Source organism: Vibrio thalassae, assembly GCF_900089835.1.
Lineage (GTDB): Bacteria > Pseudomonadota > Gammaproteobacteria > Enterobacterales > Vibrionaceae > Vibrio > Vibrio thalassae.
Genome location: NZ_OANU01000053.1, coordinates 57,672 through 115,342, shown reverse-complemented (window position 1 = coordinate 115,342; position 57,671 = coordinate 57,672). Strand labels below are relative to the sequence as shown.

Annotated in this window: 49 protein-coding genes and 2 pseudogenes; 30 read left to right on the top strand and 21 right to left on the bottom strand. The window is 44.4% G+C overall.

The window, feature by feature from the left end; genetic code table 11:
* Positions 1-88: 88 nt before the first annotated feature.
* The 4 genes from cmoM to mukB are packed head-to-tail and all read left to right on the top strand — an operon-like array spanning position 89 to position 7,389.
* Positions 89-883, top strand: a complete 795-nt coding sequence (gene cmoM / locus VTH8203_RS14935) for a tRNA uridine 5-oxyacetic acid(34) methyltransferase CmoM (RefSeq protein WP_208617754.1) — start codon at positions 89-91, stop codon at positions 881-883.
* A complete protein-coding gene (gene mukF / locus VTH8203_RS14930) occupies positions 880-2,217 on the top strand; it encodes a chromosome partition protein MukF (RefSeq protein WP_096994381.1) in 1,338 nt (445 codons plus the stop codon). Before cmoM ends, mukF begins: the two co-directional genes overlap by 4 nt.
* Positions 2,198-2,944, top strand: a complete 747-nt coding sequence (gene mukE / locus VTH8203_RS14925; RefSeq protein ID WP_096994380.1) for a chromosome partition protein MukE — start codon at positions 2,198-2,200, stop codon at positions 2,942-2,944. The genes mukF and mukE overlap by 20 nt, the downstream gene beginning before the upstream one ends.
* Positions 2,941-7,389, top strand: a complete 4,449-nt coding sequence (mukB, locus tag VTH8203_RS14920) for a chromosome partition protein MukB (RefSeq protein WP_096994379.1) — start codon at positions 2,941-2,943, stop codon at positions 7,387-7,389. Before mukE ends, mukB begins: the two co-directional genes overlap by 4 nt.
* Positions 7,390-7,458: 69 nt before the next feature.
* Here mukB and rsmS read toward each other — a convergent pair whose 3' ends face one another.
* From rsmS to dinG, 4 genes are read right to left on the bottom strand one after another with little or no spacing between them, the layout of a single operon-like run.
* Complete coding sequence (rsmS, locus tag VTH8203_RS14915) at positions 7,459-7,617, bottom strand: pleiotropic regulatory protein RsmS (protein ID WP_370739240.1); 159 nt, start codon at positions 7,615-7,617, stop codon at positions 7,459-7,461.
* The gene (gene priC, locus VTH8203_RS14910; protein ID WP_096994377.1) at positions 7,617-8,132 is read right to left on the bottom strand and encodes a primosomal replication protein PriC; all 516 of its coding nucleotides are present in this window, start codon (positions 8,130-8,132) and stop codon (positions 7,617-7,619) included. Before priC ends, rsmS begins: the two co-directional genes overlap by 1 nt.
* A gap of 24 nt (positions 8,133-8,156) precedes the next feature.
* A complete protein-coding gene (locus VTH8203_RS14905; protein WP_096994376.1) occupies positions 8,157-8,930 on the bottom strand; it encodes a TSUP family transporter in 774 nt (257 codons plus the stop codon).
* Between the two features lie 14 nt (positions 8,931-8,944).
* Complete coding sequence (dinG, locus tag VTH8203_RS14900) at positions 8,945-11,020, bottom strand: ATP-dependent DNA helicase DinG (protein WP_096994375.1); 2,076 nt, start codon at positions 11,018-11,020, stop codon at positions 8,945-8,947.
* Between the two features lie 533 nt (positions 11,021-11,553).
* Here dinG and VTH8203_RS14895 point away from each other — a divergent pair.
* From VTH8203_RS14895 to VTH8203_RS14885, 3 genes are all read left to right on the top strand, one after another.
* Positions 11,554-12,603 (top strand): porin, encoded by a 1,050-nt coding sequence (locus VTH8203_RS14895; RefSeq protein ID WP_096994401.1) that lies wholly within the window; start codon positions 11,554-11,556, stop codon positions 12,601-12,603.
* Between the two features lie 189 nt (positions 12,604-12,792).
* Positions 12,793-13,452, top strand: coding sequence for a YccT family protein (locus tag VTH8203_RS14890; protein WP_244181224.1), 660 nt, complete (start codon positions 12,793-12,795; stop codon positions 13,450-13,452).
* A gap of 102 nt (positions 13,453-13,554) precedes the next feature.
* On the top strand, positions 13,555-15,999 hold the full coding sequence (locus tag VTH8203_RS14885; protein WP_096994374.1) for an efflux RND transporter permease subunit: 2,445 nt from the start codon (positions 13,555-13,557) through the stop codon (positions 15,997-15,999).
* Positions 16,000-16,046: 47 nt separating this feature from the next.
* Here VTH8203_RS14885 and VTH8203_RS14880 read toward each other — a convergent pair whose 3' ends face one another.
* Positions 16,047-16,934: a TonB-dependent receptor gene (locus VTH8203_RS14880; protein ID WP_244181223.1), complete on the bottom strand. Its 888-nt coding sequence runs from the start codon at positions 16,932-16,934 to the stop codon at positions 16,047-16,049.
* A 308-nt stretch (positions 16,935-17,242) separates the two neighbouring features.
* Complete coding sequence (locus VTH8203_RS14875) at positions 17,243-17,686, bottom strand: dCMP deaminase family protein (RefSeq protein ID WP_096994373.1); 444 nt, start codon at positions 17,684-17,686, stop codon at positions 17,243-17,245.
* Positions 17,687-17,974: 288 nt separating this feature from the next.
* Between VTH8203_RS14875 and VTH8203_RS14870 the strand changes: the two genes are divergently transcribed.
* On the top strand, positions 17,975-18,754 hold the full coding sequence (locus VTH8203_RS14870; RefSeq protein WP_096994372.1) for a tetratricopeptide repeat protein: 780 nt from the start codon (positions 17,975-17,977) through the stop codon (positions 18,752-18,754).
* Positions 18,755-18,823: 69 nt separating this feature from the next.
* Here the strand turns inward: VTH8203_RS14870 and VTH8203_RS14865 are convergent, their stop codons facing one another.
* On the bottom strand, positions 18,824-19,762 hold the full coding sequence (locus VTH8203_RS14865; RefSeq protein WP_096994371.1) for a 1-aminocyclopropane-1-carboxylate deaminase/D-cysteine desulfhydrase: 939 nt from the start codon (positions 19,760-19,762) through the stop codon (positions 18,824-18,826).
* A gap of 449 nt (positions 19,763-20,211) precedes the next feature.
* On the opposite strand from VTH8203_RS14865, the gene VTH8203_RS14860 reads away from it, so the two are divergent.
* The 7 genes from VTH8203_RS14860 (at position 20,212) to arnF (ending at position 27,802) form a co-directional block, all read left to right on the top strand.
* Complete coding sequence (locus tag VTH8203_RS14860) at positions 20,212-21,372, top strand: aminotransferase class I/II-fold pyridoxal phosphate-dependent enzyme (RefSeq protein WP_096994370.1); 1,161 nt, start codon at positions 20,212-20,214, stop codon at positions 21,370-21,372.
* Between the two features lie 3 nt (positions 21,373-21,375).
* Positions 21,376-22,374, top strand: coding sequence for an undecaprenyl-phosphate 4-deoxy-4-formamido-L-arabinose transferase (gene arnC, locus VTH8203_RS14855; RefSeq protein ID WP_096994369.1), 999 nt, complete (start codon positions 21,376-21,378; stop codon positions 22,372-22,374).
* A 24-nt stretch (positions 22,375-22,398) separates the two neighbouring features.
* The gene (gene arnA / locus VTH8203_RS14850; protein WP_096994368.1) at positions 22,399-24,381 is read left to right on the top strand and encodes a bifunctional UDP-4-amino-4-deoxy-L-arabinose formyltransferase/UDP-glucuronic acid oxidase ArnA; all 1,983 of its coding nucleotides are present in this window, start codon (positions 22,399-22,401) and stop codon (positions 24,379-24,381) included.
* Complete coding sequence (arnD, locus tag VTH8203_RS14845) at positions 24,381-25,304, top strand: 4-deoxy-4-formamido-L-arabinose-phosphoundecaprenol deformylase (RefSeq protein WP_096994367.1); 924 nt, start codon at positions 24,381-24,383, stop codon at positions 25,302-25,304. Before arnA ends, arnD begins: the two co-directional genes overlap by 1 nt.
* 73 nt (positions 25,305-25,377) lie before the next feature.
* Positions 25,378-27,030, top strand: coding sequence for a lipid IV(A) 4-amino-4-deoxy-L-arabinosyltransferase (gene arnT / locus VTH8203_RS14840; protein ID WP_096994366.1), 1,653 nt, complete (start codon positions 25,378-25,380; stop codon positions 27,028-27,030).
* Positions 27,030-27,377, top strand: a complete 348-nt coding sequence (locus VTH8203_RS14835; RefSeq protein WP_096994365.1) for a DMT family transporter — start codon at positions 27,030-27,032, stop codon at positions 27,375-27,377. The genes arnT and VTH8203_RS14835 overlap by 1 nt, the downstream gene beginning before the upstream one ends.
* On the top strand, positions 27,377-27,802 hold the full coding sequence (arnF, locus tag VTH8203_RS14830) for a 4-amino-4-deoxy-L-arabinose-phosphoundecaprenol flippase subunit ArnF (RefSeq protein ID WP_096994364.1): 426 nt from the start codon (positions 27,377-27,379) through the stop codon (positions 27,800-27,802). The genes VTH8203_RS14835 and arnF overlap by 1 nt, the downstream gene beginning before the upstream one ends.
* 271 nt (positions 27,803-28,073) lie before the next feature.
* Here the strand turns inward: arnF and VTH8203_RS14825 are convergent.
* Positions 28,074-30,269, bottom strand: a pseudogene (locus VTH8203_RS14825) (YgiQ family radical SAM protein); the annotation flags it as partial.
* Positions 30,270-30,421: 152 nt separating this feature from the next.
* On the opposite strand from VTH8203_RS14825, the gene VTH8203_RS14820 reads away from it, so the two are divergent.
* Both VTH8203_RS14820 and VTH8203_RS14815 read left to right on the top strand, forming a co-directional pair.
* Complete coding sequence (locus VTH8203_RS14820) at positions 30,422-31,105, top strand: HI_1241 family integral membrane domain (protein WP_096994362.1); 684 nt, start codon at positions 30,422-30,424, stop codon at positions 31,103-31,105.
* 77 nt (positions 31,106-31,182) lie between these two features.
* Positions 31,183-31,383, top strand: coding sequence for a DUF4250 domain-containing protein (locus VTH8203_RS14815; RefSeq protein ID WP_096994361.1), 201 nt, complete (start codon positions 31,183-31,185; stop codon positions 31,381-31,383).
* 75 nt (positions 31,384-31,458) lie between these two features.
* Here the strand turns inward: VTH8203_RS14815 and VTH8203_RS14810 are convergent, their stop codons facing one another.
* The 4 genes from VTH8203_RS14810 to VTH8203_RS14795 form a co-directional block, all read right to left on the bottom strand.
* Positions 31,459-31,947 carry a YchJ family metal-binding protein gene (locus VTH8203_RS14810; RefSeq protein WP_096994360.1) on the bottom strand — a complete coding sequence of 163 codons (489 nt, stop codon included), beginning with the start codon at positions 31,945-31,947 and terminating at the stop codon, positions 31,459-31,461.
* Positions 31,948-31,980: 33 nt separating this feature from the next.
* Positions 31,981-33,195 carry an EAL and HDOD domain-containing protein gene (locus tag VTH8203_RS14805; protein WP_167385828.1) on the bottom strand — a complete coding sequence of 405 codons (1,215 nt, stop codon included), beginning with the start codon at positions 33,193-33,195 and terminating at the stop codon, positions 31,981-31,983.
* 106 nt (positions 33,196-33,301) lie between these two features.
* On the bottom strand, positions 33,302-34,027 hold the full coding sequence (gene lpxH / locus VTH8203_RS14800) for a UDP-2,3-diacylglucosamine diphosphatase (protein ID WP_096994358.1): 726 nt from the start codon (positions 34,025-34,027) through the stop codon (positions 33,302-33,304).
* Between the two features lie 36 nt (positions 34,028-34,063).
* Positions 34,064-34,558 carry a peptidylprolyl isomerase gene (locus VTH8203_RS14795; protein WP_006074416.1) on the bottom strand — a complete coding sequence of 165 codons (495 nt, stop codon included), beginning with the start codon at positions 34,556-34,558 and terminating at the stop codon, positions 34,064-34,066.
* Positions 34,559-34,788: 230 nt separating this feature from the next.
* On the opposite strand from VTH8203_RS14795, the gene cysS reads away from it, so the two are divergent.
* The gene (gene cysS, locus VTH8203_RS14790) at positions 34,789-36,171 is read left to right on the top strand and encodes a cysteine--tRNA ligase (protein WP_096994357.1); all 1,383 of its coding nucleotides are present in this window, start codon (positions 34,789-34,791) and stop codon (positions 36,169-36,171) included.
* A gap of 59 nt (positions 36,172-36,230) precedes the next feature.
* Entirely contained in the window at positions 36,231-36,809 is a 579-nt protein-coding gene (locus tag VTH8203_RS14785; RefSeq protein ID WP_006075116.1) for a thymidine kinase, read from the top strand.
* A 66-nt stretch (positions 36,810-36,875) separates the two neighbouring features.
* Here the strand turns inward: VTH8203_RS14785 and VTH8203_RS14780 are convergent, their stop codons facing one another.
* Together VTH8203_RS14780 and VTH8203_RS14775 are read right to left on the bottom strand one after the other, a co-directional pair.
* Positions 36,876-37,718, bottom strand: coding sequence for an NAD-dependent epimerase/dehydratase family protein (locus VTH8203_RS14780; RefSeq protein WP_096994356.1), 843 nt, complete (start codon positions 37,716-37,718; stop codon positions 36,876-36,878).
* A 1-nt stretch (position 37,719) separates the two neighbouring features.
* Entirely contained in the window at positions 37,720-38,604 is an 885-nt protein-coding gene (locus VTH8203_RS14775) for a LysR family transcriptional regulator (RefSeq protein WP_096994355.1), read from the bottom strand.
* A 97-nt stretch (positions 38,605-38,701) separates the two neighbouring features.
* On the opposite strand from VTH8203_RS14775, the gene VTH8203_RS14770 reads away from it, so the two are divergent.
* The gene (locus VTH8203_RS14770) at positions 38,702-39,118 is read left to right on the top strand and encodes a PACE efflux transporter (RefSeq protein ID WP_063604448.1); all 417 of its coding nucleotides are present in this window, start codon (positions 38,702-38,704) and stop codon (positions 39,116-39,118) included.
* A gap of 61 nt (positions 39,119-39,179) precedes the next feature.
* Here the strand turns inward: VTH8203_RS14770 and VTH8203_RS14765 are convergent, their stop codons facing one another.
* Entirely contained in the window at positions 39,180-39,413 is a 234-nt protein-coding gene (locus VTH8203_RS14765; RefSeq protein WP_063604449.1) for a TIGR02647 family protein, read from the bottom strand.
* A gap of 269 nt (positions 39,414-39,682) precedes the next feature.
* On the opposite strand from VTH8203_RS14765, the gene VTH8203_RS14760 reads away from it, so the two are divergent.
* On the top strand, positions 39,683-40,867 hold the full coding sequence (locus tag VTH8203_RS14760) for a hypothetical protein (protein ID WP_096994354.1): 1,185 nt from the start codon (positions 39,683-39,685) through the stop codon (positions 40,865-40,867).
* 289 nt (positions 40,868-41,156) lie between these two features.
* Entirely contained in the window at positions 41,157-41,999 is an 843-nt protein-coding gene (gene focA, locus VTH8203_RS14755; protein WP_096994353.1) for a formate transporter FocA, read from the top strand.
* Positions 42,000-42,065: 66 nt separating this feature from the next.
* On the opposite strand, the gene VTH8203_RS24565 is transcribed toward focA, so the two are convergent.
* Both VTH8203_RS24565 and VTH8203_RS14750 read right to left on the bottom strand, forming a co-directional pair.
* Positions 42,066-42,209 carry a hypothetical protein gene (locus VTH8203_RS24565; RefSeq protein ID WP_158296150.1) on the bottom strand — a complete coding sequence of 48 codons (144 nt, stop codon included), beginning with the start codon at positions 42,207-42,209 and terminating at the stop codon, positions 42,066-42,068.
* Between the two features lie 272 nt (positions 42,210-42,481).
* Positions 42,482-43,254, bottom strand: a pseudogene (locus VTH8203_RS14750) (ABC transporter permease).
* A 427-nt stretch (positions 43,255-43,681) separates the two neighbouring features.
* Here VTH8203_RS14750 and torE point away from each other — a divergent pair.
* The 4 genes from torE (at position 43,682) to VTH8203_RS14730 (ending at position 49,439) form a co-directional block, all read left to right on the top strand.
* Positions 43,682-43,858, top strand: a complete 177-nt coding sequence (gene torE, locus VTH8203_RS14745) for a trimethylamine N-oxide reductase system protein TorE (RefSeq protein ID WP_096994352.1) — start codon at positions 43,682-43,684, stop codon at positions 43,856-43,858.
* Between the two features lie 44 nt (positions 43,859-43,902).
* On the top strand, positions 43,903-45,084 hold the full coding sequence (gene torC, locus VTH8203_RS14740; protein ID WP_096994351.1) for a pentaheme c-type cytochrome TorC: 1,182 nt from the start codon (positions 43,903-43,905) through the stop codon (positions 45,082-45,084).
* 23 nt (positions 45,085-45,107) lie between these two features.
* Positions 45,108-47,570 (top strand): trimethylamine-N-oxide reductase TorA, encoded by a 2,463-nt coding sequence (torA, locus tag VTH8203_RS14735; protein WP_096994350.1) that lies wholly within the window; start codon positions 45,108-45,110, stop codon positions 47,568-47,570.
* Positions 47,571-47,687: 117 nt separating this feature from the next.
* Positions 47,688-49,439, top strand: coding sequence for a glycoside hydrolase family 36 protein (locus tag VTH8203_RS14730; RefSeq protein ID WP_167385827.1), 1,752 nt, complete (start codon positions 47,688-47,690; stop codon positions 49,437-49,439).
* A 5-nt stretch (positions 49,440-49,444) separates the two neighbouring features.
* Here VTH8203_RS14730 and VTH8203_RS14725 read toward each other — a convergent pair whose 3' ends face one another.
* Positions 49,445-50,689 (bottom strand): putative manganese transporter, encoded by a 1,245-nt coding sequence (locus VTH8203_RS14725; RefSeq protein ID WP_096994398.1) that lies wholly within the window; start codon positions 50,687-50,689, stop codon positions 49,445-49,447.
* Between the two features lie 208 nt (positions 50,690-50,897).
* Between VTH8203_RS14725 and VTH8203_RS14720 the strand changes: the two genes are divergently transcribed.
* The 3 genes from VTH8203_RS14720 (at position 50,898) to VTH8203_RS14710 (ending at position 52,926) form a co-directional block, all read left to right on the top strand.
* Positions 50,898-51,803, top strand: coding sequence for a manganese-dependent inorganic pyrophosphatase (locus VTH8203_RS14720; RefSeq protein WP_096994348.1), 906 nt, complete (start codon positions 50,898-50,900; stop codon positions 51,801-51,803).
* Positions 51,804-51,886: 83 nt separating this feature from the next.
* Positions 51,887-52,279: a DUF2750 domain-containing protein gene (locus tag VTH8203_RS14715; RefSeq protein WP_208617753.1), complete on the top strand. Its 393-nt coding sequence runs from the start codon at positions 51,887-51,889 to the stop codon at positions 52,277-52,279.
* Between the two features lie 113 nt (positions 52,280-52,392).
* The gene (locus VTH8203_RS14710; protein ID WP_096994346.1) at positions 52,393-52,926 is read left to right on the top strand and encodes a phosphatase PAP2 family protein; all 534 of its coding nucleotides are present in this window, start codon (positions 52,393-52,395) and stop codon (positions 52,924-52,926) included.
* A 70-nt stretch (positions 52,927-52,996) separates the two neighbouring features.
* Here VTH8203_RS14710 and VTH8203_RS14705 read toward each other — a convergent pair whose 3' ends face one another.
* Together VTH8203_RS14705 and efpL are read right to left on the bottom strand one after the other, a co-directional pair.
* Positions 52,997-53,314 (bottom strand): HI1450 family dsDNA-mimic protein, encoded by a 318-nt coding sequence (locus tag VTH8203_RS14705; protein WP_096994345.1) that lies wholly within the window; start codon positions 53,312-53,314, stop codon positions 52,997-52,999.
* A 3-nt stretch (positions 53,315-53,317) separates the two neighbouring features.
* The gene (gene efpL, locus VTH8203_RS14700; RefSeq protein ID WP_096994344.1) at positions 53,318-53,884 is read right to left on the bottom strand and encodes an elongation factor P-like protein EfpL; all 567 of its coding nucleotides are present in this window, start codon (positions 53,882-53,884) and stop codon (positions 53,318-53,320) included.
* 159 nt (positions 53,885-54,043) lie between these two features.
* Here efpL and VTH8203_RS14695 point away from each other — a divergent pair, with 159 nt between their 5' ends.
* A complete protein-coding gene (locus tag VTH8203_RS14695; protein ID WP_096994343.1) occupies positions 54,044-54,811 on the top strand; it encodes a nucleotidyltransferase domain-containing protein in 768 nt (255 codons plus the stop codon).
* A gap of 8 nt (positions 54,812-54,819) precedes the next feature.
* Here the strand turns inward: VTH8203_RS14695 and VTH8203_RS14690 are convergent, their stop codons facing one another.
* Positions 54,820-57,198, bottom strand: coding sequence for a DNA polymerase II (locus VTH8203_RS14690; RefSeq protein ID WP_096994342.1), 2,379 nt, complete (start codon positions 57,196-57,198; stop codon positions 54,820-54,822).
* Between the last annotated feature and the right edge of the window lie 473 nt (positions 57,199-57,671).

The following is a 57,671-nucleotide window of genomic DNA, read 5'->3' as shown; positions in this document are numbered from 1 at the left end:
ACGCTAAAAAAGGGAGTTGCCCCTTTATTCCTGTCACTTATATGACAGAATAGCTGTATAACTGGTTATCTTAACTCAATATACCGTGATGCAAGACCGAAATTTCGACGATATCGCCCACAAATTTGCAAAAAATATTTACGGCTCAGAGAAGGGTGAAATTCGCCAAACTATTGTTTGGGAAGACTTAACCCAAGCTCTCGATGCGCTGGATGATACAAGAAAAGCGCTAGAAGTTTTAGATGCTGGTGGTGGATTAGGGCAGGTTTCGCAACGAATTGCAAACAGGGGGCATAAGATCACATTATGTGACCTCTCTTCTGAAATGCTTAAGTTGGCGCAAGCTGATGTTGAAAAAAACGGGCTACTCTCGCAATATCGCTGGGTACACAGCCCGGTACAAAGTATCGCCGAACATTTGACTCAACCAGTAGATTTAGTGTTGTTTCATGCCGTGATGGAGTGGCTAGCGGAGCCTAAACCTGCGCTAGAAGCGGTTTTGCAGCAAGTAAAACCTGGTGGTATCGCGTCTGTCATGTTTTACAACCATCATGGATTGGTATTTAAGAACGTTATATGTGGCAATATTCCGCATGTACTTGACGGCATGCCACATAGAAAAAGATTCAAGCTTCAGCCACAAAAAGGGCTAAAGCCAGAGGAAGTGTATCAATGGATAGAGGATGCGGGGTTTGAAATATGTGGCAAATCTGGTATTCGTTCATTCAGCGACTACATTGGCAATATGCAATACATGGGAGACTACACCGCTGAGGATGTTCTAAAACTAGAACAGCAGTTGTGTCGCCAAGAACCTTATCTCTCCATGGGCCGATACATACATGTATGGGCGAGGAAAAAACATTTACAGGAAAGACCATGAGTGATAACACTCTAAATGCAGATGACCGACCGATTGATGAACTCGTCGGCTGGGTCAAACAGCATGATTTTGCATTGAATCTTTCCACTGAACGGTTGGCATTTCTCATATCTATTGCGGTACTGAGTAATGAAAGATTTGATGAAGAACTGGGGGAAGGCGAACTACACGATGCGTTCAAGATCGTCACGCAACAGTTCGAGCAAACGGGCGAAGCGACCGCGTTTCGTGCCAATAATGCGATTAATGAATTAGTTAAACAGAGGCTGTTAAGTCGTTTTACCAGTGAGATAAACGACGGTGCAAGCATCTATCGTCTAAGTCCACTTGCGATTGGCATAACCGATTATTATGTCAGGCATCGTGAGTTCTCCAAACTCAGACTATCGATCCAGCTTTCGATGGTGGCCGATGAAATGGCAAAAGCCATTCTCGCCGCTCAGGAAGGTGGTACGGTTGGGCATTGGCGTAAGAACGTATTTGGCGTTCTGAAATACTCTGTGGGTGAGATTTTCGATCAGATTGATTTGAACCAACGAGTTATGGATGAGCAGCAGCAGTCGGTCAAATTGCAAATTGCAGAGCTACTCAATAAAGACTGGCGAGAAGCCATCAATAACTGTGAGGCTTTGCTATCCGAGACTTCTGCGAATCTTCGAGAACTTCAAGATACTCTGCAAGCTGCTGGGGATGAACTACAAACTCAAATTCTAGATATCCAAGAGATCGTCTATGGAGACGATGAACTTGAGTTTGTGGGAGAGGCACTCTTTGGCTTGCAAATGAAGCTGGATCGAATCATTAGCTGGGGTCAGCAAGCGATCGACTTATGGATTGGCTACGATCGCCACGTACATAAGTTTATCCGTACTGCGATCGATATGGATCAAAACCGAGCGTTCAGCCAAAGACTTCGCCAGTCCGTGACCGACTACTTTGATGCGCCATGGTATTTAACTTATGCCGACGCAGAAAAACTCACTGACCTTCGTGATGAAGCTTTAGTACTTCGTAATGACGAAGTCACAGGGGCTGTGCCACTTGAAGTGGAATATGAAGAATTTGAACAAGTAAATGATGAACTTGCCGAGCGCATTGGGGACATGCTGAAAGTGCATAAAGAGCAAGGTGCTCCAATTGATTTAGGCATAGTGCTCAGAGATTATCTTGCGGCACACCCACACTCTCATCATTTCGATCTCGCGAGAATTGTTGTGGACCAAGCAGTTCGATTGGGCTATTCCCAATCCGATTACTCAGCCATTCAACCCGATTGGCAAGCTATCAATGATTTTGGCGCAAAGGTACAAGCAAATGTCATCGACAAATATTGACGAATACATGCCAGAAAAACTGGCAAAAGCGATTACAAATCCGCTTTTCCCTGCACTAGATAGTGCGCTTCGTGCGGGTAAACACATCTCTTCAGAGGACTTGGATAATCACGCTCTTTTGTGTGATTTCGATGTGGAACTGGCGAGTTTCTATCAGCGCTATAACACCGAATTGGTGAAAGCACCTGAAGGTTTCTTCTATCTGCGCCCTCGTTCAACCACGTTAATCGGTCGCAGCGTATTATCAGAATTAGATATGCTCGTGGGTAAAGTATTGTGCTTTTTGTATTTGAGCCCAGAGCGCTTAGCGCATGAAGGCATTTTTACCAATCAAGAACTGTATGACGAGCTGTTGGCACTTGCTGATGAAAAGAAACTGATGCGCCTTGTCACTAATCGCGCGACTGGCTCTGACCTTGATAAAGAGAAACTGTTTGAAAAAGTTCGTACGTCGTTACGTCGTTTGCGTCGTTTAGGTATGACGATCTCAATTGGCGACACGGGTAAATTCCGTATCAGTGAAGCCGTGTTTCGCTTTGGCGCTGACGTTAGGGTTGGTGATGATATGCGCGATGCTCAATTGAGATTGATCCGTGATGGCGAAGCAGTGGCGCACAGCCAAGTGCCATCTCAAGGTAGCTTGATCCCAGATGAAGAAGTGAAAGTGACAGAGTTAACAGAACAGCCCATGGATACTCAACAACAAGATCAGGAGACTGACGTATGATTGAAAGAGGTAAATATCAATCAATGACGATGGTCAACTGGAACGGCTTCTTTGCACGTACTTTTGACATCGATAGCCTAGTGACCACGTTATCTGGGGGTAACGGCGCGGGTAAATCCACCACAATGGCGTCCTTTATTACGGCTTTGATTCCCGATCAAAGTTTGCTGCACTTTAGAAACACCACAGAAGCCGGCAGTTCTCAGGCGTCGAGAGATAAAGGTCTGTACGGCAAACTGCAACCAGGCACGTGTTACTCAGCACTTGATGTTGTGAACTCACGCAATCAACGAGTGCTGTTTGTGGTCAAATTGCAGCAAGTTGCTGGACGAGACAAAAAAGTCGATATCAAACCGTTTATTATTCAAGGTTTGCCAAGCAGCGTAAAGCCGACAGATATTCTGATAGAAGCCGTGTCTGAGAACCATGCACGCGTCCGCCAAATCAATGAAGTAAAAGACGCAGTCAGCGATATGGAAGGCGTTCATTTTAAAGCGTTCAGTTCGATTGTTGATTATCACGCACAAATGTTCGAGTTTGGTGTGTTGCCAAAGAAATTGCGTAATAGCAGCGACCGCTCAAAGTTCTATCGTCTGATTGAAGCCTCGCTTTATGGTGGTATTTCAAGTGCCATTACCCGTTCTCTGCGTGACTATTTATTACCTCAAAATGGTGGGGTAAAGAAAGCGTTCCAAGATATGGAATCTGCGCTACGTGAAAACCGCTTAACGCTTGAAGCAATCAAGACCACCCAAGCTGATCGTGATTTGTTTAAACATCTGATCACCGAGTCGACCAATTACGTGGCAGCCGACTACATGCGCCACGCTAATGAACGTCGTAACAAGCTCGAGACAACGATGAAACTGCGTGGTGAGCTGTTTGGCTCCCGTCAAACGCTCATTGCTCAAAATGAACTGCTAAACAAAGTCCAGCAAGAACTGTCGATGTTGGTAGAGAATGAGTCAGGTCTAGAGCAAGATCATCAAGCGGCGCAAGATCACCTGTTGTTGGTGCAAAACGCTCTGCGTCAACAGGAGAAGATTGAGCGCTACCAAGAAGATCTTGAAGAGCTAAACGAGCGTCTTGAAGAGCAGATGATGGTCGTAGAAGAAGCGAATGAGCGTAAGCTTGCCGCTGAAGAGCAGGCGACATTTGCGGAAGAAGAGGTGGATAGCCTTAAGACTCAGCTAGCTGATTACCAGCAAGCGCTGGATGTGCAGCAAACGCGTGCGCTGCAATATCAGCAAGCGGTACAAGCGCTTGAGAAAGCACGCCACCTGCTTGAAAACGAATCATTGAATCAAGATGGCGCAGTTGAAACGCTCAGCCAACTAAAATCGCAAGAGTCACAAAGTACAACTGAGCTACTTGAGCTTAAACATCGCCTTGATATGTCATCAGCCGCTGCACAGCAGTTTGAACAAGCGTTGTCACTGGTCAAGCAGATTGCGGGTGATGTGGAGCGTAGTGAAGCAAGCCATGTCGCGAAAACGGCGATTAAACAAGCAGACGAACATCGTCAACTACTGAAAAATGAAGCTCAGCTTCGCGCCCAATATCGTGAACTTGAGAACAACATTGAGCGTCAGCAGCAAGCACAGAAGCTGGCAAGCGAGCTTGGTGGCGCTGGGATCCGTGTTGATAGCGAAGCGGATCTCGAAATGGAAGCGGAGAGCCAACGCGAGCGTGTACTTGAGTGCGAGCAGCAGCTTGAAGCTTTTCGCGAGGCATCAGGCGAGATCAAACAGCGCGAACAAGAGTTTGTGTCTGAGATCAGCAAGTTAGAGAGCTACGCGCCGAAGTGGATCAAATCCTTTAATGCATTGGAAGACCTTCGTGAGCAGAGTGGCATGGAGCTGGTGGATCGCGCAGATGTCATCAGTTCAATGCAAACCACTAATGACAATGAGCGTAAAACCTCTTTTGAACGTGACTCACTGGCGAAACGCCGTGAAGAGCTAGAGCTTGAGATTGAACGCCTTGCCTCACCTGGTGGTTCAAACGATCCTCGCTTGAAAGGTCTGGCGGATACGCTTGGTGGCGTTCTGCTGTCTGAGATTTATGATGATATCACCATCGATGATGCACCTTACTTTAGTGCAATGTATGGCCCAGCGCGTCATGCTATCGTGGTATCAAACCTAGACGGTATTAAAGAAAAGCTGGTTGAGCTTGATGATTGTCCGGAAGATCTGTACATCATTGAGGGCGACATCGATGCTTTTGATGATAGCTCCTTTGATGCTGATGAGCTTGATGGTGCGGTATGTGTTCAGCTTAATGAACGCCAACTGCGTTACTCACGCTTTCCTAAGATCCCACTGTTTGGCCGCGCAGCACGTGAACAGCGTTTAGAGCTTCTCCGTGAACAACGTGAAGAAACGGTAGAAAAACACGCGAAAGCGGCGTTTGATGCACAAAAGCTGCAGCGCCTATATCAAGCGTTCAATGCGTTCGCAGCAGAGCACATGCAGCTGGCGTTTGAAGCCGATCCTGAAGTGGAACTGGCGCGTTTCCGTGAACTTCGCAGCCAGATAGCGCGTGAGCTCAATGACAACAAACAGCGCGAGCAACAAGCGAGTGCGCAGTTGTCGAAATCTAAGCAGTGCGTGAGTTTGTTGGATCGTTTATCTATCAGCGCTAACGTGCTATTCGATGAGACTTTGGCGGAGCGTCATCAAGAGCTTCAATCTCAAATTGAAGAGCTCAATGGGGCCAAGAGCTATATTCAGCAACACGGCGCAGCGGCAGAAAAACTGGCTGCCGTTGTGAATGTTCTAGATAGTGACCCAGAGCAATTTGATGCGTTAACTAGCCAATATCAAAGTGCTGATAAAGCGCTGCAAACGTTAAAAGCTCAGATCTTTGCCGTTGCTGATTTGGCTGAACGTCGTCCTTACTTTGCTTATGCTGATTCTATGAATATGTTGAATCAAAGCAGTGAACTTAGTGAGCAACTTAAAGCGAAATTAGTCCAAGCTGAATCCACGCGTTCGCGTTTGCGAGAAGGCTTAAAGCAAGTTCAAGAGCAAGCCAACCAATACAACCAAGTATTGGCATCTCTAAAGAGCTCACATCAAGCTAAACTGGAGACGGTTCAAGAGTTTAGAGCAGAGCTACAGGAGTACGGGATTGTTCCGGACGAATCTGCATTGGAGCGCGCAGAGCAACGTCGTGACGAACTTCATTTAGCACTGCAAACTTCTCGTACCCGTAAGAGCGAGTACGAAAAAACTATGACGTCCACCGAACTTGAAATGAAAGGTTTGGCGAAACGTCTGAAAAAGGTGCAGAAAGAATATATCGAACTACGTACCTACGTTGTGGCGGCGAAAGCGGGGTGGTGTAGCGTATTACGTCTTGCTAAAGCTAATGATGTTGAACGTCGCTTGCACAAACGTGAACTTGCTTATATGAGCGCCGCTGAATTACGCTCAATGTCAGATAAGTCGTTGGGGGCATTGCGTTTAGCTGTCGCCGACAACGAAGATCTGCGCGATTCACTGCGCCAGTCGGAAGATACTTCAAAACCAGAACGTAAAGTTTTGTTCTACATTGCGGTATATCAACATCTAAGAGAGCGTATTCGTCAGGATATCATTCGCACCGATGATCCGGTTGAAGCTATCGAAGAGATGGAAGTGGAACTGGCTCGCTTAACCGAAGAGCTGACGCAACGTGAAAACCGTTTGGCTATTAGCTCTGAGTCGGTATCAAGCATTATTAAGAAAACGATTCAGCGTGAGCAGAACCGAATTCGTATGCTTAACCAAGGTCTGTCGAATATTCATTTCGGCCAGGTGAAAGGAGTTAGACTGAATGTCAAGATTCGTGAGAGTCATGAGCAATTGTTAGTCGCCCTAACCGGTGAGCACAAGGACTTGTTTGAGACAACCCGTTATACCTTCTCTGAAGCAATGGCTAAGTTGTTCCAGCGTGTTAACCCACATATCGATATGGGGCAACGCTCGCCGCAAGTATTGGGCGAAGAGTTACTGGACTACAGAAACTATCTTGAACTCAGTGTTGAGGTTAACCGTGGTTCGGATGGTTGGCTACAAGCCGAATCTGGTGCGCTATCGACCGGTGAAGCTATCGGTACAGGTCAGTCTATCCTATTGATGGTAGTGCAAAGTTGGGAAGAAGAATCTCGCCGCTTACGCAGTAAAGATATCTTGCCGTGTCGTCTACTCTTCTTAGATGAAGCTGCGCGTCTTGATGCTAAATCCATCGCGACACTATTTGAATTGTGTGATCGTCAAGGGATGCAGCTACTTATTGCTGCGCCAGAGAATATCAGCCCTGAGAAAGGCACTACATACAAATTAGTGCGTAAGGTGTTTAAAGATCACGAGCATGTTCATGTTGTCGGTCTTCGCGGTTTTGGTGAAAACAAACGATTAGACGATGCCGAAAAATTAGTGGAACAAGCCACGGCATAACACAAACATAAAAAGCCTTCTGTTTAGAAGGCTTTTTTTGACCCAATAATGTCAAAGCAGAATTATCCCCTATGAGGTTTCCACTTTTTTCAAGAGATCGCTTTTCACAATTTCAAGTGCTTCGAGAGCTACGTTTGGATCGATCTCGTTACTTTCCAGCAGAAAGATAAGATCAACAGCAAGTTTGATTGCTTCGGGGGCGTTATCCAGTCCAGATTCAGAAGACATTATATAAATCTCATCCTTTGATTGATGGTGTGTTGAATCGCATTCATCGCATTGCGACAGCGCTGAAGACGTTGCTCAGTTAAGATAAGCTGTTGCTTTGTGGCTTTATCTGCTGTTAGTTCTCGCTCTTGTTGTCTCACAAGAGCGCACAACTTTTGTTCCCAAACTTGATGCTGTTTAAGGTCGGCTTTTAGTTGTACGAGAGATTGACACGCTAATGCATTATCCGGGTTAGAATTCGCATTGGCTAATACTCGCTCAATAGCCTCCAATTGATCGGCAAACTTAGTCACCCAGGTTGCTGAGGATGCCGCATCAATACCTTGTTGGCTAAGCGCAATAATTTTGTCTAAGGTGTGTTTTGCTTCTGCGACGCAAGGTTGAAGTGATGTGCCTGAAGAGGAGAAAAGATGCTCGTCAAACCAAGGTTTCTGATGACCGCGATGTTGTAGATCGAAGGCATGAGCATCATGATAGAGCTGCTTTAATCGAGATTTAACATCGGCTAATTTCATTACAGCTCCCCAGTGTCCAGTAAGTTATAACCAAGCATCATAGGCGAGTTTAATAGCCAGAATACTCACGACGGTAACAAAAATGGGGCGAATAAATTTGGCACCAAATCGAATCGCGGAATGAGCACCAATATAAGCTCCCGCCATTAAGCATAGCCCCATTGTTAAACCTAACACCCAATTAATATGGCCCAAAACCGCGAATGTGATCAGTGAGGTAAAGTTACTAGTGAAGTTCATGGCTTTTGAGAGACCGGAAGCAAATAAAATGTTCAGTCTGTATAAAGCCATTGAGCTTACAGTCCAGAATGCGCCAGTACCAGGACCGGCTACACCGTCGTAAAAGCCTAGAGACAGTCCTTGTAAGTATTGCTTTCGATTAAACTTTGGACAGCCTATATGAACTTTGTCCTGTTCATCGCCTTGAGGTGCTTTTTGAAACACTGTGTAGAGCGCTGCGGCAAGAATAATAAGAGGTAGGATTTTCTCTAACCATTCGGTGCTGATCATATCAACAACCAGAGTACCAATCGTTGCCCCGATGAGGGTCGCAATAAAAGCGCGATACCAGCATTCAGGGCTAAATAACCTTTTGCGATAGTACGTAAATGCCGCGGTCGATGAGGCGAACGTAGCTGCCAGCTTGTTAGTAGCAAGTGCTATGTGTGGAGGCAGTCCTAGCGATAGCAACGCTGGTACCGTTAACATTCCACCACCACCAGCCACTGCGTCAATAAAGCCAGCGGCAAAAGCGACAAGCGCCAAAATAACCAACATGCTAGGTTCGATAAATTCCATCGAGATTAGAAGCCTTAATATTCTATTGTTCTTTTAAACGGGGGTAGGGAATCGAGCAGAGACTTGCCATACCTTTTTGTGACGATTCGCCTATCAAGAATATAGAGAGTGCCACAATCTCTTTCTTTACGTAGCAAACGGCCCGCCGATTGTATCAGTTTTTTACTGGCCTCTGGAACTGTAATCTGAAGAAACGGATTACCCCCTTTGCTTTCTATATATTCGGCGTGTGCTTGCTCGATAGGAGAGGTTGGCACCGCAAAAGGTATTTTAGTGATAATCAAGTTCTCGAGCAGCTCTCCGGGTAAGTCTAGTCCTTCGGAAAAACTCCCTGTTCCAAAAAGCACACTGGTTTTTTGACATTGGGTCAGTGTTTTATGTTTATTTAGAATTTCTGTACGTGATTTCTCACCTTGAACCTGCAGATGCCATCCTTTTAGAGCGAATTTTGACCTTACATCATCGGCGACTTTATTCATTTGCCAATAAGAGGAAAACAGCACCAAATTGCTTTTGCCATCCTGAATAAAGGAAAACAGCTTTTCAGTGAGCTCTTCAGTAAACTGGGGAGCCTGTGGCTCATTACGCATTTTGGGCACAACAAGCTCTGCTTGCTCTGCATAATTAAAAGGTGATGCCAACGCTAAAAATTGAACGCCATCTTCAGATTTCTGACTGATACCAGCTTGGTTGCAGAAAAACGCAAAGGAATTGAGGGCGCGCATTGTTGCTGAAACAAGTACGGCACCTACACATCTGGACCAGAGATGTTGATCCAGTTGCCAGCCCACTTCTAAAGGCGCAACACTAATAACATGGTCACCTTCACGCTCTTTGCTTTTTTCTACCCAGCGCGCAAGCGGTGCACCTTTCTCTTTTTTAGGCTCGGCCATGAGCCGCCATACTGCTGCCAGATTATCAAAGCGCTGAATATAGAAACCCAATTCAGCTAAAGCGGGCTCGGCGAGTTTTGCGGATACTTCTCCGTCTTTGAGCCGTTCTGAAATGAGGTCGGCGATTTTCGCTGATGCTTGAGCGCCTTTCTGCGAAAACTGTTTAAGTGCTTTAGACTGTTCTTCAAGCCAGTTGGGCAATTCACCATTTTCAAAACGACAGCTTTCCTCTTCAAACGGAAGACCGGAGCAATAGGTGTTGACCTCATTTAATAAGGGAATGAGCTGCTGTATGGAATCCTGCAGCTCATTACGAAAACGACTCACGCGCTTTTCATCGGCTAAACCGGAGAACTTGCTGGCAGATTGGTTTAATCGTTCTAACCAAGAAGCCGCACCCTTTAAAGTAGCTGCAGCGGACGCATGGTCTCGCGCGACGTGCGGTAGATGGTGAGCTTCATCGAAGATAAAAATCGTATTTTCGGGGTCGGGGAGGATAACACCGCCGCCGAGGTCTGCGTCTGCCATTACCAAACTGTGGTTGGCTATAATGACGTCGTTTTTATCCAGTTCAGATCGCGCTTTGGCAAATGGGCATCCTCGGTGAGCCGGTAAGCTGTTATTGCAGCTGTGCTTCTCACTGACGATAGTTTGCCATACGACATCATCAATGGGTTTCGGCCAGGAGTCTCTATCACCATCCCATTTACCTTGAGCCAGTTTTTCATACATGAGCTGAAGTTGTTCAATATCAGCCTTTTTGGGCTTGCTCTCAAACATGGCTATCTGACCGCCATCGGCGCCACATGCAACCGCTAGCTTTTCGGCACAACAGTAGCGTTGCCTACCTTTAGCAATAATAAAAGAGAAGTTTTGATCAGTGATGCGGCGAAAGAGTGGCAAATCTTTATCAAGTAACTGCTCTTGCAGAGCAACCGTTGCGGTAGAAATCACCACTTTGCGGTTGTTCTGAATAGCGACTGGAATGGTTGCCATTAAATAAGAGAGGCTTTTTCCTATGCCGGTACCTGCTTCAGCAACAATCATCCTCGTTGACTTGTGATATTGCCCACACAACGTTTTGGCAATTTCAGACACAAGATAGTTTTGCGCTCTTCTAGGCACAAAGTTTTCTAGTTGGTTTTGGAGGTTTTGATAGCTTTGACGAATGGATTGTTGGATTTTACTGGTCAGCATATAGAGCCCTAATTTAATGACGAGCGAGTGTAGCACACTTTAGCTTGTGAAAAATATGCTGAAAAACATCGTCTTCTAGTTCAGGTATTTAGATCAAAGTCACAAAAAATAAGTGAACTTTTATCGAGATAAATGTTTTTCATGCAATAGAAAATATAAAACGCCAAAAAACATATATTCATAGTATTATATCCCAAAAAGTAACATATTTAGCTCATATTTCGGAATAAAATATCTAATGGTAGCCAAAAAACAAGAGTGGAGTTGCATTTGAAAGGTGTTCAAAAAATTTGCGATGCATCACGATAAATTACGTAAGTTATTGATTTAAAGTGGTTTAGATATATTTATTTATTTTATTTAGAGCGTTTGACATTATCTGATATCTTTTGCATTCTTAATTACGAGATTCAAAGACGCTGAATCAACCAAAGGACAAAAAGTTGTCGTTCTGAAGGAAGGTTTAGACGTCACATATATTAAAAAAGGGAACCGAAAAGGAATTCCCATCTATGAAAAGGCAGTGGATTATCATGAAAAAAACTCTAGTAGCGCTATCAGTACTAGCAGCAGCTGGTTCTGCGCAAGCAATCGAGCTATATAACCAAGACAAAGTTACCGTTAACATGGTCGGCGATATTGAAATCGTTTATAAGAAAGCGGAAACGAAAGGCTCTGAATTCCAACAAGAAATTCAAGACGCAGATTTCGGTTTCGATACTCGCTATGCGATTAATGACGACCTACAAGTTGGCGCGTTTTGGGAATTCAAAGGCTCAGACACTAACAACGAGCTAGGCGCGCAAGTTGGCAACGTCTACATGGGTCTTTACTCTGCGAGTGTTGGTGACATCTCTTTCGGTAAGCAAGCAACAGCGCTTGACGATGCGGGTATCGGTTCGGACTATCAATTTGGTATCAAGTCTTTCTTCCAAAACGGTACACCTTTCTCTGGTCACGAAGTAGTGAAGTACGCGCTAGACAAAGGCACTTTCTACGGTAAAGTTGCTTACATGCAGAACAAACTAGGCTACAACGGTATCGGCAAAGATGGCACTTACTTTGATGGTAAACTAGGTGCGCGCGTTGCTGATTTTGATTTCACAGGTTTCTATGGCCAAGCTGATATCAAGGCTAAGCAAGAGTCAACAGCTTGGGGCACGGTTACTCAAGACCACCTAGACAATGGCATGGCTACAGGCGCAGTTGGTGACTGGGCTGAGATTACTACTCCAGCGGAAGTTGGTAAGAAAGAATCTATCTGGGCTCTTGAAGCACGTTACGCGGGCGTTGAAAACCTAGGCCTAGCGCTTGGTTACTACAATGTGGGCGTTAAGCCAGATGGCGGTAGCTCTGCAAACAACACAACAATTGGTGCGGCAGCAGACTATTCATTGGACGCTTGGGCATTTGCAACTGGTGTTAGCCAAACTAACCCAGAAGTTGGCGATAAGGTAGTTAACTGGTACCTAAACGCAGGTTATTCACTAGCTCCATCTACTACTGCATACGCAGAAGTGGGCGGCAACAATGGTGAAGGTTCTCAAACTGGTTTCGCTGTTGGTATCAAGTCAAGCTTCTAATCAAGCTTAACCATTATATAGAAAGCCGCCCTCGGGTGGCTTTTTTTTATTAATCAGCCTTGCGAAAAGCATTCACTTAACTTGTGTTTACGAGGTAAGACTAAAAAAGCTTTTTTATCTCGCTAACTGTGGCATGATGAGAGCATGGCAGTGGCTTAGAAAAGCAAAATATATCAAGGAGTGGTCAACGTGAAACGGTCTGTTATTGCTGCACTATTGACAGCAGGTGTTGTTTTTTCCGCGAATGCGGCGACTCTAATCCCTATGAAAGGGGTGTCAGTACTTTATATTAATGGACAAGAAGCCGAGTCCAAGATTACGCCAAATGATGTCGAACCGGGTCAAACCCAGGTCGTTTTGCGTATGGATAAAAAGATTGGGCGTGGCAGCTCTCAAGGGGTTTATACCTCGGCACCGTATGTTTTAACTTTTGACGTCACTGGTGATGAAGTCAAAATCGACCATCCCGTTGCTCGAAGCAAGCAAGAGGCAGAGGCTGCTTTCAGAACGGGACAGCCAGAATGGCGCGTTTCTCAAGATGGGCGAAATGTAGACTATTCACAAGAAAAACTTCAAGGCCGAGAAGGCTTGCTCCCTTATATGGGGATGGATGACTTGGTTACTAAGCATAACGCATCTCGAGGTATTTCTTTTGGTGGTGGAGAGATGGTGACTGCTGAGGTTGCGGTTCCAGTAGTAGCGACTGCCGCTGTGGCAGAGGCTGCGACAAAGAAGACAGACGTTTCTCCGACGGTGCAAAGCAATACTGAACAGCTAAAAGCTTGGTATTTGAAAGCATCTAAAGAAGAGCGTAAAGAATTCCGTAAGTGGATGATAGATATAGAATAATTGTTTTATGTGATGAATATTGACAAAGGAGGCGTTTGCCTCCTTTTTCATGAGTGGTATCTGACAGGAAGTTAACCAAGGTTTGAAGATTTTAGGCTATCATTGACTGCATTAACGTTTGTCTCAAATCTTACCGTGAACCGATTTATTTCTTCTATACTGCGCTTTCCTAAGCTAACACTTTTTCTCATCCTTTCTCTGACTGCTTCTTGTGCTTGGTATGGTCAACAACATTTTCGAATGAATGCTGACTTATCATCGCTAGTAAAACAAGAAGGCCAATGGGTCGATAACCTAGCAACCTTAGAGCATACTTTTCCCGATACTGGTAACGTCGTATTGTTGATTACTAGTGACTCTGACCCGAAGTTACAACGTTATGTCAATGGATTAGCAAGCGCCCTAGCGTCTGAGCCACTATTTACAGAGGTTTTTGCGCCAAGCTCTTTGTCCTGGTTTCAGCAATATGCTCTAGGATTTTTATCTGACGCTGAGTTCCAACGTTTACTAAAAACCGCTCAGGATGATATTGAACCCGTAGTCCAAGCAGCGAAGACGCAGAACTTAAATGTGTATTTTGGCGCTTTAGCTCAGCAAAATCAGGTTGCGCTGGGGCCTTTGCTATCGGCGATTGACAACAAAGCGGTCGACTGGCAGCAGATACTGAAAACGACAATAGATACTCCCAAAGCATTTGCCATTACCTTAGTTGCCGAGCCAGACGATAGTGCCAAAGAACCAAATAGAGTCATCATGGAAACGGTCCATCGGGTTATTGAATCGCAGGATCTACCTGATGATATTAAGATTCAAGTAACAGGGCAGGCGGCACTGGATTTTGATGAAATCGTCGATGCTAATAACAGCATTACGATTGCAGGTTCAGCATCGCTATTGGGTTTGGTGCTGATTCTAGCGATAGGCATTCGCTCACTTCGCGTTATTCTAGCGTGCTATGTAACTGTGCTTGTCGGACTGACATGGACATTTGCTGCTGGTCTTTTCTTTGTTGGTTCCTATAACACAATATCTATCGTGTTTATGGTGATGTTTATCGGTCTGGCCGTTGACTTCTCTATTCACCTTTGTCTGCATATTCACGAATTGCGAGCTCGAGGAGACAGCGATGTAGATAGTTTGAAATTTGCCTCTTGTCATTCTATTCGTCCATTAGCGCTTTGTGCACTCTCGTCCGCCTTGGGATTCCTTAGTTTCTACCCAACAAGTTATATAGGATTGGGGGAGCTTGGTATCATTTCTGCTCTCGGTATGCTGCTGGGGCTCGCGGCAACGTTTATCGTGATACCGCTATTTTTTACTCTGCTTGGTTACCCAACCGTGAAACATCAGGTCGATACACATCGATTTGTTTGGTTTGGACAAGAACTTAACGCTCAGAAAAGACTGGTTATTACGTGTGCTTGTTTGTTGGCTGTCGTTATGGGCTATGGAGCAACACAGTTTAAATTCGATTTTTCCACGCTGGTTCTAAAAAACCCTAGTTCTGACTCTGTGGAAGGTTTGAATGCATTACAACAACAAGGCTTAGGCTCGAGTTACCAGTTATATGCGATTGCAGAAGGCGAACAAGAAGCACAACAATGGAAACAGCAGTTATTGACTCAAAGTAGTGTTCAAAGCGTCACCGTTGCTAGTGACTTTTTACCTACTGATGTTGTGGAAAGATACACGGAACTGGATAAAGTCATTAATACGACACAAATTGCACAACCCATGGACTACTCAGCTTTTGGACAACTTGCGCTTTCGAAACATTGGTTAGGGGCGAAAGAGCTGCCTGCGGAGCTGGATATAAGCAGCGTGACGATGAATCTGTTTTCTAATCTGTCCGTTATAGCAAGTGGCCAAATAAATGACATCGTTGATCCGGTTGTAAAGGATTTACCACAACCACTACAAAAACGTTATGTTAGTGATGACAATCAGTGGTTGGTTGCAGTAACACCAAAAGGCGATATGACGAATGTTCACGAACTTGAGCAGTTTATATCTCAAGTGAAAGAGATCGCTCCCAACGCTACCGGCCGTGCGGTTGCAGAGCAAGAAGTCGGGAACATTATTGTTCAAGCTTTTCAAGCTGCAATACTCATGTCAGTGTTTGGTATCGCACTCATCTTGATTTGGACGGTGGAGAAAAAGCGAGATGTGTTGCTCATTTTCATTCCTTTAGCGCTTGCTTCATTAACAACGTTGGGAATGATGCATTGGTTTAACTTATCAATGAACATGGCCAATATTATCGTTATACCGCTGATATTCGGATTAGGTGTAGATAATGGTATTCATATCGTTAAGCGTTTTAGAGCTGTTCGTGATATCGACGCCTTTTTCAAAACTTCTACCCCGAAAGCATCATTGATTAGTTGCTTGACCACCCTTGCAACATTTGGCGCTTTGATCGTGGCCGAACACAGAGGCATGCACTCTATTGGCTTAGTTCTCACCATAGCATTGAGTAGCATATTAGTGTTTAGCTTAGTTCTGCTACCAGTACTGTTAGAATTGACAAAGAAAAAGGCCCAATAAGGGCCTTATAAAGATCGATTGTCATTAGCTGAATTGAGAACTTAAACTTAGAAGCGAGCATCTAAGGTAATAAAGAAGCTCTTACGCTGCCCTAAACCCATTTCTGTGACTAGAACCCAATTTGGGGTGAACTCGTACTGAGCGCCTAACAGGGTGTTCCAGTTATTTGCAAGACTTTGATTAACAGTAAACTTGGCGTTTTGTATGAAGCCTAGGTCTCCTAATCCACCAAGAGGCAGATCTTTGACGTTTCCAGTTAAAGTTTGTTCGATGTTTTGATACTGAGCACCAATCCAAGCTCTAACTGGAAAGTCCGTATTTCTTGAAAAGTCGTAGCCAATTCGCGGCGATACAACAATAGAATCTATTTCACCATCAATTACTGTCAATTTTGTTTTTGTATAACTGGCGTCAATAAGAGCAAAGACACTTTCGTAGCCACCGGCTATAACCGTACCTGCACCGTACATATATCCATCTAAGTCCAGACGAAATGGTGCATTAATATCGTCAATACTAACTTCGTGCTGGCCCAAAAAGCCTAAGTCAATTGTACCGTTGGCGGATGTAATAGTGGTTTCCGAATAGCCATTTAACTTACCACCAATTGCATAGAAATTAAGAAATGGCAGGACCCAAACATCCGCCTTTAATGTAAGTACTTCACTTTCTTGGTAGCCGCCCTGTGTGTTGATATTCAGGTCTTTAACAATGCTAGGTAAACCAGTCAAAGCAATAGAATCGACATTAATACCTTGAGAAACGTTCATATAGCCTAAGCTAAGCCCTACAGCTTCAGGGAGAGTATATCCACGCTCTTCTGCTTCTTTCTTGAAAAGAGGCAGTTCAATAGCGGCTGCTGAACCTAGGCCGAGTGAAAAAATGACAGAAGCGCCTACGGTACGCTTTAGCACTGAAACAAAAAAACTGGTCATTGATAGAGTTACTATTGGCTCAAATTATAAGATCGCGGATTGTAGTGGACTAAAACATATATGGGAAGAATTTAATCTTCCGTTTCAGCAGAAATTCGTCTGAAAACTACGCAGGATCGATATACGCTTTGTATTGTTGTTTGTTTCAAGACAATGAAATGTAATTTGATGCAAGCTAATGAATTGGCAGGATATCTAACGGCCTTGCTCTTTAGGAGGATATTTATGGAATAGCGTATGACAACATTTCTGCAGTTGGAGGAAAAACTGCAGAAACGATAGACAAACCAGAGATGTGATGGTCTAGCTTAATCAAGCTGAGCTAGAGGTAACCAGTCGACTTGGACCCCGGCTTGATCGAACATATCTTGGCTCAGCGAAATCTTTTCCCCCCAACGCGATAAGAAATCTTCGGTTTGTTGAGGGCAGTGGACTGCCGATATCCCAGTTTGAATAATTTTTGCTGCACAGTTGGGGCAAGGAAAATGAGTGACCCAAATTTCACAGCCATCCAGATCTCGTTTTGCGAATAAGATAGCATTCTCTTCAGCATGGAGTGTTTTTAGGTATTTCGTCTCACGTTCGTCGATTTCAGCGCTGTCTGAAATCCCGTGCGGATAGCCATTGAACCCAACTGATACGATCCTGTTATTTTTGGTAATAACGGCACCGACTTGAGTCGATGGATCCTTACTCCAGGAACCAACCAGTTCCGCCATCTGAATGAATCGTTTTGCCCATTTAGATACCATAACTACTCCGTTGATTATCTAATTTATTCAAATATTACGTTTACCGCAGTGTACAAAACTTGCTGACGTAACACGAGGGAATTCTGTAAACGATTGCAGCGCATACTGGAATCCGTGGCTACCAGAATGCAAATGATATATTTGTGCTTAGTTTGCGTTTAATGAAGAATATTTTTGTGACTGATACGATATTCTGTGTCAGAGTATCGCTAATTCTGAATTAATTAGTCAGCAGATAATTAATCATATGGCAGAATTTGACGACATCTTTAAAGATAGGAATAAACAATGCGAAAAACACTGTTAGCAGTTTCCCTATGTGGTCTGTGTTTTAGTGCAGGAAGCCTTGCGTTTGTAAAAGATTGGTCGACTCATAGCGTTAAAAAGGTTGAACAAGGTGCCAAACAAGGCGACCTATTTGCACAGCTTGAACTCGGTGATCGTTATGCCAGCGGTAACGGCATCAAAGAAGATGATGCGAAAGCGGTAGAGTGGTATTACAAAGCAGCAAAGCAAGGCAGCGAATCTGCTATGTACAAGTTGGGCATGATGTACGACAACGGTCATGGCGTGAACTACGATGCCAAAGAAGCAGCTGCTTGGTTTGAGAAAGCGTCTCAAAAGGGCAGTGTTAAAGCTCAATACTATCTTGCTGGTATGTACAAATGGGGACGTGGTGTTCCGAAGAGCAATAGTAAGGCCGTTGAATATTATCGCTTGGCAGCAGAACGCAATTTTGATGTAGCGCAGAACAGTTTAGGCGTTATGTACGCAAAAGGGCTTGGGGTCGAGACCGATGATGTCGAGGCGGTCAAATGGTATCGCAAAGCCGCTGAAAATGGTTATGCTTACGGGCAAAGAAATCTCGCGTATAAGTACTCACTTGGTGAAGGAGTAGAGCTTAACAATGTCGAAGCTTATGCTTGGGCATCAGTAGCCTCTACTAACGGTTACGATACGGCTGAAAAACTTCGCGATCAGTTAGCACTGAAACTCGATTCTGACGAGTTAAAAACGGCACAACAGAAAGCGAAAGCCTATTTACAATCATACTCTTCTCATAAGTAACCAGCGCTTTGATTTGTAATAAAAAGAGGCATACCTACGCCTCTTTTTATTACATTTGGTTATGTCCCTTCAATCAACCTTTGGCTGCCATTGGTTTTTATCTGCATCATATTTTCTTCGATACCGGGGTAGCATGGTTTCATTGCCCAATAACCCTCCCTGATGGATATAGAGCAATGAAACGTCAGGGTTTGTATCAAGCCAAGGTAGCAAGCAGCGCCACATCATTGGGTCGTAGAGTAAGTCAAACTCAATATCGGTTTCATCTTGCAGTTGTTGCCAAATTTCATAATCTTGCAGGTACAACTTGCCAAAGTGATGCTTATTTTCCAGTTCAAGAATGGTTGGGTAATAGCTGAAGTGTCCCAGTTCGTCGAATTGCTGCTTCAAATATTGCTTTCCGCCAACACAGGGGCAAGTCAATACCTCAATGTTTTTAGGCATAAGTATCTGGCTTAAAAACAGCGCCGTCGTCCCCGTTCCCGAAGGTAGAGCCACTTTTATTGGTTTGCCTTTTTCAAATCGAGACCAGCTGAGGATTTCTTCTGCAAGTTCGATAATCCCTTTTCGAGCCGATTGAAATCGACCTCCTTCAGGTACGACATAGCAGTCTGTAGAATGTGCATAATTAGCGCTTATGTAGTCTCGAGGGTGAGGCGCGTTTGAACCTAACTGCTGTTTTAGTGAGATGATTTCTGCACCTAGTTCTTTGGCCGCCCGATAGTTGCCGGTAGGATGCTCGTCTAGCCAATCCGGTTTATGGTCGACAAAATAGGTCAGTTTTAGTTGTTTTATTTTCGCTAGCGCCGCTAAAGAGGTGAGAGAGTTGGCTTGTGCTGAACCCCAGCCAATGAGTTGAGTAATACCCGGTAACTCACTCCCCAGTAAGTCAGCAAATTTGCGTGCTTTGTTGCCGTTGAAGTGGCTGTGCAATAGGTCATCTCGTTTTAGATGAAAGTCGTATCCTTGAAAATGATGTTGCGTTACTGGGCTGTTGTTGAGATTCACGAGAGCACCTAGTTCTAAAATTGGACGCTGATTCTAACTCCACTCAATGATAGACACAAACAGAGCACATACAAATGATTACAGAGGTTCGGCATAAAATGTGTCAGACTATGGCGTTTTTAAGAGGTCACTCTAGAAGTAATATGTAGAAGCGAATTAAATTTACACAAATCTGACGTAGTGTTTTAAGATCATTAAGACGCGAAGATATCGCAGCATTTTCTCCGCAAAGAACAATATCTAGGTGCAAAAGTGACATTTTGGTAAATGCTACTGTTAATTTGCCGATGTCGACATAGATGTGAGCTATATTTGTGGTAAATATGTTCTAAGGGTCAATGTTTTGGAGCGCTAAGACGCATCATCCCTTTTAATTCTGTGCACGCTCTAGTAAACTTTGTCGTCCTCTTTTCGTGTGTAACTACACGATATAACCGTGAGTTTAAAAAATGAGCCAGCCTTTTCTTCCTTTATGTAGACCAGCCGTAGATGAGCAAGACATTCAAGCGGTGGTTGATGTCCTTCGTTCCGGGTGGATTACCACCGGACCAAAAAATGCAGAGTTAGAAAATAAAATCTCTGAACATACGGGCGCACCTCATGCGGTGGCACTAAGCAGTGCGACGGCGGGAATGCATCTAGTGTTGCTGGCTTTAGGTATTGGCCCTGGTGATGAGGTAATTACCCCATCACTGACTTGGGTTTCTACGGTTAACATGATTACTCTTGTGGGTGCCAAGCCTGTATTTGTTGATGTTGATGCGGACACATTAATGACAGATGCCGAAAAAATTGAGCCGTTAATTAACGAAAAGACCAAGCTGATCATTCCTGTGCATTATGCAGGTGCGTCGCTTGACCTAGACCCTATCTATCTTTTGGGTGAGAAGTACAACATTCCTGTTATTGAAGATGCCGCCCATGCACTAGGTACTGAGTACAAAGGAAACCCAGTCGGACATCGAGGTACTTGTCTGTTTTCTACTCATGCAATTAAGAACGTGACCACTGCCGAGGGCGGTGTGTTTACAACGTTTGACGCAGAACTGGCGGACAAGATACGTAGGCTGAAGTTTCACGGTCTAGGTGTCGATGCCTTTGATCGCGAGACTCAGGGTAGAGCCCCACAAGCAGAAGTGGTGGAGCCTGGCTTTAAATATAACATGCCAGATATTTGCGCAGTACTGGCACTTGGTCAAATGGACCGTATTGCAGACATTACAGAGCAACGCACTCAATTAGCGATGTCTTATCGTCGTCAGCTAGAGTCAATCAAAGGCGTTACCCCTCTTGGCTTGGCAGCACATGATCATAAGCACTGCTGGCATCTTATGATCGTTCGAGTCGACCCTGCCATTGCGGGTTTGACTCGTGATGATCTTATCGCGGCACTCAAAGAGAAAGGTATTGGAGCAGGCATCCACTTTAAAGCTTGCCATACGCAAAAATATTACCGCGAAAATTATGCGGAGCTTTTTGGGGCGATCAACCCTAATTTAGAGAACACAGAACGTAACAGTAACCAAATCTGCTCGCTACCGCTGTTTCCTGATATGACTCAGGACGATGTTGCGCGCGTAGTTAGCGCCGTTTCAGAAATAATTGGGTAAACCATGAAACACAATCAAGCAATCAATTTTGTCTCTATTGTTATTCCGGTATACAACGAAGAGAACTGTCTTCAAGAGTTAATAGACCGAACAACTAAGGCAAGCGATAGTCTAGGTAAAGACTACGAGATTATTCTCGTGGATGATGGAAGTCGTGACCGCAGTGCGAACATCATTGAACAAGCATCATTAAAAGAAGGGAGTCACGTTGTTGGTGTTATCCTCAATCGTAACTATGGTCAACACAATGCTATTATGGCTGGTTTTGGGCAAGTTCGTGGTGATTTAATTATCACTCTTGATGCTGATCTTCAAAATCCGCCGGAGGAAATTCCGAACCTGGTTGCTAAAGCAGAAGAGGGATTTGATTCAGTCGGGACGGTTCGTAAGAATCGCCAAGATAGTGTGTTGCGCCGTTACCCTTCAAAACTTATCAATAAGTTAGTAAAGCGCTCTACGGGTGTCGAAATGAACGACTATGGTTGTATGCTTCGAGCTTACCGTCGCCATGTCGTTGACGCAATGCTTGAGTGTCATGAGCGTAGTACGTTTATTCCTGTGCTGGCCAATGGCTTCTCTCGCCACACGACTGAGATTGACGTTCACCATGATGAGCGTGCCGACGGCGAGTCGAAATATAGCTTTATGAAGCTTATTAGCCTAATGTTTGACTTGATCACTAGCATGACAACTGCGCCATTGCGTTTGCTAAGCATTTTTGGTGGTGGTATCGCAGCGGCAGGTATCGCGTTTGGTATCATTTTGATGCTGATGCGCATTATGTTTGGCTCTGAGTGGGCAGGCGATGGTCTGTTTACGCTATTTGCTATCCTATTTGTATTTGTGGGTGCACAGTTTGTGGGTCTAGGTTTACTCGGTGAGTACATTGGCCGCATATACTCTGATGTTAGAGCGCGTCCTCGTTTCTACGTGCAAGACGTGCTGGTGGGTGAAGCCACTAAGCAAGCGCGTGAAACTGATGAATTAAAGAATAAAGAATAAGATTTATATCCAGAGGAATATTCCATGAAAGTAGTAGTGTTTGCCTACCACAATATCGGTTGTACTGGCGTTCGTAGCTTGCTTGAAGCAGGCGTGGAAATTGAAGCGGTATTCACCCATGTTGATGACAGCAACGAGAATGTGTTTTTTGAATCTGTAGCAAAACTTGCAGCTAAAAACGGTATTCCAGTTTACGCACCAGAAGACGTGAACCACCCACTGTGGGTTGAAAAGATCCGTGCAATGAAGCCCGATGCATTGTTCTCATTCTACTATCGCAACATGATCAGCCAAGAAGTGCTGGATATTGCACCTAAAGGTGGCTTTAACCTACACGGTTCTCTGCTTCCTACTTACCGCGGCCGTGCTCCAATCAACTGGGCACTCGTAAACGGAGAGACAGAAACAGGTGTAACGCTACACAAAATGGTTCAAAAAGCGGACGCAGGTGATATCGTAGGTCAAGAGAAGATCGCGATCACTGACGAAGATACAGCTGAAACGCTTCACAAGCGTATGAACGTGGCATCTAGCGATCTGCTAAGCGAAGTACTGCCAACAATCGTTGATGGTTCTTTTAAAGCGACAGCTCAAGACGAAAGCAAAGCAACTTACTTTGGTCGTCGTACGCCCGCTGACGGTGAAATTAAGTGGTCAAACGATTCTCGCACCGTATTTAACTTAGTACGTGCCGTGACTGAACCATTCCCAGGTGCATTCACTTTCCTAGGTGAGCGTAAGCTTATTATTTGGAACTCGGAAGCAAGCGACAAAACATTTGACGTCACTCCTGGTACTATTGTTTCTACGAAACCATTAACGATCGCTTGTGCTCAAGGTTCGCTAATTGTTAAATCTGGCGAAGCAGAAAACGGCCTATACCTAGGTGGCGAGCAGCTAGCTGCTGAGCTTCACCTTGTTGAAGGCATGCGCTTTGGTCCTCAAGCAAGTGCACTTATTAACGCTAAGAAGCGTCAAAAAGTACTTATCCTTGGTGCTAACGGCTTCATCGGTACTCACCTAACTAAGCGTCTTCTAGACGACGGTGGTTACGAAGTTTATGCAATGGATATGAACTCGAACCAGATCGAAGAACACCTAAGCCACCCAGATTTCCACTTCGTTGAAGGTGATATCACTATCCACAACGAGTGGATTGAATACCACGTTAAGAAGTGTGACATCATTCTTCCACTAGTGGCTATCGCAACACCAATTGAATACACGCGTAACCCACTTCGCGTATTCGAACTCGACTTTGAAGAGAACCTGAAGATCGTTCGTGCGTGTGTGAAATACAACAAGCGCATCATCTTCCCATCGACGTCAGAAGTGTACGGTATGTCGACGGATCCTGAGTTCAACGAAGATACGTCTCCACTGATCGTTGGTCCTATCAACCGTCAGCGTTGGATCTACTCAGTATCTAAACAGCTACTTGACCGTGTTATCTGGGCTTACGGTAAGAAAGATGGCCTTAAGTTCACTCTATTCCGTCCGTTCAACTGGATGGGCCCACGTCTAGATAGCTTAAACTCTGCACGTATCGGTTCTAGCCGCGCGATCACTCAGCTTATTCTAAACCTAGTTGAAGGTACGCCGATCAAACTTATCGACGGTGGTGAACAGAAGCGTTGTTTCACAGACATCTCTGAAGCGATTGAAGCGCTATTCCGCATCATCGAGAACAAAGAAGGTCTGTGTGACGGTCAAATCATTAACATCGGTGCACCAGAAAACGAAGCTAGTATCAAAGAACTTGCTGAAACACTGGTCGAGAAGTTTGAGAACCACCCTCTGCGTGACCAATTCCCTCCATTTGCTGGCTACAACCTAGTAGAAAGTAAAGCGTTCTACGGTGACGGCTACCAAGACGTTCAACACCGTAAACCAAGCATCGCAAACGCGAAGAAACTGCTTGATTGGGAACCAAAAGTTCACATGAACGACACAATCGAAGAGACACTAGATTTCTTCCTAAAAGGTGCAGTAGCAGAAGAGAAGTAATGAAACAGAATGAAGTCACTAAAGTCGGTCTTCGTATCGACGTAGACACATACCGAGGCACTAAGTTAGGTGTGCCTAAGCTACTCGAGATCTTCGAGAAGCACGGAGTGAAGGCTTCATTCTTCTTTACTGTTGGACCTGATAACATGGGGCGCCATATTTGGCGCCTTTTGCGTCCTGCATTTTTGAAGAAGATGCTTCGCTCTAAGGCGGCTAGCCTTTACGGTTACGATATTTTGATTCGTGGCACGATCTGGCCTGGTCCTGTGATTGGTAAAAAGCTGCGCCCCATTATTGAAGCGACCGACAACGCAGGACATGAGATTGGTTTGCATGCGTGGGATCACCATAAGTGGCAGATGAAAACCGACACCATGTCGGCGGAAGAGCTACGTAGTGAAATATCTAAGGGCTACAATATGCTTAAGGATATTACTGGTAGAGAGCTACCATGTAGTGCAGTTGCTGGTTGGCGTTGCACTGAGCAAACACTTGTAGAAAAAGACGCTTTTCCTTTTAAGTACAATAGCGATTGCCGCGGCGATTCTATTTTTTCTCCTGGCGAAGGCATGGCGCCACAAATCCCGGTGACTCTGCCTACCTATGATGAACTTGTCGGGCAGGACGGTGTCGATAACAGTAATTACAATGATGCTATTCTAAAGCTGATTAAACGTGATGGTTTGAACGTTTATACTATTCACGCAGAAGTGGAAGGTATTGTTTGTGCTGAAATGTTTGAAGATTTGATTGTCAGAGCTAAGCAACAGAATATAGAATTCGTCCCCATGATAGATCTGCTTGAAGGGGCAGAATCGCCACTTCCAAGAGATGCAATAAAAAACATTGAAATGGAAGGGAGAGAAGGGTGGCTAACACACCAAGCGTCATTTGTTGAGCGCATGGTCTTTAGTCGTCGCTGAACTGTCAAGCAATGTAGATTTTAAACTAGTATAAGCCCATGATCTCATGGGCTTTTATTCAATTGGATTAAGAATGCAACAATCACGAATTAACTGGGCGGTGTGGATACCGCTTTTCTTTATTGCGTTATACATACTACCACTTGATCTGCGACCACTATGGTCACCAGATGAGTTACGTTACGGAGAGATCTCTCGCGAGATGGTGGCTTCCGGTAACTGGATAGTTCCTACCTTTAACGACCTACGTTATTTCGAAAAGCCGATCATGGGTTACTGGTTTAACGCCATTGCACAAGTTATTTTTGGTGATACCAATTTTGCTGTGAGAATTGCGTCGGCACTTGCGATGTTTGGTTCTGCACTATTTTTAGTTTCTCTCGTTGGCAGAATGGCAGACCGCCGCCAAGGTTGGCTTACTGCAGGCGTGTTTCTTAGCATGTTTATGGTTGCTGCCATCGGGACTTATAGCGTCCTTGACGGTATGTTGGCCTTTTGGCTTACGGCTTGTTATGCCGCTTTCTATTTTGCAACGGAAGCGACCTCGACCAAACAGCGTTCGCTACATTATGGCCTAGCCGGATTTTTCTGTGGTTGTGCGGTATTGACCAAAGGCTTTTTAGCCTTAGCGTTGCCAGTTATTGTGGTTGTGCCTTACATGATTATGCAAAAGCAATTCCTAGAAATCCTAAGATGGGGTTGGTGGGTGATGTTTGTTGCGTTAATCACCTGTTTACCATGGTCTCTAGCCATTCATGCGGCAGAGCCAGATTACTGGAACTATTTCTTCTGGGAAGAGCATATTCACCGTTTCTCTGCTGAAGACGCGCAGCATGCTGCCCCTATTTGGTATTATGTGCCATTTCTATTCTTAGGTACGCTACCTTGGGTGTTCTGGGCGCCTTCTGCACTGGTCCAACTAAAAGGTGAGTTTTCAAAACCGCTGGTTCGTTACTCTATCCTCTGGGCAGTGATGCCATTTCTGCTGTTCTCTTATGCAAGTGGCAAGCTGGCAACCTATATTTTGCCTTGCATGGCACCAATAGCGATTTTGCTTACCCATGGCATTATTAAAGCTTATCGCAGTAAAGCGAAAGGGCTAACGATTGGCTCGATTGTGAATGGTCTATTCTTTGCGACAGTTGCCATCACATTAATGGTGATGTTCTTTATGGGCAAACTGCCTTTGGATGCGTCTGAGTCATATCGTCCATGGATTGCTCTATTTATTCTTGGCTTTTGGGCAACTTGTGCTTTTTATGCCGCCAAAGCGAAGGCATTTGAGCATAAGTTTGTCGCCTACATGGTCTCGCCTTTAGCGCTTTTTGCCTTGTTCTCGATGGTTCTACCGAATACGACCATTGACTCAAAAATGCCAGCACGTTTTATGGAGCAGTTGGCACCAAAAGTGACCGATGACATGGTCCTTATCGCCGACTATCCAGACACAATGTCTGCGTTGAACTGGTACTTGAAGCGCAGTGATGTTTACCTTACTCATGGAATGGGTGAGGTGGACTATGGATTGAAGTATGAAGATTCAAAACATCGTTACATTGAGTGGAATCAGCTAGACGACTTTATTAAAGAGAAGCAACTGACTGGACCTGTATTGCTGCACTTTAGAGATCTGCCTTCTCTACCAGAGGATTTCCCTAAGCCGGATGAGCACGTCGACCGAGGTCGCTATCACGCGTTGATCTTTAATAAGAAAGCGGTTCAGTAATGACAGTATTGCTGTTTATTCTTTCAGTCGTGGCAAGCTCGCTTAGTCAATATTGGCAAAAGCGAGCCGCCATGTATTTTGAAGAAAACCCGCAGCTTTCAGCAGTAGGGAAGCTACTCAGCTTCCCTATGATTCTCGGAATTGGATTTTTGGGCACGAGTGCTGTCACTTGGTTGGGTGTTCTGAGCCAATGGGACGTTTCGGTGGCTTACCCTCTTCTTAGCGTTAATTTCGTTATCATGTTGTTGGTCTCAAAATTCACATTTAACGAGGTCATTTTGCCGAAGCAGTGGCTTGGAGTGATGTGTATTATGATCGGTGTCGGTATTATTGGAGGAGCTGGCTAATGCACGCTAACGATCTGAAAGCCGGATTACCGATTGCTTTTGTGAGTGTCTTGCTGATTTCTACTGCTCAGCTTGCCATGAAGTGGGGCATGGGGGGACTGGCCGAACAATGGAATAATATCGTCATTTCGCTCGAACAGTTACAAGTCATAAAAGCGGTCTTACTAGTATGGCCCGCGCTAATTAGCGTTGGTATTGGTTTGTGTTGTTATGCTTTGTCAATGGCGTGTTGGGTAATGGCTTTAAAACACCTACCATTGGGTGTCGCCTATCCTTTGCTTAGTTTGAGTTATGTTATTGTCTATTTGTTAGCGGTCACATTACCTTGGCTCAATGAGACATTCAGTTGGGTGAAGCTGTCTGGCATTGGTTTTATTTTGCTAGGATTAACCTTTATTTTTACAGCAAAAAAGTCCAGTCATTAGGCTGGACTTTGCTTTTGGTCTGTCAGTCATCAGCCTCGTCCATCCACCATTATTTGAGCGTCTTTAAGCAGTGTTTTAGGTTCATTCAGCGTGTTGATCATAGTGTGAGTTTCCAAGTTAAAGGTATGGACTATGGCAAAATGATAAATTTATACAATTCGGGCGGTTATGAGTTTATTCCTACGATGTTGTAAAATAAAAAAGCGCCTCTCAAAATTGAGAGGCGCTTTTTCTTAAATGGACTCTAAGCTTAACGAGGTCGTCGCTTAGGGCTTCTTGCTGGTTTGCCGTTACCAGAAGCGTGCCCAGATTTATTGGTCGGTTTTGGACGTTTTCCGGCATTTCTTTGGCCGTCAGTTCTTATGTCTGGTTGACCTTTTGTATGCTTCGTTGCGAATCTATTTGCCCCGTGTCGACCTGACTTTCTTCGTTGAGCAGGCGTCTTAGCATCAAGATCTTCTGCTGGAATCAGACAGCCTGGTTTGTCACCAATAAGGTACTGTTTGCCCATGTTGGTCAAGGCTTCACGGATCAAAGGCCAGTTTGCTGGATCATGGTAACGTAATAGTGCTTTATGCAATCGACGTTGACGCTCTCCTTTCGCAACAGGGACATCCTCGCGCTTCTTGTACTTGACCCGTTTGAGTGGGTTAGTTTCTGAGTAATACATCGACGTAGCATTACACATTGGCGATGGATAGAAATTCTGTACCTGGTCACATTCGTAGTTATTTTTTTTCAACCACAAAGCCAAGTTCAACATGTCCTCATCTTCAGTCCCTGGGTGCGCAGAGATAAAGTACGGGATAAGATATTGCTTCTTGCCGGCTTCTTCACTGTACTTTTGGAACATTTCTTTAAAGCGATCGTACGTACCCATACCCGGTTTCATCATCAAGTCGAGAGGATTTTTTTCCGTATGCTCTGGCGCAATCTTCAAATAACCGCCAACGTGGTGAGTGACCAGCTCTTTCACATACTCAGGTGATTCTATTGCTAAGTCGTAGCGAACACCTGAGGCGATCATCACTTTCTTAACCCCTTTAACTTTGCGAGCAGCACGATAAAGGTCAATAGTGTGTTTGTGGTCAGTATTGAGCTTGTTACAGATGCCAGGAAAGACGCACGATGGACGACGGCAGTTGGCTTCTGCTTTTGGTTCTGAACAGCCTAGACGATACATGTTGGCCGTTGGGCCGCCTAAATCTGAAATGGTACCAGTAAAGCCTGGAACTTTATCGCGAATCTCTTCCAGTTCATTGATAATCGAATCCTGAGAGCGGTTTTGAATAATACGGCCCTCATGCTCAGTAATGGAACAGAATGAGCAGCCGCCAAAACAGCCACGCATGATGTTCACGGAAGTCTTAATCATGTCATAGGCAGGGATTTTCGCTTTGCCGTACATAGGATGTGGTACACGTGCATAAGGTAGGCCGAATACATAATCCATCTCTTCGGTAGAGAGAGGAATTGGTGCTTGGTTCACCCATAGCTCGCGATTGCCATGTTTTTGAATAAGAGCACGCCCAGAATAAGGGTTGGTCTCTAGGTGCATGACACGACTCGCGTGCGCGTACAAAATACGGTCGTTGTTTAGCTTTTCGTACGGCGGCAGTCTCACGGCCGTTGTTTTTGCATCGTGACGAGAGGGACGAATAGTAATCGCTTTTGCTTGAGATTCTTTTTTATCAGTGTCGCAGTTTGATTCAACTTCGTACGGATTTTGTGGTACGAATGCTTTTCCCGGCTTTTCGATGCGTGAAGAGTCAATAATGGTGTAGTTGTTTGGCTCTTCTGGAAGGTTAACCGCGGTACCACGAATATTCGTCATATCGCTGATTGCTTCGCCGTCTGCAAGACGGTGTGCAACTTCAACGAGTGCACGCTCGGCATTGCCAAATAGCAAAATATCGGCTTTAGCATCAAATAATACAGAGCGGCGAACTTTGTCAGACCAATAGTCATAGTGCGCAATTCGGCGCAAACTGGCTTCGATACCGCCTAAAACGATAGGTGTTTCTCTATAAGCTTCACGACAACGTTGTGAGTAAACCAACGTTGCTCGGTCTGGTCTTTTACCACCTTCATTGTTAGGCGTGTACGCGTCATCATGACGCAGCTTACGGTCAGCAGTATAGCGGTTGATCATTGAGTCCATATTGCCTGCGGTAATACCGAAAAACAGGTTCGGCTGACCAAGCTTCATGAAGTCATTTTTATTATTCCAATCTGGTTGAGCAATGATGCCGACGCGAAAGCCTTGTGCTTCTAATAAGCGTCCGATGATCGCCATACCAAAACTAGGATGATCGACGTAGGCGTCACCGGTGACAATAATGATGTCGCAGCTGTCCCATCCAAGGGCATCCATTTCTTTTCTGCTGGTGGGCAGAAAACGAGCCACACCGAAGCATTCGGCCCAGTATTTTTTATGCTCGTGGATTGGGGTAACGTCGTTGTGCATATTTTAACCTCTAGTTTTGGAGGCGGGCATTATATACTCCAAAGTTGATGACTTCAAAGCCCAAACAAATTGTGGTTTTTCAATGTCAATGGTATTCGAAGGTTACCTGATATATTATCAGCGCCATTATTTATCATTTTGAACCTCAAACCATGATTAACGCTGTTTTAACCCTGCTCGCTCCGGCATTAACGGTTGCGCTGCTTATTCTGACTTTGATACTGGCAAAGGGCGATATATGCCCAGGTCAGCGTGGGCGTATCCACAAACTGTTTCCGGCCATCGGGATTTTGTGGTTGGCGATAGCCTCACTAAAGGTTGAAGCATTTCTTGTCGTGTTTGCGGTGTTCTATTTCTATTCACAAGTGAAAACAGGAAAAACACGAGATAAAGGGCCATTTTGGGTCGTACACTTAGCCAATGGTTTTAGTATTGCGTTTGCCGGTATTGTTATAGCGCAGCAGGCTAATTTGGCTCAGTCCGTCTCTTTGTTGTTTTCTGGCTTATTGCTAGGAACGGTGTTCGCTCATCTACTACTGACAATTGCAAGAACTCGCTTGCAGGCATTTCACCGTATTCTACCTGTTGCTGGCGTGATCTTTTCTATGCTGCTTGCGGTGAGTTTTGTGGTGAATGCCTATCAGTGGGAGCCAGAAATTATCGCGCAATATACCGTATCCGTTGTCAGTTCGCTGGTGATGTTGGTAGTGGGTATTGTCATTTGGAGCTGGCATATTATCCGTCACAGTGCGCCAACGAAGGGACAATTGATGATTGCCTTTCTTAGCCTCATGGTCACGAATGTTGGCCTGTTGCAACTCTACTGGCTGGCGTAATCTGCCACTTGGGTCACTTTCTATTTCACTAAAGCGAGCTAGTCTTTATAGGCTAGCTTTTTTTATGGAGTACGATTATGGATTTAAGTAACGTGAGCCGTTTTGATAGCATCATTTTATTAGGCATCGTTAATGAAAAGCTTCGTTTAGAATGCGATTCGTTCGGAGAACTCGTTAGCAGGTACGAAATAGATGTTGAGGGCGTGATTGGTAAGTTGGATATGCTTGGTTATCAATACGATCCTTTAACTAACCAGTTTAAGGCGTATCAGCGTTAATCTGAGCAGAGACTGAGATGTGTTTAATGGCAAAGTTAAGGGAGAGTAACTCAATCGACTCTCCCTCACTGTTCTCTATCCGCAACACTTTTTGTATTTCTTGCCACTGCCACACAGGCAAGGGTCGTTTCTGCCGATTTTTGCAGCTTGTACTGTGAGTGGGCGAGGAGGGATAGAGTCATCCAGTTCGCCGTCGACATAAAACCATTGACCGTTTTCGAATAGGAAACGAGAACGCTCGGCGAGACAGTATTCAAATCCATTTTCTTCGAGATAGGCTTCAAAAGACACGAAGCCCTCATGTTCATTTGCTCCATACTCTGAAACAAGAACGTTTAGCGTTGTCCAGTTGCTGTTGATGGAATCGGCGATAGAATCTCGTTCTAACTCAGCATTGCAACTAGGGTGGTAGGTGGCAACAACAAAGTCAACATTATTGGTTTTATGCGCACTAAACCGAGCACGCATAAGCTGCTCAGGCTTAACCGCCTTTTTGACGTCTTTATGAATCGGCAAGCAGCACGATTCAAACGGCAGGTGATTTCCACAGTAGCATGAGGTCATAACAAATCCAAATTAAGCGTGGGGGGAATGATATTATGTTTCGATAGCGAGCAGATCTTCCGTCCATTTTATGGCTTCGTCATAGTACTTCGCTAGCATTTCATCGTTGAGTTCAAGTTTATCTCGATAGTTAATTACGGTTGCCCAATCTGCCGCTTCATAGGCTTTTACTAGAGTCAAAATATTACCAAGCGTCCCTTGTTTGGTGACTAGCGCACTTTTCACTAGATTATCGATTGGCATTTTTTGAACCAGCTCTTCTAATGGCTGGTCGAATAGCGAATCGAGTAGAGAGAACATACCCGTTAGAAACCCTAGACCATCGTCTAAGTCGGTATTCATATCATTAAGCAGCAACTCACAAAAACGCGCGCGCTGAATCGACAAGTTATACAGAGTATCTGGTTTATCATCTTGTGTAGAGGTAATCGCGACTAAAGATATGAATTTGCGTAAACGGTCTTCCCCTAGATAGACGAGTGCTTGCTTAAACGATTTGATCTCTGCTCGGATCAAATAAGAAGCGTTGACGAAAGTGAGCAATTTGTATGAGAGAGTGACGTCCAAAGAGATAAGGCGCTCTAATTCGTCATAATCGATATTCGGATTTGAGATCTCTTTACAAAGCTGGACTACTGCTAAGAATGATGGCTTGATCTGCTTGCGCCTAATCAGTTGCGGACGACTAAAAAAGTAGCCTTGAAATTGGGTGAAGCCCACTTGTTTAGCAAGTTCAAACTCTTCATAGGTCTCCACCTTTTCGGCGAGAAATACGATATTGTGATCTTTGAGACGTTCTATCAGAGTTTCCGCTTTTGCTAACGAATATTGGCGAATATCTATTTTGATGATCGAGGTGTACGGCAAAAATGGTAGCCACTCTTTACGTGGCACAAAGTCATCAAGCGCTATGGTGTAGCCTGCTTTTGACATTCTCTTGATTGCTGCCAAAAGTTCTACCGTCGGCTCGCAACTTTCTAAGATCTCTATAACCAAGTTGTCTTTAGGGAATAGAGTAGGAACCAAATTGACTAAGCTTTGGTAGGGAAAGTTAACAAAACCCAGCTTGTCACCAATGGTGCTATAGTGCGTAGCAAGGAAGTGCTCTGATAGCAGGCGGTTTGTTGCCAGTTCTGGATCGATATCTGGAAACGTATTGTTCGGGCCATCTCTAAATAGCAACTCGTAGCCAACCGTTTTCTGTTCGCTATTTAGAATCGGTTGCCGAGCAATGTAAGAGTATTTCAAATTTTGCATCGTGGTCTCAAAAACTTTCGAGTATCTTAACAATTCATCGAGTTTATTACAGTCTTGTTCAAATCTTTGTCGAATTTTCTGCGATTTGGCTCAGGCTTTAAGCAAAACGGCGTGTTTCTAAGTGTTGTGACTTTGGCGTACAAACCAAAACGGATCCTTGTTGATACCAGTCACCGAGTACGATGCGTGTAACAGGCTGATTATTGATCTCGAAGTGGTGAATGTTAGGTCTATGTGTATGACCATGAATCATCAAATCGGTTCCGTGTTGTTTCATCAGTGTTTCCACTTCAGATTGAGTGACATCCATAATGTCGAGTGACTTTTGCGCCTTTACATCACGAATATCGCCTTGAATTTTATTTACAATATGGCGCCTTGTAAAGAAGGGGAGTCGATTAAATATCCATTGTAACCAAGGCATATGAACCTTAGCTCTAAACGCTTGGTATTTATGATCGTCTATACATAAAGTATCACCGTGTAAAATGACCGTTTTGCGTCCATATAGGTCGATGACACAGTGTTCGTCGAGTAGGGTGATCCCAGTCTCGCGACAAAACCGTTTGTTGAGCAAAAAGTCCCGATTTCCCTGAATAAAGTAACAAGCGATCCCAGATTGCGTCAGCGATTTGAACTCGGCTTTGATCGCTTGAGCAAAATCGGACGGATCATCATCGCCAATCCAAAATTCGAAAAGATCGCCAAGTACGTAGAGAGCTTCCGCATGAACCGCTTCTTCGCGCATAAATTTAACGAAACAATCCGTTATTTGTGGCTGAGAGGGGGAAAGGTGAAGATCGGAGATAAATAGTGTAGTCATAGTCAATGAGGGAGGGCTTAACCCTCCCTAAAACGATTACTCGTGAATCGTTGTACCAGTGATGATCACTTCTTCTAGAGGAACGTCTTGGTGCATACCCATAGAACCTGTGCTTACACCTTTAATTTTATTAACGATGTCCATACCTTCTACTACTTCACCGAATACACAGTAACCCCAACCATCTAAGCTTTCTGAACGGAAGTCTAGGAAAGTGTTGTCGTTTACGTTGATGAAGAACTGAGAACTAGCAGAATGCGGTTCCATTGTACGAGCCATTGCTAAAGTACCTACTTTGTTGCTCAGGCCATTGTTCGCTTCGTTTTTAATTGGAGCGCGTGTTGCTTTTTCTTTAAGGCCAGAGGTCATGCCACCGCCTTGGATCATGAAACCATCGATAACACGGTGAAATAGTGTGTTGTCGTAAAAACCATCGCGGCAGTACTGTGCGAAGTTAGCACTTGTTTCAGGTGCTTTTTCTTCATTTAGCTGAATTTTAACGTCGCCGAAATTAGTATGAAGGGTGATCATGATGAATACCTATTCTGTGTATTTATGTTAGAGACCACGATTCTAGCTTAACTGCTGTCACAAGCAAACGTCGATCTAGCATTATTAGCCGCGTTTTCCTGCTGACTCGTTCGGGGATAGCTCATTCTGCAGGCAAAATGCAAGATTTATTCGCTTAATGACTCCATTATGCCCCGGATTATGGTTATAATCGCCGTTACTTTTTAAACGTAATAATCCAGATAGAGATCATGTTAAAAATATACAACACACTGACGAGACAAAAAGAGGAATTCAAACCTATCCATGCAGGCAAAGTCGGCATGTATGTCTGTGGGGTCACTATTTACGATCTCTGTCATATCGGTCATGGTCGTACCTTTGTGTCTTTCGATGTGGTTTCACGTTACCTTCGCTACGTTGGCTACGATCTCAAATTCGTACGTAATATCACAGATATCGATGATAAAATTATCAAGCGTGCGAACGAAAATGGTGAGTCGTGCGAATCGCTCACTGAACGCCTTATTGGTGAAATGCATGCGGATTTTGACGCGCTCAACATGAAGCGCCCAGATGTCGAGCCTCGTGCAACTGAATTCATTGCGGAAATCATTGAGCTAGTTGAAAAACTGATTGAACGCGGCTTTGCCTATGTTGCTGATAACGGTGATGTCATGTTTGAAGTATCGAAATTCGACGAATACGGGAAGCTTTCCAAGCAAGATCTTGACCAGCTTCAAGCAGGTGCCCGTGTTGATGTTGAGAGTGCCAAGCGCAGTCCGTTAGACTTTGTACTGTGGAAAATGTCTAAGCCAGGTGAACCTACTTGGGAATCGCCATGGGGACCAGGTCGTCCGGGTTGGCATATTGAATGCTCGGCAATGAACTCCTCGATACTAGGCAACCATTTTGACATCCATGGTGGTGGTTCGGATCTTCAATTCCCACATCATGAAAATGAAATTGCTCAATCTTGCTGCGCGCACGATACCCAATATGTGAACACTTGGATGCACAGCGGTATGGTGATGGTTGATAAAGAGAAAATGTCTAAGTCTCTTGGCAACTTCTTTACGATTCGTGATGTGCTGGGCCATTACGACCCAGAAACGGTTCGTTATTTCTTAATGTCTGGCCATTACCGTAGCCAGTTAAACTACAGTGAAGACAACCTAAATCAGGCACGTTCGGCACTTGAGCGTCTTTATACTTCACTTCGTGGTTTGGATCTAGATGCAGAACCTACAGGTGGAGAAGAGTACGTTACTCGCTTTACGACAGCGATGAACGACGACTTCAACACACCTGAAGCGTACTCAGTGTTGTTTGATATGGCTCGTGAAATCAACCGTTTGAAAACGGTTGACTTAGGTCAGGCGAGTCAACTTGGTGCGTTAATTCGTGAACTAGGGGACGTAATTGGTATTCTTCACCAAGATCCGGAAGCGTTCTTGAAAGGCGATTCAGGTGACAACGACGAAGTGGCAGAAATTGAAGCGCTGATTAAACTGCGTAACGATTCTCGTGCATCAAAGGATTGGGCGAATGCTGATATGGCACGCGATAAGCTGACGGAAATGGGCATTGTCCTAGAAGATGGCCCTGAAGGCACGACTTGGCGTCGCAAGTAATTTCTCGTAGCCCTTGCATGCAAGGGCTTCTTTTTAAGTTTTGAATTTGGTGTAACACTTTGGCTCAGATGTACTTCTATTACTCAGCAATGAATGCGGGTAAGTCGACAACTCTTCTTCAGTCTTCTTTCAATTACCAAGAACGAGGAATGAACCCTCTTATCTTCACTGCCGCACTTGATGATCGTTATGGCATTGGTAAGGTTAGCTCACGTATTGGACTTCAGTCTGAAGCTCAGCTTTTCCAGCCAGATTCCAATTTGTTTGATGAAATCGCAACGCTGAATGCCGAGACTAAACGACACTGTATCCTTATTGACGAATGTCAGTTCTTGTCAAAGGAACAGGTTTATCAACTGACAGAAGTGGTTGATAAGCTGAACATTCCAGTCCTATGCTACGGTTTGAGAACAGACTTCTTGGGTGAGTTATTTGAAGGAAGTAAACACCTACTGGCGTGGGCGGATAAATTGGTCGAGTTAAAAACAATTTGTCACTGTGGTCGTAAAGCTAATATGGTTATCCGAACCGATGAAGACGGTAAAGCTATCGCAGAAGGTGACCAAGTAGCGATTGGTGGCAATGATAAATATGTCTCAGTTTGCCGTCAGCATTATAAAGAAGCGCTGGGCAAGTAAGGCACATCATGAAAGTAAAAAAGGAAGCGTAATGCTTCCTTTTGTAGTAGTGGGCTATCCAGTAATCTATAGTGCATCAAGCGTATGATGGTATTTGAAGTGATAACCCAGTCCTTGTAGTTTTTCACTAGAGATAGTTTTGTCAGGCTCTGAGTTCACTAAATTCAACGAGGTATCTAAACCTACCGAACGCAAGGCTGCACGATAAAAGGTCACTTTGTCGCAGGTCTCTGGTGTGGTGGCGTTAACCACGCTCGCATTCACATATTCTAAACAAAAAATAATCGAACCAACAGCGTCGTCAAGGTGCAGCATATTGGCGGATGCTTGATCACTCACAGTCTTGAGTTTCGAAGCAAATCGAGATGGATGACGATTCGGACCAAACAAACCACTGCAGCGCACGATGACATAATTTAGGGTCGAGTTTCTAACGTGTTCTTCTGCAGTGAGCATAATAATAGACTTAGCGCTAAAGTCTTCTCTGCCTTTCGCTATCGGTAGCCTAGCCATATCCTCAGTCATGATCTCAGCTCGCTCTGGATAAACAGAGCTAGAGCTAATCATGATGATCTTTTCCACACCTATTCGTTTTGCCACTTGAACAAGCAGGGCCCATTGAGAAGCGTATAGCGCACCGCCTCCTTGCCTAAAACCAGGAGGAAAACAGCCAACAATCACCTTTATCTGCTTCTTGATGAGTTGATCTGTAAGTGCCAGCTCCTCTTCTTCTGAACGGACAGCATTCAAATCCAAACAGAGACTATCCATACCTGCTTGGGTGATTTCAGCCACGCCTTCAACGCTGGTTCTTGTTGCTATAACCTTGTAGCCTCGGCTTTGCAGAGCATGGGCTAGTGGCAGGCCAAGCCAACCAGCTCCTACGACGAGTAATTGCTTTTCTGTCATGTTATACATCCTCGAAACGGTGTCGAAGTAATTCTCGCAGTCGCTTATGACCGGCATCTTTACTCTTACTTGAGTGTTGGATTAAATCAATGTTGGTGATTGCGGATATCTTTTCAAATTCTATCGGAACCTGCACTAACTTACCTTGAGCAAGCGCTTCTTTTGCCATATAGGAAGGGGCATAGGTCCACCCAAATCCTGCGAGACACCATTCCATAATCATAGCGTAGCTATCGGAGTACCAAACATCGGGGCTAAGCACTTGATGAAAGCTACTCTTTTGAGAACTTCTCGAGCTGACGACAAGCTGTCGGTGCAAACTCAACATTTCAAGATGGGGAGTAACAGTTTTAGCGAGCGGGTGCTCTGAAGATACAAAAATGTCGAACTCGAAATCCCCAACATGTTCAAAGTCTAATGAGAAGGGGATAACGTGTTCGCCATAGACTAAGCCTGAAGTTGCTCTACCTGATTGAACCATTTCGATAATATCGATACTGGAGGCAAGTAAACATTCCAATTGCAGAGACGGAAACTCTTCCGAAAGTGTTTTGAGTATTGGAGTGATTCTTTCTAGTGGAATACCTTCATCTACCGCTAAAACGATAGGTTGTATCTCATCATGTCCCAATGTGTCGACTAAATCCGCAAGACGCTGATGTTGGGTAATTGCTGCGCGAGCATAGGGAAGTAGTTTATTACCAGCTTCGGTAAGAATTGGATAACGACCACTTCGATCAAAGACATCAACACCACAATCGATCTCGAGATTCATGATGTTTTGACTAACAGCAGATTGAACCTTGCCAAGCTTGCGTGCTGCAGCGGAAAAAGAACCGGTTTCAACCGTGGTAATAAATGCTTCTAACTGTTCGATGCTAAACATATCAGGTTTCCTGATGTTATCTCGTTTTCGTCTTGTTAAAGCATAACGGATAATGGCTTTATTGGTAAACGATGTTTCAAATCTACGGGGTAACTTAATGAATAATAAAGAAAGAATATTTCATGCTATTCTATTTGAGGCGTTAGCATTAGCTATCATAATTCCTATTGCATCTATAGCTACAGGTAGTAAATCAATGCAACTAATGATTGTAGGTGTTGGCATGAGTTTGTTCACCGTGGTATGGAACTATTTCTATAATGTATTGTTTGATAAATATATTCCAGGTGAGAGGAGTAAACGTTCCTTGCTTGTGCGTATCGGTCATGCAATAGGATTTGAAGCAGGATTGATCGTCATGACCATACCGGCCATCGCTTGGTTCTTACAGGTTTCATTACTGACTGCTTTGATTATTGAAGCTGGTTTTCTGGTGTTCTTTTTCTTTTATACGACTGGATTTAATTGGGTGTATGACAGATGGCAGCCCTATCGTCGTCTTTTTTTAGCCTAAGAGGTAGGAGTTAATTGCAGCGGCAATGATATGCCGCTGCTAGAGACATTTCACGTTAGTGCTAAGACGTTAAGACACGAAGAACTTTGTCTGCGTGCTCCGCCACTTCAATTCCCTCGTCCGTAAGGTAGCCACCGTCAGGTAGGGTACAGAGTCCTTTATCGAATAATCGTTGGACTGCTTCTTGCATCTCTTTGCTTGCATCTTGATGGACCTTGATGCCTGTTGCTGCGCTGCTTAAGTCAAATTGCAATAACAGGTTCATTTCAGAAAGATGCGCTGGAGTGAATTTCATAGATTTGCCTCTTGGTTGAGATTCTCCACTCAACATAGTGGGGATTGAATGAGTTGACAATCACGCAGTTAATAAAGTGTTAGCTTGCGCCGCCTTCTAAAGGAAAACGGTAAATTTTTGTTATTAAGTGGATGAAATATAATCACTTAGGGCTCTATGTGATGTATTTTAGTGAGTAATTTGAATATAGTTCGTAGGTTATGGCCTGTCGATTCGATAGGACGATTTTTCTTGGTCCATATGATGAAACCAAGTTATTAGGAGAGTAGATGTCTACACGCAATTTGGCTGTTGTATTAATGTGTGTTTTGGGCGTTGCATCGTGCGCGAGTACCCCAACGGCTAATGAATCCCATGCCAACTTGACGCCGGAAGAGGTTCGTCAAACAAGAAGTAGGGTATTTAGTGAGATTTCAGACACCTATGCCGAGTGGTCGAAGAAATTGGAAGGCGCGGATGCGCTTCGAATTTACGCGCCAGAAAACTACCGCGATATGATGTCATCTTGGAAAAGTGCGCATGATCTATTCATAGAAATACGTAAGGACCCGACGCAAGTTGATGCGAAGCATTCCGTCTTTTCTAGTGAGACGTATGCGGTCGGTTTCCGAGATCGCATTAATTCTGTGGAATATAACTATAAGGCAATTCAAGGTCTCAAAAAGCAAGCGGATGTCTTGCTCGCGCCAGCAATGAGTCAAATGACCTACCTTAATAAAATAGAGGCTGGCAAGTATTTCAGACATGCGATGAACAACTTAAATCGCGATTATCAGCGCCTGTTTGAGTATTTAGTCGTATCTGAAACCGAGCACGCTGAGAGCTATCAAGAGACGTTCATTAATAACGCCGTGGCACTTGAAGTTCGCGTAATTGATGCCATGTACGTCAAGCCATTGGAGCAGCGATTGGCTGATCTAAGTCGGTTAAAATACAATACACTAGCGCCGGTGAGCTTTGGCTATGTAGAGCAGGGGACGGCTGAATTGGCGAAGTATGTTGCCAAGTCACCGCGAAGTTTTACCGAGATAGAGCATCAAGTCGATCAGATCAACTTTCAGTTTCGACGTCTCGAAGCGGTTGTCGTTGAGGTAAATAAGTTGATTAATGTCGATAAATCTCAATTTGAGCCTATGGTGCTAGAGGCTGAATCACGTTTGCACAAGATATCCTCCGTGGCAAAGGGTAATGATTATCGAGATCAATCTCTTGCAGCGCAATCTGAACGTATTGCTCATGATGTTGAACAGTTGCGAAAGGCGGATCGCTCTGAAACGCTACAGAAAGAAAATCAACTACTGAAGCAGCAAATAGCGTTGTTACAAGAGCAAAATACTGAAGGAGATTCGGTCGATACTCAGTTAGCACTAGATCGAGCAGAGCAGAATCAGACAGAAATTGAAGCCTTGAAGAAATTGGTTTCCGCACTTCAAGAGAAATCGGACAAATCTTAACGGCTTGTATTAAAGTCTCACGCCCTTCAAACTAACGCCGCATTACGCGGCGTTTTTTTATCAGTTATCTTCATGACCGATATCCAAGTTCAACATTTTCAATAGTGAAATATAAACACTTATTTTTGAAAATCGACGAGTGATCCTTGTCACATAAACGTTACCAGCGATTGGTTTTCCATCTGTCAAGAAAAACTCAATTAAAGTGATAAATAGATCTTGCTTTATCGATAGATTGGGGCGATTATCCGCGCCCAGTTGACATTTAACCAATTATGTATAGAGCAAAATGGAAATGAATCAGTTTGATGCCTTATTGCCACCACAAATGGCAGAGCGTGCGGCCGAGGCCGGTGTTGGCAAAGCGACAAAAGACCCGATGAAGTCTTTTCTTTTGGCGATTACCGCTGGTTTGCACATAGGTATCGCATTTATATTTTACACAACCATCACTACAGGTGCCGGCGATCTACCTTGGGGTATCACTCGTTTTCTCGGTGGCTTGGCGTTTAGCTTGGGCTTAGTGCTGGTTATTATTACCGGTGGAGAACTGTTCACCAGCTCGGTTTTAACCTTGGTTGCACGTGCTAGCGGCAAGATAACTTGGCGTTCGCTCTTCAAAAACTGGTTTGTCGTTTATTTTGGCAATATGTTGGGTGCGCTGCTTTTGGTCGGTATCATGCTGACGGCTAAGCAATATATGTTCGATGAAGGCCAAGTTGGTCTGAACACGATGCACATCGCTCAGCACAAATTACATCACGGCTTTTGGCAAGCAGTGGCACTAGGTATTATGTGCAACGTTTTGGTTTGCGTGGCGGTCTGGATGACATTCAGTGGTCGTACTCTGACTGACAAAATTATCGTCATGGTATTGCCAGTTGCAATGTTCGTATCCGCAGGCTTCGAGCACTGTATTGCTAACTTGTTCCAAGTGCCAATGGCTGTTGGTATCAAGAACTTCGCATCGCCAGAATTTTGGCAGATGGTCGGTGCTAACCCCGCTGATTTCGCAGATCTTAACCTCGTCACATTCGTGGTTAACAATCTGATTCCGGTGACACTGGGGAATATCATTGGTGGTGGTGTATTCGTTGGTATGCTCTACTGGCTTATCTACCTAAGAGATTAATACAGTAGATGTGGAAAAAAAGCGCCGAAAGGTGCTTTTTTATGTACAAGCCTTGCTGGCTTGAGGTTATCGCTCTCTTACACTCTGTGTTTCAATGACCAGTATTGGGTGTGGGAGGTCATAAATGGTGTCATCAAGCTCTTCTGGTATGTGGATGAGCCAGTTTTTTGAGTCGTCTTTGTATTGGTCATAATCTGGTGTGCTAAGCATGGAATGTCTCTCTTCCATTGATACGGCATATGCTTGATTTCATGTACATGTTCTAGACCTTGGAATCTGTGGTTTGCACACAAATTAACCATCGCTTGTGACATTACGATGAAAAGACAGGATCTGCTGTGATCCGCACACCATATGTAGTAGTAAAAGGAGTAGTAACACTAAACTCAATAGATTGGTTATCCACACATGTTGTGGATAACTCCGTTTAAATTTAGTGTGTAACAGAGGCTGTCATTGCTTTATTGGGGATCAATGAGACTTCATTTAGGCTTTCCTGATGCGTTGAAACTTTGGCGTACTACCAAGTTGAGACTAATCGTGATTGATATCGTCATCATTACGAAGATGGCTATCATTATGACCAATTGATACTTGATGGCTATCACAGGAGTGGCTCCGCCCAAAATTTGACCAGTCATCATGCCGGGCAATGAAACTAAGCCAGTAGTTGCCATTGTCGCCAGAATAGGTGCTAATGACCTCTGCAACGCGACACGAACGAACGGAAGAGTCGCTAAAGGAATGGCAGCTCCCAAAGCGAGAGACGCTTCGTATTCGCTCCAGCGGCTCTCTAATGAGCCCAAAAAGTTTTGCAGTGCAACAATGTTGCCACTCAAGCTGTTTCCCAACAGCATTCCCGCTAGGCGGTAACATACTGTGCGCTGTAAGCCGGCTCGGGTTGAATGATGGCAAGGCTCAATAAGGCAATGATAGGAAAAAGACCTAACACTAATGCCATGCTGATAAACGTTATCAACGGATATCGCGGTAGTTTTGCTTTTGAGACAATCGCATTGGAACCAACAACTATCATCACAAAAAGCCAGATGACGTTGATTGCTAAGCTGTTTAAATAGAACAAATATTCCAGATAGACGCCGACCAGCGCCAATTGAAGGGTCATTCTTACTAAACCGATTAAGGCATCACGACCTATGTTGAGCTTGTAGTAAGAATTGATGACAAAGGGGACAAGCAACGTTAACGAGAACACGAGAATTTGCCACCAATTTATATCGACAACTTGCTGCACAATAGCCTCAAATTTTTAACTGCGAGAGTCTAAGTTTTACAGAAACTCGCACCGCCAACCACTTCTTTTTGACTTGTTTTTTGCTACATATTTTTAACAAAGAGCTGCTGTGACGTGAGAAAATTACCGTAAAAAACCAAATTTCAGAACCAACCTAGGAGGCTTTAGGTTGCAATGTTGTAATGTCTTTTACATACTTATAACTGTATTATGTTTTCATAAATATTAACAAATTTACACATCAATCTTTAATTAAATACAACTCTGGATGAACTCAAAAAACGGTTGATTAATAAGGTATGAATGGCCGGATTTGATTGAACCACACGCTTAGTATGGTTTAGCATTTTCCAATAGAGATATTAAATAATTGAGTCGCACAGTGATGCGACTCTTGAACTGTACACGATACAAAATAGGCAAATGTATGAGTGATGTTAACAAAGTTGAGAGTGCTGAAAAGCATGGTATGGAGTGGAAATCATTTTTCTTTATCTGCGCCGTATTCTTCCCTCTCTTGAGTGTGGTCATTGTTGGTGGTTACGGATTTATCGTTTGGATGCTTCAAATGTTCGTGTTTGGCCCCCCTGGTGTACACGGCTAATTCCTTAGCCCTTTATTCAATCACGATATTCAAGAGAGTTAGTCATGAAATCTTTTTTAATCAAACTTTGGCGTACCGTTAGTCGTCCTGCTGTTCATATCAGCTTGGGTGTATTGACCGCTGGTGGCTTTATCGCTGGTGTTATCTTCTGGGGTGGTTTTAACACCGCGCTTGAAGCTACCAACACAGAAGAATTCTGTATCAGTTGTCACACAATGCGTGACAATGTTTACGTAGAACTGCAGGACACTGTTCACTGGAAAAACCATTCTGGTGTACGTGCTACTTGTCCTGATTGTCACGTTCCTCACAACTGGACAGACAAAATTGCCCGCAAAATGCAGGCTTCTAAAGAAGTATTCGCACAAGTATTCGGTGACCTTGATACACCAGAGAAATTTGAAGCGCGTCGTTTCGAACTTGCTCGTCACGAGTGGGACCGCTTCTCTGCAAATAAGTCTTTAGAATGTAAAAACTGCCACAACTACGACTCAATGGATTTCGACCAAATGTCGCCAACTGCTCGTATTCAGATGAAGGCAGCAGCAGAGCGTGACCAAAGCTGTGTGGACTGCCACAAAGGTATTGCTCACAACTTGCCAAAAGACATGGCTCAAGCAAGTGGTATCGTGGGTGACCTTGAACAAGTAGCAAACAGCACCTCCTACGAGAAGGGTGGTAACGTTGTATCAATTCGTCATTTACCTCTATACACCGACGAAACTGCAACGACAGAAGCTGGTCTTCTAAGCCCGGCAAGCCAAGTCAAAATTTTGGAAGTTAAAGGCGACATGATCAAAGTTGAAATTGATGGCTGGCGCAAAGCGAAAGGTTATGGCCGAGTGATTCAAGAAGACTTTGGTAAGAATATCTCAACCGCTATCCTAACTCGTGAAGTATCGCAAAGCAGTGACGTTCACGTTGGTGAGAAAAAAGAAGACGTGTTAACGGGTCTTCCGTGGGAGAAAGTTGCAGTAGACGTTTGGATGAAAGAAGGCTCTATGGTGTCTGACTTCACTCCGATTTGGAGCGCCGCTGGTGAAGCGTACAAAACTAACTGTTCAACCTGTCACACTCAACCTGATGTAGCGCACTTTAGTGCGAACGGCTGGGTAGGCATGCTTGACGGTATGATCGCATTCGTGAACTTCGACACAGATACAGAAGCACTTGTTCTTAAGTATCTACAGAAGCACTCGTCAGACTTTGCTGAAGGCCACCACTAATAGACGTCAATTGGAGTAATAAAATGGCAATTACAAGAAGAAGCTTCCTTAAAGGCGCAGCAGGCTCAACTGCAGCAGCACTCATTGGACCAAGTTTGCTTGCTTCGGCGTCTGCAAGTGCAGCTGAAACTGACGGTACTTGGAAGACATCTGGCTCTCACTGGGGCGCGTTTCGCGCCCGTATTTGGGGCGGTAAAGTTCAAGAAATCAAACCTCTAGATCTTGATAAGTACCCAACTGATATGCTGAACGGCATTCAAGGTATTATTTACAGTCCATCACGTGTGCGCTACCCGATGGTTCGCCTAGATTGGTTCAAGAAGCACAAGTATGCAGCGGAAACGCGTGGTAACAACCGTTTTGTTCGTGTGACATGGGATGAGGCGCTAGACCTTTTCTACCGTGAGTTAGAACGTGTACAGAAGGATTACGGTCCTTGGGCACTGCACACAGGTCAAACGGGTTGGCGTATGACAGGTCAGTTCCACAGCTGTACCAACCACATGATGCGCGCGATGGGCTTGCACGGTTACTCTGTTAAAAAAGTAGGTGACTATTCAACAGGTGCTGGTCAAACTATTTTACCGTACGTACTTGGTTCTACAGAAGTGTATGCTCAAGGTACCTCCTGGGAACTGATTCTTGAGAATAGTGACAACATTATTCTTTGGGGCAACGATCCAGTCAAAAACCTTCAAGTAGGTTGGACTTGTGAAACTCACCAATCTTACGCATACCTCGAGCAGTTGAAGCAAAAAGTAGCGAAAAAAGAGATTAACGTTATCTCTGTTGACCCAGTAAAAAATAAGACTCAGCGATATCTAGAGAACGACCACCTATACTTGAACCCACAAACAGACGTAGCGTTTATGCTTGGTTTGGCTCACACGCTATACAACGAAAAGCTCTACGATAAAGCGTTTATCGATACCTATTGCCTTGGTTTCGATAATTTTATCGGCTACGTTCAAGGTGAGACCAAAGACAAAGTTGAAAAAACACCTGAGTGGGCCGCACAAATTTGTGGTGTGTCCGCGGATCAGATCCGTGAATTTGCACGCATGTTGGTGAAAGGTCGTACTCAGCTCCTCTTTGGCTGGAGTGTGCAACGTCAAGAGCATGGCGAGCAGCCATATTGGATGGGTGCTGTACTCGCCGCTATGATTGGTCAAATCGGTTTGCCGGGCGGTGGGATTTCTTATGGTCATCATTACTCTGGTATCGGTGTACCGTCAACGGGGTTCGCAGCTCCGGGCTCATTCCCACTCAATATCGATCAAGGCCAAGAACCGAAGTATCCAAGCCAAGATTTTAATGGCTATAGCCGAGTGATTCCGGTTGCGCGTTGGGTAGACTCCCTAATGGAACCAGGCAAAAAGATCAATTCAAATGGCTCGGTTGTGACGCTACCTGATCTTAAGATGATGGTATTTAGTGGTAACAACCCTTGGCAACACCATCAAGATCGTAATCGTATGAAAAAGGCGTTCCGCAGTCTTCAAACGGTAGTCGCAATTGATTTTGCATGGACGGCAACATGCCGCTTCTCTGATATCGTTCTTCCTGCGTGCACACAATGGGAACGTAACGATATCGATGGCTACGGAGCGTATTCAGGTCACGGTTTGATAGCGATGCACAAACTTGTAGATCCACTTTTCCAATCGAAGACTGACTTTGACATTATGACTGAGCTTACTCGTCGTTGGGGCCGTTCTGAAGATTACACTCGTGGTATGACCGAAATGGAATGGGTCAAGACGCTTTACAATAATTGTAAAGAGGCCAATGAAGGTAAGTTTGCAATGCCAGAGTTCGAAGAGTTCTGGGAACTAGGCCATCTTAATTTTGGGGTGGGCAAACCCTGGGTTCGTCATGCAGACTTCCGTGAAGACCCAGAGATTAATGCATTAGGTACACCTTCAGGCTTTATTGAAATCACGAGCCGCACTATTGGCAACATGGGTTATCAGTTCTGCCAAGAACACCCAATGTGGTTTGAAAAATCTGAGCGTTCGCACGGTGGTCCTGGTTCAGACAAACACCCGTTCTGGCTACAGTCATGCCACCCAGACAAGCGTCTTCACTCACAAATGTGTGAATCGGAAGCGTTCCGTGCTACGTATACGGTGCAAGGTCGTGAACCAATCTACATCAACCCTCAAGATGCCAAAACAAAAGGCGTTAAAGATGGTGATTTAGTACGTGTATTCAACGATCGTGGTCAACTATTGGCAGGTGCGGTAATCACCGATAGTTACGCGCCTGGTGTTGTACGTATCGAGGAGGGTGCGTGGTACGGTCCGCTAAATGAGAAAATCGGTGCGATTGACACTTACGGCGATCCAAATACGCTTACTCAAGATATTCCGACCTCTGAGTTGGCGCAAGCGACATCAGCAAACACTTGTCAGGTGGATTTTGAGAAATTCAAAGGTGACGTACCGCCAGTGACTGCGTTCGGTGGCCCGATTGAGGTCGCGTAAGTACTTTTAGCTATCGATAATTTTAACTAGCACACAAAACCCATCCTTTAGGATGGGTTTTTTTTTACCTAACAATATACTCATTAGGTAATTTCCTAATTTGTGGTCGAGGAATCAATGACCGAATATATTCAGGTGTCTCAAGAGCTTGATGCGTTAGCTATCAATCCTGAAATCAAGGTAACTAAACGAAACAAAGAACTGCATTTCGAAAATGTCAGTTTACACTTCTCTCCGTTGTCATCTCGAACCGCGTTGGTTCGGTTTGAAAATCAAATTGAATCTGGCGCTTATATTCTGGGTGACGGCTTTCAAATGCTATGTCAAACCGCAGGTAAACTTGATGGTCTTGTAGATATAGGACGATGCCCAGACAACAACAATAGCTATCGTATTTATCCGGAAGACGCACCACGCCGTTTTTACAACTATTTGGTTGTAGAACAGTCGACAGGGTTTCATCTGTATGGTTTTACATCTTGTCACCGATTTGCGGGTTATTTCGAGCTGCAGCCAACGGGTCATGGTGTCGATATCGTTGCGCTCATCGATGGTGAGGAAAGTTCTCCTCAGCATTGGGCCAGTAATCAACTGGAGTCATTAACGGTACTCCATGGTGATAGTTTGGAAGAGGTTTACAATGAATACGCTAACCTCATTTCTAATCATCATCCTACACGAATTGGTGTGTCGGGTGAGAGCCCTGTTGGTTGGTGCTCTTGGTATGCTTACTATGCGGATGTGACGCGACAAAATGTCATCGAAAATGTAGACATTATGGCGGACAAGCTGTTTGACCTAGAGTGGGTGCTGCTTGATGATGGTTATCAAGCTTTTATGGGGGATTGGCTCACACCGTCTGAGAAATTTGAAGGTGGTGTAAAATCACTGATAGCGGATATAAAAGCCAAAGGTAAAAAGCCGGCCATTTGGATGGCACCATTTATTGCTCAAGCGGAATCGGACGTATACAAAAATCATCCGGATTGGTTCTTAAAGCATAACAATGGTGAGTTGCTTAAAGCTGAAGATATTACTTATGGCGGGTGGCGTTGTACACCATGGTACATTCTTGATGCGTCGCACCCTGAAGTTCAAGAGCACTTGACGCGTGTTGTCAAAACGATGCGAGACGAGTGGGGAGTCGAGTTATTTAAACTGGACGCGAACTATTGGGGCACATTGAAAGGACAGCGCTATCAGAAAGGAGTCACTGGCGTTGAAGCATACCGTTTAGGTATGGCTGCGATCAATGAAGGCGCAGGTAATGCGCTGGTGTTGGGGTGTAACGCACCGATGTGGCCATCACTTGGTTTGGTCGATGCTATGCGAGTCTCAGATGATGTTGAGCGTGATCCACAAAGATTTGAGCAGATTGCCAAAGAAACCTTTTATCGCAGTTGGCAACATCAGCGTTTATGGTTAATTGATCCAGACTGTGCCACATTCACATCTCTACCTAATCAAGGAACCGATAGAGCGAGCTACGAATTTCATCGCAACGTGTTGCTGGCAAGTGGCGGTTTACTGCTCTCTGGTGACCCATTACCTGAATTGACTCCGTTTGCAGAAGAGACGTTAGCAAGACTCATTTCAAGGCAACGACACTCTTCGAACGCATCGACATTTACGTCGCTGTCCATGAACCATGCGACGCTAAAGCTATCTGAGGACCGTCGATTGCACTGTTTGTTCCACTACGACGATGATCTCTCGGAGTATACACTTACCACCGAATACCCTTGTGATTGGTTCGATTACTGGACAGGAGAGAAACTCAACCAAGATCCGGTACAAATACAGATCATCCCTGTGAATAGAGGCTTAGATAGCAGAGCCATTGTCTCTGTTGTCCATCTACTAGACTAACCAAGTTACAGCTCAAACAACCAGTAATACCCGTATCCTACAACCATTGCGGGTATTGCTGAATAAAAGGTTGCGACCAATGCAGCTTTAGGTGCCAGTGCAATGGCCGGGAATAGCGCATCGCCATCATTAGAAATAGCGTTGGAAATTTGTGCTGACATTGGCACCGAACCCGCAATATATAGACTCGTGACAAGGATTTGTGGACCACAACCTGGTAACAGACCTACCAACATACCCACAAGTGGCATATAGACGCCGTAGCCTGATAACGCAGTCCCTAAATCAATATGAGCAAAGTGAACGCTTAACTCAAAAAACAAGAAAGCAACGATCACCCACGCACTAACAAAGTGCGTATCCTGAACGGCCTTTTGCATCGGGTGTGAAGAGGCAACTTTGGCATCTTCGGCAACCGTACTTTTATAGTCGTTAATTTCCTTGGTAAAAGCCCATAAAAACATCATCACAAGGGCCAAAATTGCTCCTATCCATTCGATACTATCTGCTGGAAGGCCAAGTACTTGGTTAATATCGACTTGAAATGACATAGCAAAGGCAATGATCAGAGCTGGAACAATAATCCATTTCCAAAATAGACCTTGTAAATTGATAGCGGCCGTTTGGACACCTGTAGATGTCGATGTCATTTGACAGGCGCATGAGGCTTGTTCGTCTTGGGTATGATTTTGAGAGAAGCGTTTAACCAAGGGATTGTCGGCTTTTGGACGGAGGAACTCGGCGGCGTGTATTTTATTTACAATCAAACCTGAGATAATCCCGATGACGACCCCCATAGCGACGAGGCTAAAGCCAACACTGGGTTTACTGGCTAAAATTAAGAAAGCAGCATCGCCCATTGTTGCCGTGAGTACGGCAACGACAGACCCAAATCCAACACGGCCTGACACAAACTGAGTGGTGACAATAATTGCCCCTCCACAACCGGGAAGTGCACCAAGCAATGATGAGAAAATGACTTGGTGTGAGGGTGAGTGGTGGTATAGCTCCACTAATTTATTTTGGCTTGAGACGAGTCGAGAGACTTGATGGTAAACGACTAAGGTAAACACGACATAGCAAGAAACCGCCCAAAAAGCGTCAGCAAGCGCGTTCATCGTCACTTCTCTGGTGCCTGTAGTTACGAGCAATGCAACCATAGCAATAGGTAGTATGAGGCGCTTATATTTTGGCGTGAACTGATCAAGAGTTAATCCATTCACGATAGCGAGGTTTTTTACCTGTTGCATATATTTTACCGGCATCAAATGAGAATTATTATCATTATACACCATTGATAATGGTTCTCAATAGCGTTTACATGGATTTGTCAGACAGGAAATCTAGTGAAACTGATATCAACCGATGACAAATTCAGAAAATCAGGTAAAGTAACGACCCTTGTGAGATATATAACAGGCGAATTAGCCTGATGATCAGAATTAGTTAGGAAGCAAAATGATTTTAGTTGTCGGTCATAAAAATCCAGATAGTGATAGTATTTGTGGTGCACTTGTTGCAGCAGAACTTCTAAAAGCTCGTGGTCTTGAAGCCCAGCCAGTTCGTCAAGGTGAGATCAACCGTGAAACCCAACATATCCTTGCGACGGCAGGTGTTGAACAGCCAGAACTTCGCACGAGCGTTGCTGGTGAAAAAGTATGGTTAGTTGACTACACCGATCTAGCTCAAGCTCCAGATGATATTAATCAAGCTGAAATTCTAGGTATTGTTGACCACCACCGTCTAGGTGATGTGATGACGGTTAACCCTCTTGAAGCTTGGATTTGGCCTGTAGGTTGTACATGTACTATCCTATTCAATCTATTCAAGATGGAAAACGCTGAAATTACTCGCCCACTTGCTATTCTCATGATGTCGGCAATTTTGTCTGATACGGTAGGCTTCGCATCGCCAACTTGTACTCAAAAAGACAAAGATGCGGTAGCAGAACTGGCAGAGATTGCTGGTGTTGAAGACCTTGATGCATTCATCAAAGATCTGCTGATCGCAAAAACAAATATTGAAGGTCTAACAGCAGCTGAGCTAGTAGAGAAAGACCTTAAAGCATACCCATTCAATGGTCGTGATGTTGTGGTTGGTCAAGTTGAACTGGCAACACTTGAGCAAGTTGAAGGTATGATTGAAGCGCTTGAAGCTGACCTAATTCGTCGTTGTGAAGAAGAAGCGCTAGCGTTTGCCGCTGTAATGCTAACGGATATCACAACCGCACAAACCCGCTTAATCTACAAAGGTGAGTGGGCTGATAAATTAGGTAAGCACGAAGAAGATGGCATACTTATGATGGAAAATACACTGAGCCGCAAGAAGCAAGGTTGGCCTTGGCTTCAGAACGAGCTAGTGTAATTATTCACTAAGTTTGTAAAAGCCCTAGTATCTAAAATACTGGGGTTTTTTTAATTTTAGACTCTAGATAAAGGTGTTCAGTGATGGCATTAGAGCAACAGCAAATCGAAGAAATCTCCAGCTATGACGGAGAGAAGCGGCTGAAGTACAGCGTAAAAACCATGGTACAGGAACGTCAGATTTGGATTCTTACTGATGAACATGGCTGTGTCATGTTAAACACTGAAGATGAAGATTGTGTTCCAGTTTGGCCACATCAAGAGTTGGCTGAACAATGGGCCACAGGAGAGTGGGATCATTGTAAAGCTGAGGCGATCTCTTTGAATAAATGGCATAGCCGTTGGACCTATGGCTTGGAGGATGACGAATTAGCTGTTGTCGTATTCCCAAATCAAAATGAAGAAGGGGTCATTTTGTTCCCTGATGAGTTTGATTTCGAACTGAAGAAGCAAGCCACTAAACTTTCCAGAAAGTAAGTTAGCGATACAGTGGCGGAACATTGAAAGAGTAAATAGACATTGCATGACGTATTCATTTACATGAAGTTAAGGTAGACTTCATGCTGGTTTTCTTAAGGTAACTGTTTGTCATGCAACGTTTCTTTCTACTGATTTTAAGCTGTGTTATCAGCACGCTAGTGTCGGCCTCTAACAAAGACAACTGGGATTTATTCAGCGACATCGGCGCCTACGGATTGGTTGGTTTGGCAGCGGGGTTACCGGCATACCGAGACGATTGGGAAGGGGTTTGGCAGGCAGGTTTGAGTATTGGCTCTGCCTCGGCCATCGGTTTGGTAGGAAAGCACACAATAGATGCGCCTAGACCCGATGGTAGTGATCACAAAAGCTTTCCATCAAACCATACGGCAAATGCTTTTGCTTCTGCAACAACATTGCACATCAGGCATGGGTGGCAAGTGGGGTTGCCCGCTTATGGTATTGCAACGTTAGTTGGTGTTGGTCGCGTTCAAGCGGACAAACACTATTGGCGTGATGTAGCAGCAGGGGCGGCTATCGGGGTCTTTACAGGTTGGATATTTACCGACAAGTTAGACCCTAATGTGCAATTGCTGCCCTGGGCCACTTCACAAGGCGCTGGTATTTCAATGACCTATGTTTGGTAGTGTCTCGCCATAGATAGCAAACAAAAAGCTCAGCAATTGCTGAGCTTTTTAATTCAGGGAAAGTCGATGATTAATCGCGCTTCCATAGGATATGACAGAACTTATTATCAGGATCACGGCTTACCAATAAGCGCGCGAATACATCATCAAGAACATCGTCTTCTTCGTTGACTAATCCGATACGCACTTCTGCGTAGCTTTCATCAACGTCGAATCCTACTTGTTCAGCCCAATCCAAACCAGTTTCTACCACCTCAGCTGCGCCACGGTCGTCAAATTGTGCTGTGAAAAGAATCACATCTGCAGGTTCGAGATTATCAGGGGCCATCTCCAAGAAGATGTCGTAGGCCGCTTCAATAACGTCATCGTATGAAATCAGTTCTGACATAACTTACGCTCGGTTCATGTATTTACGTTCAGTAGTATTGATCACCACTCGATCGCCAGTCGCAATGTACTCTGGTACTTGTACAGTAAGACCGGTAGATAGACGTGCTGGTTTTGTACGTGCCGACGCTGACGCTCCTTTAATTGAAGGATCAGTCTCTTCAATAACAAGTTCTACAGAAGAAGGGAGTTCAAGACCAACAGCGCTGCCGTTGACAACAATAACTTGTACACCTTGAGTGTCTTCGTTGATGAAAAGTAATTCGTCTTCGATTTCGCTGTGTTTGAAAGTGAACTGACTGTAGTCTTCATTATCCATGAAGATGTACTCATCACCATCAACGTATGAGAAAGTGACGTTACGCTTGTTCATTTCAACGGTATCTAGAGTATCGTCAGACTTGTAACGCTCATCAACTCTTGAGCCTGTCGCCAAATCAGTACAACGCAATTTGTAGATCTTTGCACCGCCACGACCGCCTGGAGTCGTCACTTCGATATCTTTGATTAGCAACGTTTTGCCATTTGACTCAATCGCAAAACCTTTTTTTAGCTCACTTGCCTTAGGCATGGAATATTTCCTTCGTTTTTTGTTTAGACAATCAATTATACTTCCGAAGTCTTACTTTGCTCAAGAAACATGTGATGCTGAGCACGATTCATTTGCTCATTGAATCTCAAGTAGTCGAAACGTAGAATAGAAAAACCTGCAGTACTTTAGATCGATATCGTGCCTACTCCGAACTCACTGCCATTATTGAACTTTCAACCTGAATATATTGATGTCGTTCATGATTTGCTAGCGTGTCTAAAAGCGAGCCTTAAAGACAATCTACACAGCGTTTATATCTATGGCTCTGTCGCCCAAGGGCGAGCCAAACCCGGCGTGTCCAACTTGGATGTTGTGGTGGTGACATATCGCCCATTTAGCAATGGTAAAACGTCTCTTTTCAACAGTATTAATTGGCGTATTCAGAAGGCATTTCCTTTTGTTCGAGGAATCGCTATTCGCACTGCTATTGTTGAGCAAGTGGTCTCAATCGATGCGTTGTTCACGTGGGGATTCTTGTTGAAACAATGTTGCCACAACATTTATGGTGACGATCTCGCCGAGTGTTTTGGAGACTACATTCCAAGTTGGGAGATTTCTAAGCAGTGGAACATGGATATTGCCGAGTGTTCCGTGGCGCTTCGTCATCAGATAGCACAAGCAATGACAGAGGGCGAGCAGTTGGTGGCGCAGCGCGAAATGGCTAAAAAGCTGTTGCGTGCTGCCTATGGTTTAGTACTCCATAAACACAAAAGATGGATAGATGACCCGCTCGAATGTGGTGCGCAGTTCTTAGCGTATTTCCCCGAACGCCAGCAGACTATCGAACGTCTTGGTATTTTATTAGGGACTCGCCTCATACCTAAACGTTCAGTGGTAGGGCTTTTGGATGAGTTCGGTCCGTGGATGGCTAACGAATATAAAAAAACGGAATTTCGTATCGGTTAGCCGTGAACTTAGAATAACCCCATCTGAGGCGCACTTAGATCGTCGAAGCTCTGACCTATAAATGGCAAGATAGCTTCTGCAATGGGCCGAAGCTGCTTGTCAATGTAATGCTGATAATCAATGGGTGTGCGCTGATATTCAATTGGCTCAGGCCCATTCAAAGTAATGACATACTCGATTCTACCGCGGTTTTGGTATTGCAGTGGACGTCCTAGCTGTTGGTTAATGTCGTCAGCCATTCGAGCTGCGCGCACTTGCGGCGGAATATTTTTTTGATACTCATGAAGCTTTCGGCGTAGACGCTTTTTGTAAACTAATTGGTCATCAAATTCACCACGAGAGGTGCTTTCGACAAATGAGCGTACATAATCTGATGGGTCTTGGTTGTTAAATACCATCATATAGAGCTTTTGCTGGAATTGTTGCGCCAGCGCTGTCCAATCCGTTCGAGCGCTTTCTAATCCTTTGAAAATCAGCTTTTCGTTGCCACCATCGCTAATCAAGCCCGCATACCGTTTTTTGGAACCGATCTCAGACCCCCTTATCGTTGGCATTAAGAATTTCTGATAATGTGTTTCGTATTCGAGCTCCAACATGGACGTCAGGTTATACTCTTGTTTTAGATGGTCAGCCCACCATGCATTAAGGTAATCAATGAGTTGGTTGCCGATCGTATCGGCGCTTTGGGCATCAAATTTGCCATTTAATGAAACAAAGGTTGAGTCAGTGTCGCCATAGATAACTTGATACCCTTTTTCTTCAATCAATCGCTTCGATGTTTTCATTATCTCGTGACCACGCATCGTAATGGATGACGCCAAGCGAGTATCAAAAAATCGACAACCAGAAGAACCAAGTACGCCATAAAATGAGTTCATGATAATCTTGATCGCTTGAGAAAAAGCTTTTTCATTGTTAGCTTTTGCGACATCGCGCGCTTTCCACAACTCTTCGATCAAATTTGGAAGAAAATGCTGGGTACGATGGAATTGACCTCCTCGAAATCCTGCGACGGCCTGATCATCATTTTTCCCTATCTCTAACTTTAACCCTTCGATTAACCCCATAGGGTCGATTAAAAATGAGCGTATAATAGAGGGGTAAAGACTCTTAAAATCGAGGACAAGTACCGAGTCATATAAGCCCGGAATAGAATCCATCACATAACCGCCAGGGCTAGCAACCCAGTTTTCGGGATGTAAGTTGGGGGCGGCATAGTTAGAACGATGCAGTCGTGGCAGGTAGAGGTTGGTGAAAGCCGCGACTGAGCCCCCCACACGGTCTAACTCAACGCCAGTGAGTTTGGTGCGTTCTATGGCAAATTCAAGTAGGTGGGTGTGCTCGAAAATACGATTGACTAACAAACAATCTTGCAAATTGTACTTTGCTAATGAAGGCTTATCTTGGCGAAACATGGCGTTAATTTCCGCCATTCTGTCATGGACATTATGAATCGCTTTTCCTTCGCCTAATAGTTCCTGAGAGACCGACTCTAGCGACCAAGAGCGAAACCCGTACGTGGCCGTTTTGAGCGTATCAATACCGTCCAGCACCACACGTCCAGGAATGGTAATAAAGCTCTGCTGACTGGAAGGGAGCGTGCGAAAATAAATGTTCTGTTCGCCTCGTCCCAGATTTAATGCTAAGCAGTTTAACTCTGCACGTTTGTGGAGCAATTTAAAATCGAAATCGATGACACTCCATCCGACAATGACATCTGGGTCGTAAGCTTTAAACCAGTGGTTTAAAGCGACAAGGAGCGCTTTTTCATCCTCAACCCATTCCACTTTGGTCTCACATGCTTGAGGTTGCCCAACCATAATAACGCGGCTGTCTTTTGCACTATCGAGTCCAATTGAGTACAACTGACCTTTCTCAGAGCATTCAATATCTAAAGACACCACATTTAACTCGGGCGCATAGTCATAGGCTTTACATTTGGCATTAGTGATTCGGATGTACTGGTTAGAGGCATTGGCGTTAATCACTTCGCAATGGCCAGTTACGGCCAAACTGCCTTGAATAAAACGCTCCATTAAAAAGCGGTCAGCTAATTTTATGTCGGCTTCAAGCACGAGAATATCATTGCTTATCAATAATTCATGGAGTTTGCGTGCGCCTGAAATAGACAGACTATAGACAGCAACGAGCGTGTCACCCTCAAAGCTTTTCAGCGCAACGGGCTTAAGGTCTATAGGGAGTTTGGCATCAGAAGCCAACTCATCGACCAGTTCAGCTGTGTAACTTGGTACGAAAAACACTGGTCTTTGACCATCGACAACAATTTGGACTGGTCCACTAGCCGTCGAAATCCACAGTTCAATTTGTGGCCCTTGGCGTGTATCTCTTGATTGTCGGGTTAATAGAAACCCTTTATGGATGTCCAATTCGGTGTTTTCCTACGGCAATATATGTTTTGTACGAATTTTGAACGAAATATCACTGTCTGATAATCGCGAGTGAGGAAGTAGTGTAACAAAGGCGCGCGAACAGCGAAAATCTGCCAGCATGCGCTAAACTTTAATAGTGATCAGTATAAAATAGAATAGTGATTTATATCGAGTTTTTGTAATTTTATGGCATATGATGTGTATTGGGTTTCATAGGTAAGCATCGAGAAATAATCGTAGTAAAACGCGGGGTTACGTTTAGCCACTAGGATGAGTGACCAATTTCTAACCTAATGATTTTAAAGTTTTTATGATTGACGACGCTTCATCTTCATCGTAATGTGTTTGCCAAAGTTTGCGCTTGTGCACGATCTGCATGAGAGCAATTACGTTTCAAATGAGGTAAGATAGCGAGTCATGCTGCTATCCACTCACCTCAAGTGGTCGCAGAGCCAATAGACAAGTGTGGA

Bases quoted from the DNA above. Each gene is read 5' to 3' on its own strand.
- rsmS (WP_370739240.1), bottom strand. From the start codon at position 7,617: ATGTCTTCTGAATCTGGACTGGATAACGCCCCCGAAGCAATCAAACTT.
- arnA (WP_096994368.1), top strand. From the start codon at position 22,399: ATGAAAGTAGTAGTGTTTGCCTACCACAATATCGGTTGTACTGGCGTT.
- VTH8203_RS14760 (WP_096994354.1), top strand. From the start codon at position 39,683: ATGTCTACACGCAATTTGGCTGTTGTATTAATGTGTGTTTTGGGCGTT.
- cysS (WP_096994357.1), top strand. From the start codon at position 34,789: ATGTTAAAAATATACAACACACTGACGAGACAAAAAGAGGAATTCAAA.
- arnC (WP_096994369.1), top strand. From the start codon at position 21,376: ATGAAACACAATCAAGCAATCAATTTTGTCTCTATTGTTATTCCGGTA.
- VTH8203_RS14720 (WP_096994348.1), top strand. From the start codon at position 50,898: ATGATTTTAGTTGTCGGTCATAAAAATCCAGATAGTGATAGTATTTGT.
- VTH8203_RS14820 (WP_096994362.1), top strand. From the start codon at position 30,422: ATGATTAACGCTGTTTTAACCCTGCTCGCTCCGGCATTAACGGTTGCG.
- VTH8203_RS14905 (WP_096994376.1), bottom strand. From the start codon at position 8,930: ATGGAATTTATCGAACCTAGCATGTTGGTTATTTTGGCGCTTGTCGCT.
- priC (WP_096994377.1), bottom strand. From the start codon at position 8,132: ATGAAATTAGCCGATGTTAAATCTCGATTAAAGCAGCTCTATCATGAT.
- VTH8203_RS14795 (WP_006074416.1), bottom strand. From the start codon at position 34,558: ATGATCACCCTTCATACTAATTTCGGCGACGTTAAAATTCAGCTAAAT.
- torA (WP_096994350.1), top strand. From the start codon at position 45,108: ATGGCAATTACAAGAAGAAGCTTCCTTAAAGGCGCAGCAGGCTCAACT.
- dinG (WP_096994375.1), bottom strand. From the start codon at position 11,020: ATGCTGACCAGTAAAATCCAACAATCCATTCGTCAAAGCTATCAAAAC.
- VTH8203_RS14860 (WP_096994370.1), top strand. From the start codon at position 20,212: ATGAGCCAGCCTTTTCTTCCTTTATGTAGACCAGCCGTAGATGAGCAA.
- VTH8203_RS14710 (WP_096994346.1), top strand. From the start codon at position 52,393: ATGCAACGTTTCTTTCTACTGATTTTAAGCTGTGTTATCAGCACGCTA.
- VTH8203_RS14880 (WP_244181223.1), bottom strand. From the start codon at position 16,934: ATGACCAGTTTTTTTGTTTCAGTGCTAAAGCGTACCGTAGGCGCTTCT.
- arnT (WP_096994366.1), top strand. From the start codon at position 25,378: ATGCAACAATCACGAATTAACTGGGCGGTGTGGATACCGCTTTTCTTT.
- VTH8203_RS14810 (WP_096994360.1), bottom strand. From the start codon at position 31,947: ATGACCTCATGCTACTGTGGAAATCACCTGCCGTTTGAATCGTGCTGC.
- arnF (WP_096994364.1), top strand. From the start codon at position 27,377: ATGCACGCTAACGATCTGAAAGCCGGATTACCGATTGCTTTTGTGAGT.
- mukE (WP_096994380.1), top strand. From the start codon at position 2,198: ATGTCATCGACAAATATTGACGAATACATGCCAGAAAAACTGGCAAAA.
- VTH8203_RS14705 (WP_096994345.1), bottom strand. From the start codon at position 53,314: ATGTCAGAACTGATTTCATACGATGACGTTATTGAAGCGGCCTACGAC.
- VTH8203_RS14775 (WP_096994355.1), bottom strand. From the start codon at position 38,604: ATGTTTAGCATCGAACAGTTAGAAGCATTTATTACCACGGTTGAAACC.
- lpxH (WP_096994358.1), bottom strand. From the start codon at position 34,027: ATGACTACACTATTTATCTCCGATCTTCACCTTTCCCCCTCTCAGCCA.
- VTH8203_RS24565 (WP_158296150.1), bottom strand. From the start codon at position 42,209: ATGCTTAGCACACCAGATTATGACCAATACAAAGACGACTCAAAAAAC.
- torE (WP_096994352.1), top strand. From the start codon at position 43,682: ATGAGTGATGTTAACAAAGTTGAGAGTGCTGAAAAGCATGGTATGGAG.
- focA (WP_096994353.1), top strand. From the start codon at position 41,157: ATGGAAATGAATCAGTTTGATGCCTTATTGCCACCACAAATGGCAGAG.
- arnD (WP_096994367.1), top strand. From the start codon at position 24,381: ATGAAACAGAATGAAGTCACTAAAGTCGGTCTTCGTATCGACGTAGAC.
- VTH8203_RS14875 (WP_096994373.1), bottom strand. From the start codon at position 17,686: ATGGTATCTAAATGGGCAAAACGATTCATTCAGATGGCGGAACTGGTT.
- VTH8203_RS14815 (WP_096994361.1), top strand. From the start codon at position 31,183: ATGGATTTAAGTAACGTGAGCCGTTTTGATAGCATCATTTTATTAGGC.
- VTH8203_RS14870 (WP_096994372.1), top strand. From the start codon at position 17,975: ATGCGAAAAACACTGTTAGCAGTTTCCCTATGTGGTCTGTGTTTTAGT.
- efpL (WP_096994344.1), bottom strand. From the start codon at position 53,884: ATGCCTAAGGCAAGTGAGCTAAAAAAAGGTTTTGCGATTGAGTCAAAT.
- mukB (WP_096994379.1), top strand. From the start codon at position 2,941: ATGATTGAAAGAGGTAAATATCAATCAATGACGATGGTCAACTGGAAC.
- VTH8203_RS14895 (WP_096994401.1), top strand. From the start codon at position 11,554: ATGAAAAAAACTCTAGTAGCGCTATCAGTACTAGCAGCAGCTGGTTCT.
- VTH8203_RS14715 (WP_208617753.1), top strand. From the start codon at position 51,887: ATGGCATTAGAGCAACAGCAAATCGAAGAAATCTCCAGCTATGACGGA.
- VTH8203_RS14765 (WP_063604449.1), bottom strand. From the start codon at position 39,413: ATGAAATTCACTCCAGCGCATCTTTCTGAAATGAACCTGTTATTGCAA.
- VTH8203_RS14780 (WP_096994356.1), bottom strand. From the start codon at position 37,718: ATGACAGAAAAGCAATTACTCGTCGTAGGAGCTGGTTGGCTTGGCCTG.
- VTH8203_RS14770 (WP_063604448.1), top strand. From the start codon at position 38,702: ATGAATAATAAAGAAAGAATATTTCATGCTATTCTATTTGAGGCGTTA.
- VTH8203_RS14835 (WP_096994365.1), top strand. From the start codon at position 27,030: ATGACAGTATTGCTGTTTATTCTTTCAGTCGTGGCAAGCTCGCTTAGT.
- mukF (WP_096994381.1), top strand. From the start codon at position 880: ATGAGTGATAACACTCTAAATGCAGATGACCGACCGATTGATGAACTC.
- torC (WP_096994351.1), top strand. From the start codon at position 43,903: ATGAAATCTTTTTTAATCAAACTTTGGCGTACCGTTAGTCGTCCTGCT.
- VTH8203_RS14730 (WP_167385827.1), top strand. From the start codon at position 47,688: ATGACCGAATATATTCAGGTGTCTCAAGAGCTTGATGCGTTAGCTATC.
- VTH8203_RS14725 (WP_096994398.1), bottom strand. From the start codon at position 50,689: ATGCAACAGGTAAAAAACCTCGCTATCGTGAATGGATTAACTCTTGAT.
- cmoM (WP_208617754.1), top strand. From the start codon at position 89: ATGCAAGACCGAAATTTCGACGATATCGCCCACAAATTTGCAAAAAAT.